This is a genomic window from Pseudomonas sp. o96-267 (assembly GCF_003935465.1).
Taxonomy (GTDB): domain Bacteria; phylum Pseudomonadota; class Gammaproteobacteria; order Pseudomonadales; family Pseudomonadaceae; genus Aquipseudomonas; species Aquipseudomonas sediminis.
Genome location: NZ_RHQP01000018.1, coordinates 9724 through 64300, shown reverse-complemented (window position 1 = coordinate 64300; position 54577 = coordinate 9724). Strand labels below are relative to the sequence as shown.

Annotated in this window: 62 protein-coding genes (1 of these 62 cut by a window edge); 34 read left to right on the top strand and 28 right to left on the bottom strand. The window is 63.2% G+C overall.

From position 1 onward, the window contains the following. Positions 1–486, bottom strand: the beginning of a protein-coding gene (bglX, locus tag EGJ86_RS14045) for a beta-glucosidase BglX (RefSeq protein WP_177432839.1). It extends 1809 nt beyond the left edge of the window; only the first 486 of its 2295 coding nucleotides appear in the window; its start codon is at positions 484–486; the stop codon falls past the left edge of the window. Positions 487–702: 216 nt separating this feature from the next. On the opposite strand from bglX, the gene EGJ86_RS14040 reads away from it, so the two are divergent. Both EGJ86_RS14040 and EGJ86_RS14035 read left to right on the top strand, forming a co-directional pair. Beyond that, on the top strand, positions 703–1575 hold the full coding sequence (locus tag EGJ86_RS14040) for a helix-turn-helix domain-containing protein (RefSeq protein WP_125835509.1): 873 nt from the start codon (positions 703–705) through the stop codon (positions 1573–1575). 145 nt (positions 1576–1720) lie between these two features. Then, positions 1721–4351, top strand: a complete 2631-nt coding sequence (locus EGJ86_RS14035; RefSeq protein WP_125835508.1) for a DEAD/DEAH box helicase — start codon at positions 1721–1723, stop codon at positions 4349–4351. 69 nt (positions 4352–4420) lie between these two features. Here EGJ86_RS14035 and EGJ86_RS14030 read toward each other — a convergent pair whose 3' ends face one another. After that, positions 4421–4915, bottom strand: coding sequence for a phosphate-starvation-inducible protein PsiE (locus EGJ86_RS14030; RefSeq protein ID WP_125835507.1), 495 nt, complete (start codon positions 4913–4915; stop codon positions 4421–4423). A 226-nt stretch (positions 4916–5141) separates the two neighbouring features. On the opposite strand from EGJ86_RS14030, the gene EGJ86_RS14025 reads away from it, so the two are divergent. Both EGJ86_RS14025 and EGJ86_RS14020 read left to right on the top strand, forming a co-directional pair. Continuing rightward, on the top strand, positions 5142–6116 hold the full coding sequence (locus EGJ86_RS14025) for an MBL fold metallo-hydrolase (RefSeq protein ID WP_125835506.1): 975 nt from the start codon (positions 5142–5144) through the stop codon (positions 6114–6116). 108 nt (positions 6117–6224) lie between these two features. Then, a complete protein-coding gene (locus tag EGJ86_RS14020; protein WP_003462365.1) occupies positions 6225–6488 on the top strand; it encodes a YebG family protein in 264 nt (87 codons plus the stop codon). Positions 6489–6545: 57 nt separating this feature from the next. Here EGJ86_RS14020 and EGJ86_RS14015 read toward each other — a convergent pair whose 3' ends face one another. Beyond that, positions 6546–6788: a hypothetical protein gene (locus EGJ86_RS14015; protein ID WP_003462367.1), complete on the bottom strand. Its 243-nt coding sequence runs from the start codon at positions 6786–6788 to the stop codon at positions 6546–6548. Between the two features lie 82 nt (positions 6789–6870). Here EGJ86_RS14015 and EGJ86_RS14010 point away from each other — a divergent pair, with 82 nt between their 5' ends. Beyond that, complete coding sequence (locus tag EGJ86_RS14010; protein WP_125835505.1) at positions 6871–7275, top strand: DUF488 domain-containing protein; 405 nt, start codon at positions 6871–6873, stop codon at positions 7273–7275. Between the two features lie 70 nt (positions 7276–7345). Here the strand turns inward: EGJ86_RS14010 and EGJ86_RS14005 are convergent, their stop codons facing one another. Further along, on the bottom strand, positions 7346–8368 hold the full coding sequence (locus EGJ86_RS14005) for a Glu/Leu/Phe/Val dehydrogenase dimerization domain-containing protein (protein ID WP_125835504.1): 1023 nt from the start codon (positions 8366–8368) through the stop codon (positions 7346–7348). Between the two features lie 100 nt (positions 8369–8468). Here EGJ86_RS14005 and EGJ86_RS14000 point away from each other — a divergent pair, with 100 nt between their 5' ends. Continuing rightward, positions 8469–9272, top strand: a complete 804-nt coding sequence (locus EGJ86_RS14000; protein WP_125835503.1) for a SirB1 family protein — start codon at positions 8469–8471, stop codon at positions 9270–9272. A gap of 25 nt (positions 9273–9297) precedes the next feature. Here EGJ86_RS14000 and EGJ86_RS13995 read toward each other — a convergent pair whose 3' ends face one another. The 3 genes from EGJ86_RS13995 to EGJ86_RS13985 form a co-directional block, all read right to left on the bottom strand. Next, the gene (locus tag EGJ86_RS13995) at positions 9298–9654 is read right to left on the bottom strand and encodes a PilZ domain-containing protein (RefSeq protein ID WP_125835502.1); all 357 of its coding nucleotides are present in this window, start codon (positions 9652–9654) and stop codon (positions 9298–9300) included. Positions 9655–9713: 59 nt separating this feature from the next. After that, complete coding sequence (locus EGJ86_RS13990; protein ID WP_106734492.1) at positions 9714–10136, bottom strand: DUF4124 domain-containing protein; 423 nt, start codon at positions 10134–10136, stop codon at positions 9714–9716. Between the two features lie 74 nt (positions 10137–10210). Then, the gene (locus EGJ86_RS13985) at positions 10211–10585 is read right to left on the bottom strand and encodes a tol-pal system YbgF family protein (RefSeq protein ID WP_099525661.1); all 375 of its coding nucleotides are present in this window, start codon (positions 10583–10585) and stop codon (positions 10211–10213) included. Between the two features lie 226 nt (positions 10586–10811). Here EGJ86_RS13985 and EGJ86_RS13980 point away from each other — a divergent pair, with 226 nt between their 5' ends. After that, positions 10812–11720: a universal stress protein gene (locus EGJ86_RS13980; protein WP_125835501.1), complete on the top strand. Its 909-nt coding sequence runs from the start codon at positions 10812–10814 to the stop codon at positions 11718–11720. A gap of 71 nt (positions 11721–11791) precedes the next feature. Continuing rightward, positions 11792–13243 carry a pyruvate kinase gene (pyk, locus tag EGJ86_RS13975; RefSeq protein WP_125835500.1) on the top strand — a complete coding sequence of 484 codons (1452 nt, stop codon included), beginning with the start codon at positions 11792–11794 and terminating at the stop codon, positions 13241–13243. Between the two features lie 148 nt (positions 13244–13391). On the opposite strand, the gene EGJ86_RS13970 is transcribed toward pyk, so the two are convergent. The 3 genes from EGJ86_RS13970 to EGJ86_RS13960 form a co-directional block, all read right to left on the bottom strand. Beyond that, positions 13392–14165: an enoyl-CoA hydratase gene (locus EGJ86_RS13970; protein ID WP_125835499.1), complete on the bottom strand. Its 774-nt coding sequence runs from the start codon at positions 14163–14165 to the stop codon at positions 13392–13394. Between the two features lie 61 nt (positions 14166–14226). Further along, positions 14227–15165, bottom strand: coding sequence for an iron-sulfur-binding ferredoxin reductase (locus EGJ86_RS13965; RefSeq protein WP_125835498.1), 939 nt, complete (start codon positions 15163–15165; stop codon positions 14227–14229). Next, entirely contained in the window at positions 15158–16285 is a 1128-nt protein-coding gene (locus EGJ86_RS13960) for a diguanylate cyclase (protein ID WP_106734487.1), read from the bottom strand. The genes EGJ86_RS13965 and EGJ86_RS13960 overlap by 8 nt, the downstream gene beginning before the upstream one ends. A gap of 473 nt (positions 16286–16758) precedes the next feature. On the opposite strand from EGJ86_RS13960, the gene EGJ86_RS13955 reads away from it, so the two are divergent. After that, positions 16759–18282, top strand: a complete 1524-nt coding sequence (locus tag EGJ86_RS13955) for a fumarate hydratase (protein WP_125835497.1) — start codon at positions 16759–16761, stop codon at positions 18280–18282. A gap of 51 nt (positions 18283–18333) precedes the next feature. Here the strand turns inward: EGJ86_RS13955 and dsdA are convergent, their stop codons facing one another. Continuing rightward, on the bottom strand, positions 18334–19689 hold the full coding sequence (dsdA, locus tag EGJ86_RS13950; protein WP_125835496.1) for a D-serine ammonia-lyase: 1356 nt from the start codon (positions 19687–19689) through the stop codon (positions 18334–18336). Positions 19690–19829: 140 nt separating this feature from the next. Between dsdA and EGJ86_RS13945 the strand changes: the two genes are divergently transcribed. Then, positions 19830–20504, top strand: a complete 675-nt coding sequence (locus EGJ86_RS13945) for a DUF1028 domain-containing protein (protein ID WP_125835495.1) — start codon at positions 19830–19832, stop codon at positions 20502–20504. On the opposite strand, the gene EGJ86_RS13940 is transcribed toward EGJ86_RS13945, so the two are convergent. After that, on the bottom strand, positions 20501–21475 hold the full coding sequence (locus EGJ86_RS13940) for a GlxA family transcriptional regulator (RefSeq protein ID WP_125835494.1): 975 nt from the start codon (positions 21473–21475) through the stop codon (positions 20501–20503). The two genes, EGJ86_RS13945 and EGJ86_RS13940, sit on opposite strands and share 4 nt — an antisense overlap. Before the next feature lie 94 nt (positions 21476–21569). Between EGJ86_RS13940 and EGJ86_RS13935 the strand changes: the two genes are divergently transcribed. Continuing rightward, the gene (locus EGJ86_RS13935; protein ID WP_125835493.1) at positions 21570–22118 is read left to right on the top strand and encodes a cysteine hydrolase family protein; all 549 of its coding nucleotides are present in this window, start codon (positions 21570–21572) and stop codon (positions 22116–22118) included. A 1-nt stretch (position 22119) separates the two neighbouring features. On the opposite strand, the gene zapE is transcribed toward EGJ86_RS13935, so the two are convergent. From zapE to EGJ86_RS13920, 3 genes are read right to left on the bottom strand one after another with little or no spacing between them, the layout of a single operon-like run. Further along, complete coding sequence (zapE, locus tag EGJ86_RS13930) at positions 22120–23229, bottom strand: cell division protein ZapE (RefSeq protein WP_125835530.1); 1110 nt, start codon at positions 23227–23229, stop codon at positions 22120–22122. 5 nt (positions 23230–23234) lie between these two features. Beyond that, positions 23235–24119 (bottom strand): carbon-nitrogen hydrolase family protein, encoded by an 885-nt coding sequence (locus EGJ86_RS13925; protein ID WP_125835492.1) that lies wholly within the window; start codon positions 24117–24119, stop codon positions 23235–23237. Further along, positions 24116–24706, bottom strand: a complete 591-nt coding sequence (locus EGJ86_RS13920; protein ID WP_125835491.1) for a GNAT family N-acetyltransferase — start codon at positions 24704–24706, stop codon at positions 24116–24118. Before EGJ86_RS13920 ends, EGJ86_RS13925 begins: the two co-directional genes overlap by 4 nt. A gap of 111 nt (positions 24707–24817) precedes the next feature. Here EGJ86_RS13920 and EGJ86_RS13915 point away from each other — a divergent pair, with 111 nt between their 5' ends. After that, a complete protein-coding gene (locus EGJ86_RS13915) occupies positions 24818–25216 on the top strand; it encodes a nuclear transport factor 2 family protein (RefSeq protein WP_125835490.1) in 399 nt (132 codons plus the stop codon). Positions 25217–25266: 50 nt separating this feature from the next. Here the strand turns inward: EGJ86_RS13915 and EGJ86_RS13910 are convergent, their stop codons facing one another. Then, positions 25267–26319, bottom strand: coding sequence for a YhcG family protein (locus EGJ86_RS13910; RefSeq protein WP_125835489.1), 1053 nt, complete (start codon positions 26317–26319; stop codon positions 25267–25269). Between the two features lie 216 nt (positions 26320–26535). Here EGJ86_RS13910 and EGJ86_RS13905 point away from each other — a divergent pair, with 216 nt between their 5' ends. Genes EGJ86_RS13905 through EGJ86_RS13875 form a run of 7 tightly spaced genes read left to right on the top strand, consistent with a single transcriptional unit; the run spans position 26536 to position 32939 of the window. After that, positions 26536–27234: a thermostable hemolysin gene (locus EGJ86_RS13905; protein ID WP_125835488.1), complete on the top strand. Its 699-nt coding sequence runs from the start codon at positions 26536–26538 to the stop codon at positions 27232–27234. Continuing rightward, positions 27218–28666, top strand: a complete 1449-nt coding sequence (locus EGJ86_RS13900) for an AMP-binding protein (RefSeq protein ID WP_125835487.1) — start codon at positions 27218–27220, stop codon at positions 28664–28666. Before EGJ86_RS13905 ends, EGJ86_RS13900 begins: the two co-directional genes overlap by 17 nt. Further along, on the top strand, positions 28663–29322 hold the full coding sequence (locus EGJ86_RS13895; protein WP_125835486.1) for a TenA family transcriptional regulator: 660 nt from the start codon (positions 28663–28665) through the stop codon (positions 29320–29322). Before EGJ86_RS13900 ends, EGJ86_RS13895 begins: the two co-directional genes overlap by 4 nt. A 4-nt stretch (positions 29323–29326) precedes the next feature. Beyond that, on the top strand, positions 29327–30118 hold the full coding sequence (locus EGJ86_RS13890) for an SDR family oxidoreductase (protein ID WP_125835485.1): 792 nt from the start codon (positions 29327–29329) through the stop codon (positions 30116–30118). 11 nt (positions 30119–30129) lie between these two features. Further along, the gene (locus tag EGJ86_RS13885; protein ID WP_125835484.1) at positions 30130–30780 is read left to right on the top strand and encodes a tetratricopeptide repeat protein; all 651 of its coding nucleotides are present in this window, start codon (positions 30130–30132) and stop codon (positions 30778–30780) included. Positions 30781–30798: 18 nt separating this feature from the next. Then, positions 30799–31455: a response regulator transcription factor gene (locus EGJ86_RS13880; RefSeq protein ID WP_106734472.1), complete on the top strand. Its 657-nt coding sequence runs from the start codon at positions 30799–30801 to the stop codon at positions 31453–31455. Next, on the top strand, positions 31452–32939 hold the full coding sequence (locus EGJ86_RS13875; protein WP_125835483.1) for an ATP-binding protein: 1488 nt from the start codon (positions 31452–31454) through the stop codon (positions 32937–32939). The genes EGJ86_RS13880 and EGJ86_RS13875 overlap by 4 nt, the downstream gene beginning before the upstream one ends. A 235-nt stretch (positions 32940–33174) precedes the next feature. Here EGJ86_RS13875 and EGJ86_RS13870 read toward each other — a convergent pair whose 3' ends face one another. From EGJ86_RS13870 to EGJ86_RS13835, 8 genes are all read right to left on the bottom strand, one after another. Beyond that, positions 33175–33477, bottom strand: coding sequence for a ribbon-helix-helix domain-containing protein (locus tag EGJ86_RS13870; protein ID WP_017675012.1), 303 nt, complete (start codon positions 33475–33477; stop codon positions 33175–33177). Positions 33478–33631: 154 nt separating this feature from the next. Continuing rightward, positions 33632–34216, bottom strand: a complete 585-nt coding sequence (locus EGJ86_RS13865) for a DJ-1/PfpI family protein (RefSeq protein ID WP_177432843.1) — start codon at positions 34214–34216, stop codon at positions 33632–33634. A gap of 199 nt (positions 34217–34415) precedes the next feature. Further along, positions 34416–35327 (bottom strand): SDR family oxidoreductase, encoded by a 912-nt coding sequence (locus EGJ86_RS13860; RefSeq protein WP_125835481.1) that lies wholly within the window; start codon positions 35325–35327, stop codon positions 34416–34418. 111 nt (positions 35328–35438) lie between these two features. Continuing rightward, positions 35439–35711, bottom strand: a complete 273-nt coding sequence (locus EGJ86_RS13855) for a hypothetical protein (RefSeq protein WP_084340571.1) — start codon at positions 35709–35711, stop codon at positions 35439–35441. 106 nt (positions 35712–35817) lie between these two features. After that, positions 35818–36348, bottom strand: coding sequence for a DUF1569 domain-containing protein (locus EGJ86_RS13850; protein ID WP_125835480.1), 531 nt, complete (start codon positions 36346–36348; stop codon positions 35818–35820). Continuing rightward, entirely contained in the window at positions 36341–37234 is an 894-nt protein-coding gene (locus EGJ86_RS13845; RefSeq protein WP_125835479.1) for an alpha/beta fold hydrolase, read from the bottom strand. Before EGJ86_RS13845 ends, EGJ86_RS13850 begins: the two co-directional genes overlap by 8 nt. Continuing rightward, positions 37231–38007 carry a class II aldolase/adducin family protein gene (locus EGJ86_RS13840; RefSeq protein WP_372237970.1) on the bottom strand — a complete coding sequence of 259 codons (777 nt, stop codon included), beginning with the start codon at positions 38005–38007 and terminating at the stop codon, positions 37231–37233. The genes EGJ86_RS13845 and EGJ86_RS13840 overlap by 4 nt, the downstream gene beginning before the upstream one ends. 189 nt (positions 38008–38196) lie before the next feature. After that, on the bottom strand, positions 38197–38646 hold the full coding sequence (locus EGJ86_RS13835) for a flavodoxin (RefSeq protein WP_099525688.1): 450 nt from the start codon (positions 38644–38646) through the stop codon (positions 38197–38199). A 102-nt stretch (positions 38647–38748) separates the two neighbouring features. Between EGJ86_RS13835 and EGJ86_RS13830 the strand changes: the two genes are divergently transcribed. Continuing rightward, on the top strand, positions 38749–39195 hold the full coding sequence (locus EGJ86_RS13830) for a PAS domain-containing protein (protein WP_099525689.1): 447 nt from the start codon (positions 38749–38751) through the stop codon (positions 39193–39195). A gap of 66 nt (positions 39196–39261) precedes the next feature. Continuing rightward, a complete protein-coding gene (locus EGJ86_RS13825) occupies positions 39262–39870 on the top strand; it encodes a hypothetical protein (RefSeq protein ID WP_125835477.1) in 609 nt (202 codons plus the stop codon). A 21-nt stretch (positions 39871–39891) separates the two neighbouring features. Here EGJ86_RS13825 and EGJ86_RS13820 read toward each other — a convergent pair whose 3' ends face one another. Further along, positions 39892–40845 carry a MerR family transcriptional regulator gene (locus EGJ86_RS13820; protein WP_125835476.1) on the bottom strand — a complete coding sequence of 318 codons (954 nt, stop codon included), beginning with the start codon at positions 40843–40845 and terminating at the stop codon, positions 39892–39894. A gap of 367 nt (positions 40846–41212) precedes the next feature. On the opposite strand from EGJ86_RS13820, the gene EGJ86_RS13815 reads away from it, so the two are divergent. The 7 genes from EGJ86_RS13815 (at position 41213) to EGJ86_RS13785 (ending at position 45217) form a co-directional block, all read left to right on the top strand. Next, positions 41213–41779 carry an antibiotic biosynthesis monooxygenase gene (locus EGJ86_RS13815; RefSeq protein WP_125835475.1) on the top strand — a complete coding sequence of 189 codons (567 nt, stop codon included), beginning with the start codon at positions 41213–41215 and terminating at the stop codon, positions 41777–41779. A 315-nt stretch (positions 41780–42094) separates the two neighbouring features. After that, complete coding sequence (folM, locus tag EGJ86_RS13810) at positions 42095–42805, top strand: dihydromonapterin reductase (RefSeq protein ID WP_125835474.1); 711 nt, start codon at positions 42095–42097, stop codon at positions 42803–42805. 22 nt (positions 42806–42827) lie between these two features. Then, the gene (gene folE, locus EGJ86_RS13805) at positions 42828–43388 is read left to right on the top strand and encodes a GTP cyclohydrolase I FolE (RefSeq protein ID WP_017675024.1); all 561 of its coding nucleotides are present in this window, start codon (positions 42828–42830) and stop codon (positions 43386–43388) included. Beyond that, entirely contained in the window at positions 43388–43759 is a 372-nt protein-coding gene (gene folX / locus EGJ86_RS13800) for a dihydroneopterin triphosphate 2'-epimerase (RefSeq protein ID WP_003462464.1), read from the top strand. Before folE ends, folX begins: the two co-directional genes overlap by 1 nt. 75 nt (positions 43760–43834) lie before the next feature. Further along, positions 43835–44128, top strand: coding sequence for a DUF1244 domain-containing protein (locus tag EGJ86_RS13795; protein WP_125835473.1), 294 nt, complete (start codon positions 43835–43837; stop codon positions 44126–44128). Next, positions 44125–44466, top strand: a complete 342-nt coding sequence (locus tag EGJ86_RS13790) for a HopJ type III effector protein (RefSeq protein ID WP_106734458.1) — start codon at positions 44125–44127, stop codon at positions 44464–44466. The genes EGJ86_RS13795 and EGJ86_RS13790 overlap by 4 nt, the downstream gene beginning before the upstream one ends. A 163-nt stretch (positions 44467–44629) precedes the next feature. Further along, positions 44630–45217 (top strand): putative glycolipid-binding domain-containing protein, encoded by a 588-nt coding sequence (locus tag EGJ86_RS13785; RefSeq protein WP_125835472.1) that lies wholly within the window; start codon positions 44630–44632, stop codon positions 45215–45217. Positions 45218–45337: 120 nt separating this feature from the next. On the opposite strand, the gene EGJ86_RS13780 is transcribed toward EGJ86_RS13785, so the two are convergent. Next, entirely contained in the window at positions 45338–45667 is a 330-nt protein-coding gene (locus EGJ86_RS13780; protein ID WP_045734925.1) for an AzlD domain-containing protein, read from the bottom strand. After that, the gene (locus tag EGJ86_RS13775) at positions 45667–46377 is read right to left on the bottom strand and encodes an AzlC family ABC transporter permease (RefSeq protein ID WP_125835471.1); all 711 of its coding nucleotides are present in this window, start codon (positions 46375–46377) and stop codon (positions 45667–45669) included. Before EGJ86_RS13775 ends, EGJ86_RS13780 begins: the two co-directional genes overlap by 1 nt. Before the next feature lie 256 nt (positions 46378–46633). Here EGJ86_RS13775 and EGJ86_RS13770 point away from each other — a divergent pair, with 256 nt between their 5' ends. Genes EGJ86_RS13770 through EGJ86_RS13760 form a run of 3 tightly spaced genes read left to right on the top strand, consistent with a single transcriptional unit; the run spans position 46634 to position 50224 of the window. Then, complete coding sequence (locus tag EGJ86_RS13770) at positions 46634–48046, top strand: di-heme oxidoredictase family protein (RefSeq protein WP_125835470.1); 1413 nt, start codon at positions 46634–46636, stop codon at positions 48044–48046. Between the two features lie 10 nt (positions 48047–48056). Beyond that, a complete protein-coding gene (locus EGJ86_RS13765) occupies positions 48057–49118 on the top strand; it encodes an imelysin family protein (RefSeq protein WP_125835469.1) in 1062 nt (353 codons plus the stop codon). A gap of 2 nt (positions 49119–49120) precedes the next feature. Beyond that, entirely contained in the window at positions 49121–50224 is a 1104-nt protein-coding gene (locus EGJ86_RS13760; protein WP_125835468.1) for a DUF1513 domain-containing protein, read from the top strand. Here EGJ86_RS13760 and EGJ86_RS13755 read toward each other — a convergent pair whose 3' ends face one another. Next, positions 50225–51250: a LacI family DNA-binding transcriptional regulator gene (locus EGJ86_RS13755; protein WP_099525700.1), complete on the bottom strand. Its 1026-nt coding sequence runs from the start codon at positions 51248–51250 to the stop codon at positions 50225–50227. A 372-nt stretch (positions 51251–51622) separates the two neighbouring features. Between EGJ86_RS13755 and EGJ86_RS13750 the strand changes: the two genes are divergently transcribed. The 3 genes from EGJ86_RS13750 to EGJ86_RS13740 all read left to right on the top strand — a co-directional run bounded on the left by EGJ86_RS13750 (position 51623) and on the right by EGJ86_RS13740 (position 54433). Further along, positions 51623–52450 (top strand): NAD(P)-dependent oxidoreductase, encoded by an 828-nt coding sequence (locus tag EGJ86_RS13750; protein ID WP_125835467.1) that lies wholly within the window; start codon positions 51623–51625, stop codon positions 52448–52450. A 55-nt stretch (positions 52451–52505) separates the two neighbouring features. Then, the gene (locus EGJ86_RS13745) at positions 52506–53381 is read left to right on the top strand and encodes an SMP-30/gluconolactonase/LRE family protein (protein ID WP_125835466.1); all 876 of its coding nucleotides are present in this window, start codon (positions 52506–52508) and stop codon (positions 53379–53381) included. 77 nt (positions 53382–53458) lie between these two features. Next, complete coding sequence (locus EGJ86_RS13740) at positions 53459–54433, top strand: TRAP transporter substrate-binding protein (protein ID WP_125835465.1); 975 nt, start codon at positions 53459–53461, stop codon at positions 54431–54433. Positions 54434–54577 lie beyond the last annotated feature (144 nt).

Here is a 54577-nt window from a genome sequence, read left to right as displayed (position 1 = left end):
GCGTCCCCAGCGTGGATCGCGGGAGATGTCTACGGTCGGCGCGAAGGTCATGTCCAGACCATCGGCACTGGCTTCGAACGCCGCGATCCGGGCGCTGTTCTCGATGGCTGGAATGTCCCAGCTGGACGCCAGGCCCAGGCCGATGGGAAAGGTGGTGCGATGACCATGGATGATGTCGTAGGCGAAGAACACCGGGATGCCCAGGCGGCTACGCAGGGCAGCCTCCTGCATCGGACGATTCTCCGGTCGCACCACCGAGTTGAAGGTGGCGCCGATGCGACCCGCCGCCATCTCCTCGCGGATGCGCTCACGCGGCATGTCACCGCCGATGCTGATCAGGCGCAATTGGCCGACCTTTTCCTCAAGGGTCATGCGACCTACCAGGTCGGCGATGAAGGCCGATTTGTCATCAATCGAAGGCGCAGCAACCAGCAGGCTGGGGGTGATCAAGGCAGAGGCAACAGCGAACTGACGCAGGTATTTCATCGGGAGCGGCACCGGGATGCGAATCATTGTTTGAATGGTCCCCACGATACTCCGAGTCCTCGTGCCGCGCCGCGAGTTGGCGCAAAAAAACTTAAGCACCATTGAAAGGCGTTCCAGAAATTACGACCCCAGAATTTCACAAACTTGCGCATTTTTTTCTTCGCCTCTGGTTTTGCCTACTGGCAGGCGTAGCATGGCTGCATTCGGGAGAAGTTGATGGCGCAATTCGAACATCTGCAGGTATTCCAGAGCATGAGCCGCTCGCCCAACGCTCGGCTACACGCGATGGCCGAGCTGGGCAACGGCATGGCCGTGGCCCGCTGGAGCAACGCTCATGATGCGCGTGACTACCTTGCCCCCAGCCATCACACGCTGTCGTGCTACCTCAGTGGCGGCACCGGCACATTTCGCCGTGAGCAACCCGGCAACAAGGGCGCGCCAGACAAACTGTGCATTCTGCCGGCCGAGCATCAGTCGGCCTGGATCATCAATGGCGAGATTCAGCTTGCCCACCTCTATATAGAGCAGGAGCAGTTCGCCCTTGGCGCGGTCGCCCTGCTCGATCGCGAGCCGCGCAGCCTGCAACTGGAAGAAGCGACCTTCCTCGAAGACGCCGAACAGTCCGCGCGCTTTCGCCAGCTGTGCACCCTCGACTGGCAGGAGCCGGGCGAACGCCTGCTGGCCAGCAGCCTGGCGCACCAACTACTCGACCACGCCCTGCTCAACCAGGTTGGCCTGCGCCAGGGCCTGCGCCTCAAGGGCGGACTGGCACCGCTGCAACGCCGACGTGTGCGCGAGTTCATCGAGCAGCACCTGGACACGCCGCTGCCGCTGAGCCAACTGGCCGCACTCTGCGCGCTGTCGGAATACCACTTCGCGCGCATGTTCCAAAGCAGCTTCGGCCTGCCACCTCATCGTTACGTGCTGGCTCGGCGTCTGGCGCGTGCCTGCCAGATGCTACGTCAGCCAGCCCCTGCTCTGAGCGAGGTGGCATTGGCCTGCGGCTTCGCCAGCGCCAGCCATTTCAGCAACCGTTTTCGCCAGGCATTGGGTGCAACGCCCAGACAGTACCGCGCTGCGTTCGTATAGGGCGGGAGAAAGCCGCCACCCGCCCTGCCGTCGGCAATCTCTGCACCACGCCTGCTAATCGTCACGCGGCTATGCGAAAATCTGCGGCTTTGCATTGCCACGGCCCAGTCATGCGCCCATTCCCTTTAGCCACGAGGCTTCGCTGATGCCTCTGGATATCCACCTGTTACGCCAGGAAGACTGGCGTTCCGAATTCGGCGCGGGCGACCTGCGCCGTGGCATCGGCTACGCCGAAGAAAAACGCAGCAAACTGCTCAGTCTCAAGGACCACAGCCTGCTCGCCAATTGCCGGGGCTCAGGTGGGCAGACCTACCAGCAACGCATCACGCTGCATCCTTATGGGCGCAAATGGAGCGTGACCGGCCACTGCAACTGCCCGGTCGGCTTCAACTGCAAGCACGTGGTGGCCGCCCTTCTCACCCTTGAAGCTCAGCAGCGCGCCGGCAGCGACCTGTCAGACATCATCGTGCAGGACAAGGAGTTGGCCGAAACACGCCTCGAAGGTCTTGCCCCCACCGCCGTCCTCAGCCTCGGCAGCCAGGTGCGCGTGCATTTCGACGCACGCAAGGGACGCATGCAGGAACAAACCCAGCACCGCGCCGCACTGGCCTTCGACTATGCCGGGCACAAGGTCTTCGGCAAGCCGGCCAAGGACCTGGTCAAGCGCCTGGATGAGCAAACCAACCTGCGCCTGATCCGTGACGGCGCAGCCGAAGCCACGCTGCGCAAACGCCTGGAAAGCCTCGGTCTGCAGGTAGCTCTGCGCCAGAGCGAGGCGCTACCGGCCGAAGCTGGCGAGCCGTTCGAGCTGGAACGCGAGCGCGACTGGCTCGATTTCGTCCAGCAGCAACTGCCGCAATTGCGCGCAGAAGGCTGGCAGATCCACATGCGCCCAGACTTCCAGTACAACCTCGCCGAGGTCGACGACTGGTATGCCGAGGTCGAGGAAGACCCGCAGCAGAACTGGTTCGATCTGGAGCTGGGCATCGAAGTCGAAGGCCAGCGCCTGAGCCTGCTGCCGATCCTGCTCCAGGCCATTCGCCGCACGCCCTGGCTGCTGGCGCCCGAGGCACTGGCCCAGCGCGCCGACGAAGACCGCCTGCTGGTCAACCTGCCGCAGAGCGGCAAACGCATCGCCCTACCCTTCGCCCGCCTCAAGCCATTGTTGGCCACGCTCGGCGAGCTGTATTTCCGCGATCCCGGCGAAGACCACTTGCCGCTGCGCCTGGGGCGCGCCGACGCCGCGCGCCTGGCCGAACTGGCGCAGGGTCCTGAACTCAGCTGGCAAGGCGGCGATGAACTGCGCGGTTTCGCCCAACGCCTGCAAAGTCTGGCAGTGCGTGAAGTCTCACCACCCGCGGGCTTGCAGGCCGAACTGCGCAGCTATCAGTTGCAGGGCCTGAACTGGATGCAAACCCTGGCCGAGCTGCGCGTCGGTGGCGTACTGGCCGACGACATGGGCCTGGGCAAGACCCTGCAGACTCTGGCGCATATCCTCTGCGAGAAACAGGCGGGTCGTCTCGACAAGCCCGCGCTGATCGTCATGCCCACCAGCCTGATTCCCAACTGGCAGGACGAAGCGGCGCGCTTCACCCCACAGTTGCGCGTACTGGCACTGCATGGCAGCAAGCGCAAGGCGCTGTTCGAAGAGATCACCGAGCACGACCTGATCCTGACCACCTACGCCCTGCTGCCACGCGACCTCAAGGCGCTGAATCAACACCGCTACCGCCTGCTGATCCTCGACGAAGCGCAGAACATCAAGAACCCGCGCAGCAAGGCGGCCACCGCAGCGGCTCAGATACAGGCCGAGCTGCGCCTGTGCCTGACCGGCACGCCACTGGAAAACCACCTGGGCGAGCTGTGGTCACTGTTCCACTTCCTCATGCCGGGTTGGCTCGGCGACGCCAAGGCCTTCACCCGCGATTACCGCACGCCCATCGAGAAACGCGGCGACGGCCATCGCCTCGCTCATCTGAACGGGCGCATCCGCCCCTTCCTGCTGCGCCGCAACAAGGAACAGGTAGCCAGCGAACTGCCGCCGAAGACCGAGATCACCCAATGGGTCGAGCTGACCCAGCTGCAGCGCGACCGCTACGAAACCCTGCGCCTGGCGATGGACCAGAAGGTGCGCGAAGAAATCACCCGTCAGGGCCTGGCACGCAGCCATATCGTCATCCTCGAGGCGCTGCTGCGCCTGCGCCAAAGCTGCTGCGATCTGCGCCTGCTCGGAGAGGATAACGGCGAGTTGGGCGCAAACGATTCCGGCAAGCTCAGCGCCCTTCTGGATATGCTTCAGGAACTGGTGGACGAAGGCCGCCGCGTGCTGCTGTTCTCTCAGTTCACCTCGATGCTGGCGCTGATCGAGGCTGAGCTGCAGGCCCGCAAGATCGCCTACGCCAAGCTGACCGGCAGCACCCAGGATCGACGCACACCGGTACAACGCTTCCAGGCGGGAGAGTTTCCGGTGTTCCTGATCAGCCTCAAGGCCGGTGGCAGCGGCCTCAACCTGACCGCCGCCGATACCGTGATCCACTTCGACCCCTGGTGGAACCCGGCCGCCGAAGCCCAAGCCAGCGATCGCGCCTACCGTATCGGCCAGGACAAACCAGTGTTCGTCTACAAGCTGATCGCCCGCGGCAGCGTCGAAGAAAAGATCCAGCAACTGCAGCAGGCCAAGGCCAGCCTGGCCAAAGGCGTGCTGGACGGCGGCAGCCAGGGCCAGTGGAAGCTGGATGAGGAAGACTTGGCAGCGCTGTTTGCACCGCTCGATTGACACCTCGCCTCAACGATCCGCCATCACGCCAGTAATGGCGGATGAAACAAGTGTCATCCACGTCAAATATCAATCAGACGTATCGTCGCGCTCGGACTCGGCATCCTCACGGTTGCGCGCCTTGTTGCGGGGATGCGGGCCGGCCACGGCCGGAAAGCGTGACGAGGCGTAACGCACTACCAGGATCGCAAGCGCCAGCAGCAGGATCGCCCCCGACACCATCACCACACCCCAGCTCGGCTTGTGGGTGTGGGAAATGTCGGAAATCAGCAAACGAGTCAATGCAGTGATCGCCACATAGATCATGAAGCGAATCGGCATGTGGTTGGTCTTGAAATAGATCCCCACCATCGCTGCCAATTCCAGGTAGATGAACAGCAGCAGGATGTCATCGACCGTGATGTGTCCCTTCTCCAGCATGCCGATGAAGGTCATCACCCCCGCCCAGGCCGTGATCGCACCAATGGCGAACAGCGCCAGGTAATGGAAGGCCTCCATCAGCAGATTGCCCAGCGACTCCGCCAGACCGTGCATGTTTTCGCGCAAGCGCTCAGCCCAATTCATCCTTCAACTCCCCACGAGACCTGGCAAACCACCCCGAATCCCCACCTCGGGTATTCGCAAGAAACAATCATGCAGGAAAAAGACCAGCCCGAGGATGCCGCTGCGATGTGACGATTTGGCACGCTCCAGCCGACCGCGACGAGGCTGAAACTGACATCACAGGCTCGCCAAGATACCCCGACGCGTCGCACACTACGGCATCGCCACTCTCAATGAAGGATCCCCCATGCGTCTTTTCTCGCTGAGCACCGCATTGTCGTCCGCCATGATCGCCCTGGTCAGCCTGCCGCTGCAGGCGGCCGCACCGGCACAACAGAAGACCCAGGTACCGGGCTACTACCGTATGGCACTCGGTGACTTCGAAGTCACCGCTCTGTATGACGGCTACGTCGACCTGCCTGCCAGCCTGCTCAAGGGCATGGATGACAAGGACCTGCAATCGCTGCTGGCACGCATGTTCGTGGCGTCCGAGAAAGGCGTGCAGACTGCGGTCAACGCCTACCTGATCAACACCGGCGACAACCTGGTGCTGATCGATACCGGCGCCGCCAAGTGCTTCGGCCCGACTCTCGGCGTGGTGCAGACCAACCTCAAGGCATCCGGCTACCAGCCGGAGCAGGTGGATACCGTGCTGCTCACCCACCTGCACCCGGACCATGCCTGCGGCCTGGTCAACGCTGACGGCAGCCCGGCCTACCCCAACGCGACCGTGGAGGTGCCGCAGGCGGAGGCTGAATTCTGGCTCGACGAGGCGACCATGGCCAAGGCCCCCGAAGGCATGCAGGGCATGTTCAAGATGGCGCAACAGGCAGTCGCACCCTATGCCAAGATGAACAAACTCAAGCCCTACAAGACAGAAGGCAAATTGTTGCCTGGCGTCAGCCTGGTAGCGAGCCCGGGACACACGCCCGGACATACCTCTTACCTGTTCAAATCGGGTGGACAGAGCCTGCTGGTATGGGGCGACATTCTGCATAACCACGCCGTGCAGTTCGCCAAGCCTGAAGTGGTCATCGAGTTCGATGTCGACAGCGACCAGGCCAGGCAATCCCGCCAACGCATCCTGGCCGAAGCGGCCACAGACAAGCTGTGGGTCGCTGGTGCGCACCTGCCCTTCCCCGGCCTGGGCCACGTACGCAAGGAAGCCCAAGGCTACGCCTGGGTACCCGTCGAGTTCAGCCCGATCCGTAGCGACCGCTGAATTCTCGACATTCGCTGCTGGCAAAACGGTAGCGAGTTCTTTATGCTTGGATTACTGTATAAATAAACAGTTACCAACAGACACGCATGAAGGCAGATGAGGTGATGAATGGCCGTCGAAGTGGTGTATCGCAGCAGTCGCGATCCGGAGCGCTTGTTCATGGATAAGGCCGAAGCCGACCGTTACGACAAGATGCTGGAACTGGCCGAGCGCCTGAGCGAGGTGCTGCACAAGGCGGTTCCATCCCTGAGCGAGGAACAGGGCGAGGAGCTGGGTATCTTCATGGCCAAGAATCGCGACGTCTTTGCCAAGGCGTTCAAGAGCCAGCCGGACGCACTCGAGGAACTCGAGATCGAGACCGCCAGCGAGTGACCGTGTAGCGCGGCCCCTCTTTCGCACGAGGGGTCTGCTCGGTAAAACCGTCCAGCATCATGCTCTGCTGCCTGGGTATTGCCCCGCGACCTGCTCCAGCCATGCCGGCAAATCACGTCGCTTGACGCCCTCACCTCGCGCACGGGCCAGCTGTTCGAGCATGTACTGACGTTTGCGCTCATCGCCCTCGGCAAAGGAAAGCGCCAGATCGCGATCACTCCATTGGCGAATGCGGCGAAACAGCCACCAGTGAAAGTACAGGCCGGCAGCGGTGGTGACGACGATAATGAAATAGTCCATGGTGAATCCTCCTTTCACCACGCTAATCGAGCCCGTACGCAGCGCCAAGTGCGGCATTGCCGCAGGCTATGGAGGCCACTCGATGATCCGTTGCAAGCGGGTTTATCTCGATGCCCAGGCCGGCGACGGCCAACGCATACTGGTCGACCGACTATGGCCAAGGGGCCTATCCAGGGACGCCTTGGCGTTCGATGAATGGCTACCCGAAGTCGCGCCATCTACCGAACTGCGCAAGGCCTTCGCTCACCGCGTCGAAGCCTTCGATGATTTCAGTGCGGCCTATCGCCGTGAGCTGGCGGGTCACCCCGAACATTGGCAGCGACTGCTGCATTGGGCGGCGAGCGGCACGCTTACGCTGCTTTACGCCGCACGCGATGAGGAGCACAACAACGCGCGAGTTCTGGCGGAGTTCCTCGAGGATGAGCTACAGCGATACGACTCGCCCAGTTCACCTGTGTGCTACCAGAGCGAATTCGACGGCAATTGAGCGCACTGACGTCGCCACGATGCTGCCTGGCCAGGCTCAGACCCGCCCCCCGGAACGGGCCGGATAGCAGCTAGGTGCGATAGAGCAGGCCCTCCGCCAGATAGTCGGCGACTCGCGCCGGGGAACGTTTTTCAGCCTGAGCATGGGCGTAGACCTCGGTCAGACGCCGGCTGATCTGCGCCAGGTGCGCGGTGATCGCCGCTAGTTCCTCGCCGCGATGACGCAGCGCCACGTAGATCAGCCCTCCGGCATTGAGCACGTAATCCGGCGCGTAGAGAATCCCGCGAGCTTCCAGCTGATCGGCCACTTCAGGGCTTGCCAGCTGATTGTTGGCCGCTCCAGCCACCGCAGCGCAACGCAGATGGGAAACCGTCTGCGCATTCAGCACACCACCCAGGCCACAGGGCGCGAGAATGTCGCAAGGCGTGGTAAGCAGCGCATCGCTGGTTATCGGGTGCGCCCCCAGTTGCTCGACAGCCAGTTGCACACGCCCGGCATCGAGGTCGCTCACCAACAGTTCCACGCCCGCGGCATGCAGCGCTTCGGCCAGGGCGAAACCGACATTGCCCAGCCCCTGAACAGCGACTCGCAGCCCTTCCAGATCATCGCTGCCAAGACGCGCCTGGGCGGTAGCGCGGATGCCCGCGAACACACCCAAGGCGGTGTGCGGTGACGGATCACCCTCGCTGGTCGTACTGGTAGCGTGATGGGTGTACTGGGCGATGCAATCCATGTCGGCGCTGGAGGTGCCACTGTCGATGGCGGTGATGTAACGGCCATTGAGGGTTTCGATAAAACGACCGAAGGCTTCGAACAGCGCGGCGCGGCTCTGCAGATGAGCCGGGCGGATGATCACCGCCTTGCCGCCACCGTGATGGATCCCAGCCAACGCCGCCTTGTAGCTCATACCCTGGGCAAGGCGGATGGCATCGCCAATGGCGCTCTGTTCATCGGCATAGGGTAGGTAGCGACAACCGCCAAGCGCTGGCCCGAAACGGGTGTTGTGAATGGCGATAACGGCCTTGAGACCGCTGGCCGGATCCTCGGCCAGATGCAGGGCCTCGAGGCGGGCGGCTTCCATCATGCTGAACATGGGCGAGCTCCCGGTTGGACTTCAGGCCTCAGTATAGGAGAGCCACACTGGACGACGACCTTGCCAGGAGCTAAAAGAGCAGAAGTCAGCGGAGAATGCGATGAGCCCACGCCAAGCCTGCCTGCAGTGCCTGCAACGCGACCCTCCCGCCCTGTTCGAGGCGGCACTGTGGATCGCTGCCGAACACGATGATCAGCTTCAGCCCGCGCAGATACTGAGCGACCTGCACAGTTTGTTATTGCAGGTCAGCGCCGGGTTACCCGCCCTGCCCCCTCGCGAACTGGCACAACCGCTGCTGCGCCGACTGGCAGAACTCGACTATCAGGAAGACGACGAAGGCGTGACACGACCGCGCCATGCCCTGCTGCATGAAGTGCTACGCCGCCGACGCGGCCAGCCGCTGACCCTGGCGTTGATTGCACTGGAGTTGGCGCGCCGCCTGGATATTCCACTCCAGGGCGTGAATTTCCCTGGTCACTTCATGCTCCGTGTACCTGGCGCCGATCACCTGCTCGACCCTTGCGGCGGACGCCGCCTGTACACCCGCGACTGCCGTGATCAGCTCTATCGCAATTTGGGCCCGGATGTCGAACTCAGCGCGGTGCACCTGCAGACAGCCGATGCCGCTGACATGCTGCGACGCCTGTCGCGCAACCTGCGCCTGTTGCACATGCAGCACGATGCTCCGGAAGCAGCGCTCAAGGATGCCGAGCGCGTCCTGCAGCTCGGCCCGCCCAACCTGGTCGATCATCTGGCTCGGGCGGACGTCTATCGGCAACTGGATTGCCCACAGGGTGAGCGCTATGACATTGAGCACGCGCTGCTGTTCTGCGAGGAGGAAGGTTTGCGCCTGCAGTTGAGCCAGCGCTTGCGCAGCCTGGCACGTGCGCCAGCGATGCATTGAAGCGCCGCGCCCGAAAACCTCGGTATCAGGCAGACGCCGCCAGGCTGTGGAAGCTGAAGTAGTAACGCAGCGCGTCGATCATCTCGACGTAGTCGGCAGGTGGCGCCACCAGAGCGAAGCCGGAATCGTAGACACCGGGATTGACATCTTCACGGCACCACTTACAGTTGGCGGAGAAGTCGATGAAATGCATGCCATGCTGGCCTGGAATCTTCAGGCGCATGTCGAAGCGTGCGCCCACCAGCATCGGCAACTGACTGATCAGCATCAGACCGTCGAGGGAGACATTGCCGATGGAGCCCATCGGTTTGTCGGTAATGCGATTGAACACCTTCAGGTAGTAGGGCAACTGATGGCGTTCGATTCGGCGCTGGCTACGCATAGTGGCAAATCGCTACAAAGGGACTTGAGTATGGCCCTACTACGACCACTTAACCATCCTCAAGAACAGCGTTGGGCTATCCGCTCGCGCAACTGGCGACGAGCGGTGTCGGTTTCTTCATCACTGTAGTAGATGCGCTCGCCGCCGGCGCCTTCGCGATAGTAGCGAAAGCCCTCCGGCATCTGCGCCAGGTGTCGGCGCAGATCACGGCATTCACTGGCCCGCTCTTCGCGCTGCGCAGTTGCTGTCGCCGCAGCCTGTTGTTGCTCTTCACGCCGCGCATCGTAGAAACGCTGACGGCGCTCCTCACGCTCACGCGTATGTTGGTCGCGCTCAATCACCTGCGGTTTCACCTGCACGGTTTCAGCCCCGGCCACGGGCCTCTGGCCGAAATGCACCCGCCCCTGCTCGTCCGTCCAGCGATAGATTTCCGCCGTCGCCAGCGAGGGCAGTAGTACAGCGATCAACAACCAGTGACGCATGTTCATCCTCCATGAGAGACATACGCCAGCTTATACCGCCACGCGCCCCTGAAGAACGCCGAACGACCGAAGGCTCAGAGTGTGGCCGGACTGACCTTGGCTGCCGGCGCCGGACTGTGATGCCCCAGTTGCTCCAGCGTCTGCAGACGCGCGCGGGCACGGTAGGCGTACTCGCTGGCCGGATAACGCGTGATGATGAACTGGTAAGTCTGCGCGGCATCGACGAACAAGCTCTCGCGCTCCAGGCATTGACCGCGCAACAGGGAAATCTCAGGTTGCAGGTAATTGCGCGAGCGGCTCTTGCGCTCGGCCTGCGACAGCTCCAGCGCGACCTGCGCACAATCACCTTCGTTGTAGGCGCGGTAGGCGTTGTTCAGATGATGGTCGAGCGAGACACGGGTACAGCCCGTGGCAACCAGGGCCACGGCCAGAATGATCAGGGTACGCATGGGCAATTCCTCCAATGAGCAGTGTATCGACAGCCGAGGGGAAAACTGAACAGCAATAGTTGTTCTGGCAACGCCCCGCATGACGCCATTGCCTCACCTATTTGTCCGCGCCAGCGCCACGACCACTCGCCCTCTCGAACCAGCGCCAAATCGCTGATCCATATCAATGCCGCTCGCCTGAACATGGCCTGTAATGCAGGCACAGACTCCAGATGAGGACGCTGCCATGAAACTGCAACGACTGATGGTCGTCATCGACGCCGAACACCAGCAACAACCGGCCCTGCAGCGGGCCGTCGAAGTGGCGCGCGAGACCGGCGCCGCCCTGCACTTGCTGCAGGTCGAGTATCACCCGAGCCTGGAGAGCGGCCTCCTGGACAGTCAGTTGCTCAACCGCGCCCGTGAAGCCATCCTGCGGCAGAGTCATGAGGCGCTACGCGCCAGCGTCGCCCACCTGAGCGATGAAGGGTTCAGAATCGAAGTGGACGTACGCTGGGGCAAACGCAGCCACGAGGAGATACTCGCCCGCGTTACCGTGCTGCAGCCGGACATCCTGTTCAAGTCGACCCACCCCAGCAGTGCACTACGACGCCTCTTGTTCAGCGATACCAGCTGGCAACTGATCCGACGCTGCCCGGCGCCACTGTGGCTGGTGCACGATGCCAAGCCCCGCGGCCAGAGCCTGTGCGTCGCGCTCGACCCGCTGCACAGCGCGGACAAACCTGCCGCCCTCGATCATCAGTTGATTGGCACCAGCCAGGCTCTGCAGGCTGCGCTTGGCCTGCAAGCCGAGTACCTGCACGCGCAGGCACCGCTGCCACGCTCGCTGCTGTTCGACGCCGAGGTAGCGCAGGAATACGAAGACTACGTGACCCAGTGCAGCCGCGAGCACCGCGAAGCCTTCGACAAGCTGATTGGCCAATACGCCATCGATCGGGCGCAGGCCCACCTGCTGGACGGATTTGCCGAAGAAGTCATTCCAAAATTCGTGCATGAGCACAATATCGGCCTGCTGGTAATGGGTGCCATCGCCCGCGGCCATCTGGACAGCCTGCTGATCGGCCACACCGCGGAGCGGGTACTGGAACGCGTCGAGTGCGATCTGCTGGTGATCAAACCGGACGGCAAAGGGTAGTGCACAGGAACAATGACTACAGCTGAATGGCGTAGTAGCCTCCCGAACATAGTTCACTAGGGAGTTCGTGCATGACCTTTCGCCGCACCAAAATCGTCGCCACCCTGGGCCCGGCCAGCAGCTCGCCGGAAGTGCTGGAGCAACTGATCCTCGCCGGTCTCGACGTGGCCCGTCTGAACTTCTCCCACGGCACGCCGGACGACCACAAGGCGCGCGCCGCTCTGGTTCGTGAGCTGGCCGCCAAGCACGGCCGCCATGTCGCCCTGCTCGGCGACCTGCAAGGCCCGAAAATCCGCATCGCCAAGTTCGAGAACAAGCGTATCGAGCTCAAGGACGGCGACCTGTTCCGCCTCTCCTCCAGCCACTCGCGCACGGCCGGCACCCGGGAAGTGGTCGGCATCGACTACCCGGCGCTGATCCAGGACTGCGATGTCGGTGACGAACTGCTGCTCGACGACGGCCGCGTGGTCATGCGCGTCGAACTCAAGGGCGCCGACGAGCTGCACTGCCGCGTACTGATCGGCGGTCCGCTGTCGGACAACAAGGGCATCAACCGCCGTGGCGGCGGCCTGACTGCGCCAGCGCTGACCGAGAAAGACAAGGCCGACATCAAGGTCGCCGCCGAAATGGACCTGGATTACCTGGCTGTGTCCTTCCCGCGTGATGCCGCCGACATGGACTACGCCCGTCGCCTGCTCACCGAAGCCGGCGGCACCGCCTGGCTAGTGGCCAAGATCGAGCGCGCCGAAGCCGTGGCCGATGACGAAGCGCTGGACGGCCTGATCCGCGCCAGCGACGCGGTGATGGTCGCCCGTGGCGACCTGGCCGTGGAAATCGGCGACGCCGAGCTGGTCGGTATCCAGAAGAAGATCATCGCCCACGCCCGACGCCTGAACAAAGCAGTGATCACCGCCACGCAGATGATGGAATCGATGATCCACAGCCCGATGCCGACCCGCGCCGAAGTCTCGGACGTGGCCAACGCCGCGCTGGACTACACCGATGCGGTGATGCTGTCGGCCGAGAGCGCCGCTGGCGAATACCCGGTCGAAGCCGTGCAGGCCATGGCCCGCGTGTGCCTGGGCGCCGAGAAGCACCCGACCAGCAAGCAGTCCAGCCACCGCCTGGGCCGCACCTTCGAGCGCTGCGACGAAAGCATCGCCCTGGCGACCATGTACACTGCCAACCACTTCCCCGGCGTGAAGGCAATCATCAGCCTCACCGAGAGTGGCTACAGCCCGCTGATCATGTCGCGCATCCGCTCGTCGATCCCGATCTTCGCCTTCACCCCGCACCGTGAAGCCCAGGCCCGCGTGGCACTGTTCCGTGGCGTCTACACCGTGCCGTTCGACCCGGCCTCGCTGCCAGCGAACAAGGTCAGCCAAGCGGCGGTGGACGAACTGCTCAAGCGCGGCGTGGTCGAGCCGGGCGACTGGGTGATCCTGACCAAGGGTGACAGCTACCACGGTACCGGCGGCACCAACACCATGAAGATCCTGCACGTCGGCGATCAGATGGTGTGATCCACCCTTGAACGCAAAAAGGCCGCTCATCGAGCGGCCTTTTGTTTTTTGGTAGTGAGCCGCTTGCCGGTAGGGTGCGCCGTGCGCACCGATTTTTCGTGGTGCACTGTCTTCCAGCCACAACCAGCCCTGGTGCGCGAGACGCACCCTACGCGAATTTGGAAAAATCCGGCTTCCTGCGCTGCATGAAGGCCGTCAACGCCTCGATGGCCTCCGGCGAACGCAGACGCTGGCCGAACAACGCACCCTCCTCCTCGATCACCTGGCGCAATTGCTCGCGATCCGGTGCGCGCATCAGCCGTTTGCTGTCGGCTACCGCCGAGGGGGCCAGCTGGAGAAAACGCTGTGCCATCTCGCGCGCCTTGTTCAACGTCGCGGCGCCATCCTCCAGTGCCTGATTGGCTATACCCCAGGTCGCGGCCTGCTCCCCCGTGAAGGACTGGCCGAGCAGCAGCAGTTCGGCGGCGCGTGCATGCCCCAGCAAGCGAGGCAAAATCAGGCTGGAGCCATATTCGGGGCACAAGCCAAGATTGACGAAGGGCATTTTCAACTGCGCATCACGACTGACGTAGACCAGATCGCAATGCAGCAGCAAGGTGGTACCGATGCCCACCGCCGGACCAGCCACTGCGGCGACCACCGGTTTGCTGAATTCGAACAGCGCGCGCATGAACTGGAACACTTCGCTGTTCAGGCCGGTGGGCGGTGCCTGGATAAAGTCGGCGACATCGTTACCGCTGGTGAAACACGCCTCACCACCAGTGAGTAGCACCACGCGCACGCCCGGGTCGCGCTCGGCCTCGTCCAGCACCTCGGCCATGCCGGCGTACATGGCGCGGGTCAACGCATTCTTCTTGTCCGGACGGTGCATGCGCAGGGTCAACAGACCGCCGTCGCGCTCGATATGCAGGTGCTCGCTCATGCCAGGGCTCCAATGGGTGCGTCATACGCACCGGCGCAAGGCCTGACCGGCCCGGCATAGCCTATGCGCGAGTGAGAAAGACGTCGGCGAGCATCTGACTGCGTGGCAAACCGGCCATATAGAGGCGCCGCGCGAAGCTGTCGACCGTCAAGGGATGGCCGCAGAGTAAGGCGAGGGTTTGCCGCGAAACAAGGCGCAGTTCGGCCAAAGCAGCCGGCAACTGCGCCGCTGTCACCAGTTCCACCTGCAGATTGGCGTGCTGCTCCGCCAGTGCCTGAAGTTCGTGCGCCAGATAATGCTCGGCCGGCTCATGCGCCACGTGCAGCAGGCGGATGGCGCCCTGGTGCTCCTGACGCAGCGCGTCACGCAAGACCCCGTACAACGGCGCCAGCCCCGTACCGGCGGCAAGCAACCACAGTGGTCGCGCCTGCCAATCGGCGTCGTAATGCAGAGCGCCACCGCGCAGCTCGCCGAGCCGCAGCGTGTCGCCAACCTGCAAGCGCCGCGCTGCATCGCAGAACGCACCGGGCAGGCGACAGTCGATGTGAAACTCCAGCCAGTCGTCCTCACCCGGCACGCTGGCCAACGAATAGGGACGCGCTACACCCTGCTCATTCCACAGCAGCAGGTGCTGGCCGGGGCGATAGCGCAGTGGTTTGGCCGGCTGCAAACGCAGGCGCAGAACCTGCGGGCTGGGCCAGTCCAGTGCGAGCACCTTGGCTGACAGGCCGTCACGCTGCGGGTCGAAGGGCTCGACCTGCAGATCCTCGATCACCTGGCACTGGCAGGCCAGGCGCCAGCCCTCGGCGCGCTTGTCGACCGCCAGTGCCTCGGGCTGACGGTCCAGCGGCTCGCCGGCAACGCAACGCACAAGGCAAGCATGGCAACTGCCGGCACGACAGCTGTAGGGCACCGCCACACCGCCGCTGAGCAACGCATCGAGCAGGTTGGTTTGATGGGCGACTTGCAGCAGCTGGTCACCGACGCGCAGCTCAGGCACCCGCGTTCTCCCAGCTGGCGTCGCAACGATTACGGCCGCCGCGCTTGGCCTGATAGAGCGCCTGATCGGCACGCTGCAGCGCTTCATCGAGATCGTCCCCGGCGACCAACAGTGTCATGCCGGCGGAGAGGCTCAGATTATCGACCTTCACGCCCACTGGCTCGGCCTTGGCGAAGGCTTCGCGCAAGCGCTCGCAGCAGGCGGTGAACTGATCAGCATCGGTATTGGGCAATAGCAGCACGAATTCCTCACCGCCATAGCGGGCAATGATGTCGCCGTCACGCAGACAGGCACGGGCCACCGCGGCGAAGGTTTGCAGCACCCGATCACCCGCAGCATGGCCATGAGCATCGTTGATTCGCTTGAAATGGTCCAGGTCGATCAGCGCCAGGCCGTGATGCCGCCCGTGGTCCAGATGCCCCAGTTCGCGGGTGGCCAGACGCAGGAAATGACGACGATTGAACAGGCCGGTGAGCTCATCGGTGGCGACCAGGTCCTCGAGCTGGCGCATCATCCCACGCAGGGTGTCCTGGTGCGCTTGTAGGGCGAAGCGGCGCTGGCGCATGCGTTTGCGCATGGCCTGCACGTAGCTGGAGAACAGACATAGCCAGACCAGCAGGATGAACAGCACCCACACCTGTAGCCAGGCCATACTCGGGTCCACCAACTGCATGCGGTAGGCCTCGACCAATATCATCGCAGTGAAACCGAAGAAAGCGAACGCGGCGCAACGCACGAACACCCGCGGCGGCAGCTGGAACACGCCGAACAGCAGAATCAGTACGTAGAAGACCATCATCACGCCGCGCGCGCTGTCGAACAACGCCAGCACCGGCGGCTGCCAGGCCAGCGCCACCAGTACCTGGGCTTCGGTCAGGCTGGGATCTTCACATCGCAGGTTGCGGCCGGACAGAAACAGCCAGAGAAATACCAATTGGCTGCCGAAAACACCCAGGGTCAGCCAGGCAGCGGTGCTGATGGAACCGAGGAAAAGGCCATTGAACACAGCAAACCAGCAGACGAGCGCCATCATCGCGTAAGTAGCGAAGGCCATGGCGAAGCGTTTGAGCAGGAGGCTCTGCAGGCTGCGTTGCGTTCCCCGGCGAGTCGTTGAGCTCATGGGCTCCATCCCATACTGGCATCTGGCCGTACTCTACCCCTGTGATCACAAAAAACCTAGGCCACAGTAGGAGGCCGCCTAAAATCGCGGCGAGCCAGTCTGCGCAAGAAAGAACGATCGAAAACGCTCCCAGTCGTGCTCGACGTTACAAGCGGCGAATGAGCATGTGACCAGGCTGGCGTCCTGCCAATTTTCAAGTAACGCTGACAAGCCACGACCGAATGGAAGCAGGAGGCAGAGCGACGCAGAAAGCCAAAACCGAGGTCGTTCTACAAACGCCCGATAACCGCCCACTGCGCTTGCCATCGACCTTTGGCTGCTGTGCCCGTCACGGCTGGCTGCGGTATACTGCCGCGCCTTTTTGGGCAGCTCTGAAAAATATCAAAGATAATTTTCAGAGCTGCCCTTCCGCCGTTGCGCCGGGTCTTGTCCGGCGCTTCCTTGTTGATGTTCCCTGATAGAGGAGCGCCCCAATGACCGTGATCAAGCAGGACGACCTGATTCAGAGCGTTGCCGACGCACTGCAGTTCATCTCCTATTACCACCCCGTCGACTTCATCCAGGCCATGCACGAGGCCTATCTGAAGGAAGAGTCGCCGGCCGCCAAGGACTCCATGGCGCAGATCCTGATCAACTCGCGCATGTGTGCCACCGGCCACCGCCCGATCTGCCAGGACACCGGCATCGTCACCGTGTTCATCAAGGTCGGTATGGACGTGCGCTGGGACGGCGCCACCATGAGCGTCGACGACATGATCAACGAGGGTGTGCGTCGCGCCTACAACCTGCCCGAGAACGTCCTGCGCGCCTCGATCCTGGCCGACCCGGCCGGTGCCCGCAAAAACACCAAGGACAACACCCCGGCGGTGATCCACTACTCCATCGTCCCTGGTGACAAGGTGGAAGTGGACGTCGCGGCCAAGGGCGGCGGCTCCGAGAACAAGTCGAAGATGGCCATGCTCAACCCGTCCGACTCCATCGTCGACTGGGTGCTCAAGACCGTGCCGACCATGGGTGCTGGCTGGTGCCCGCCCGGCATGCTCGGCATCGGTATCGGCGGCACCGCCGAGAAGGCCGCGGTGATGGCCAAGGAAGTGCTGATGGAGCACATCGACATCCACGAACTGCAGGCTCGCGGCCCGCAGAATCGTATCGAGGAGCTGCGTCTGGAGCTGTTCGAGAAGGTCAACCAGCTGGGCATCGGCGCTCAGGGTCTGGGCGGCCTGACCACCGTGCTTGACGTCAAGATCATGGATTACCCGACCCACGCAGCTTCGCTGCCGGTGTGCATGATCCCCAACTGCGCCGCCACCCGTCACGCCCACTTCGTGCTCGACGGCTCCGGCCCGGCCTCGCTGGAAGCGCCAGATCTGGACGCTTACCCGGAAATCGTCTGGGAAGCCGGCCCGAGCGCGCGCCGCGTCAACCTCGACACCCTGACCCCGGAAGACGTGCAGAGCTGGAAACCGGGCGAGACCGTCCTGCTCAACGGCAAGATGCTCACCGGCCGCGACGCTGCGCACAAGCGCATGGTCGACATGCTGAACAAGGGCGAGCAACTGCCGGTGGACCTCAAAGGTCGCTTCATCTACTACGTCGGCCCGGTCGATCCGGTCGGTGACGAAGTGGTGGGCCCGGCTGGCCCGACCACGGCCACGCGGATGGACAAGTTCACCCGTCAGATCCTCGAGCAGACCGGTCTGCTGGGCATGATCGGCAAATCCGAGCGCGGCCCGATCGCCATCGAAGCGATCAAGGACAACAAGGCCGTGTACCTGATGGCCGTCGGCGGCGCTGCCTATCTGGTGGCCCAGGCGATCAAGAAGTCCAAGGTGCTGGCCTTCGCCGAACTGGGCATGGAAGCGATCTACGAGTTCGAAGTGAAGGACATGCCGGTTACCGTTGCTGTCGACAGCAACGGCGAATCGGTACACATCACCGGCCCGGCGATCTGGAACAAGAAGATCGCCGAAAGCCTGGCAGTGGAAGTGAAGTAAGCGTCAACGCTGCAAAGCAGAAGCCCGGCCAAGTGCCGGGCTTCTGTGTTTTCAGGCGTCCTGCAGCAACTGCCGGCCACGCGCCAGGTAATGGTCCATCTCCGCTTCCGGCACCATGCTGCCGCCGGTCGCCCACACCAGGTGGGTGGACCGCGCCAGGCGCTGCGGCGTCAGGCCGATGCGCGAGCGATAGCCCTGCTGCTCGCCCAGCACACGCAGCACACCCGGCATACCGGCCAGCGCCGAAGGTTCAAGGCGCTGACCTTCAGCGCGCTCAAGCAGTGCCAGGTAACGGAGCAGCTGCTCATCACTGACCGTGTAATAGCCATCGATCAGGCGCTGTATGGCGCGGCCGACGAAGCCGGATGGTCGCCCCACGGCCAGTCCGTCAGCAGCCGTGCGGTTGTCGATACCGAAATCCTGCACCGCCAATGCCTCATGCCGTCCGGTATGCACGCCGAGCAGCATGCACGGTGAATGGGTCGGTTCGGCGAACAGGCAGTGCACCGCATCGCCGAACGCCAGTTTCAGGCCGAAGGCCACGCCACCCGGCCCACCACCGACGCCACAAGGCAGGTAGACGAACAGCGGATGCTCGGCATCGACAACGACATCGGCTGTCGCCAGTTGCTGCTTGAGACGCTCACCGGCCACCGCGTAGCCGAGGAACAGGTGCCTGGAATTTTCGTCATCGACGAAGTGGCAACGCGGATCGCCTTCGGCCTGACGCCGCCCCTGCTCCACCGCAACGCTGTAATCGCTGGCGTACTCAACCACCGTCACGCCATGGGCGCGCAGCTTGTCCTTCTTCCATTGGCGCGCATCAGCGGACATGTGCACCGTGGCCTGGAAACCCAGCCGCGCGCTGATGATGCCGATGGACAACCCCAGGTTGCCGGTAGAGCCGACGGCTACCTGATAGCCACCGAAGAAGGCGCGCATCTCTTCGCTGTCGAGGCAGGCATAATCGTCATCGAGGCTCAGCAGCCCAGCAGCCAGTGCCAGGTCCTCGGCATGCTTGAGCACCTCGTAGATACCGCCGCGGGCCTTGATCGAACCGGAAATGGGCAGGTGGCTGTCACGCTTGAGCCACAGGGCGCCGATTTCGCCGTCTGCCTGGGCCTCATCAATGAGCAACGCGCGCATCTGCGACATGAGCAGGATGTCCGATTCGATGACCCCGCCGCTGGCGGCCGTCTGCGGGAACACGCGAGCCAGATATGGCGCGAACCGCGCGAGACGGGCGCTGGCATCAGCCACGTCTGCGGCGTTCAAGCCCACATCGCCCAGCGCCTCGCTGACAGGTGCCACGGCAGGGTTGAACCAGCTTGTTTCACGCAAGGCGATCAGCTCGTCGAGTAGCGGGTATTGCGCGCGCCACTGGGCGAGCGGCTGACCAAGGATCATCGGCAGTTTCCTCATTGCAGGCCGTTAACAACGCCCATTAGATGACGCTGACAGCCATCTGGCAAAGGCCACGAGCGGCAGGTAAGCGGAACGATACCTGCCCAGGAGTGGCCTAACCGTGAAACCGCCAAGGAGTTGCCATGACCTTTTCCATCGTTGCCCGCTGCCCGCGCAGCGGACAGTTCGGCGTCGCTGCCGCCACTGCGATGCCAGCCGTCGGCAAACTGCTCAGCCATGCGGCTGCCGGTGCAGGAGCGGTGGCCACCCAGGCGCAGGTCAACCCCTATCTGGGTCTGGATGGACTGGCGCTACTGCGTCAGGGATTATCGGCTAAGGAAGTGCTGGAGCGGCTCAAAGACACCGATCCGTGCATGGAACTGCGCCAATGCGCCCTGATCGACGCCCTGGGCGACAGCCTGTGTTGGACCGGCGACAAGTGTCTGCCCTGGGCCGGCTCGCTGAGCGGCGAACAGTTCTCCGTGCAGGGCAATCGCCTGGTCGGCCCGCAGGTTCTGGACGCCGTGGCCGAAGCCTTCCGCCACGCGGAGAAACACCCACTGATCGAACGCCTGATCGAAGCCCTGGCCGCTGGCGACCGCTGCGGCGGCGACCGTCATGGCGAATCCTCCGCGGTGATCTACGTGGTCGATCAGGAGGAGTATCCGCTGTGGGACATCCGCGTCGACCATAACCTCGACCCGGTGGCCGAGCTGCGCCGACTGCACAAGGTCTTCGCCCGCGAAGTACTGCCAGAAATTCTTGCCATGCCGACTCGCGATAATCCAGCGGGCCTGGCGGCGGAAGACTCGGTCTAACGCGCAGTGGTGCCGAAACGCCGCCGGTAATCGCCAGGCGACAGGCCCACCAGACGAGTGAAGACCTTGCGAAACGCGCCACTGTCGCGATACCCCACCTGCCAGGCCACCTGGTCGATGCTCTGGCGAGTGAACTCGAGCATTTCGCGCGCCTTGCTCACACGTAGCTGCTGGCAGTACTCGGTGGGCTTCAGCCCGGTGGCGGCGCGAAAGCGACGCAGAAAGGTGCGCTCCCCCAGCCCGGCACGCGCGGCCATATCGACCAGGCTCGCCTCGGCGCCCTCCTCCCCCTGCAACCAGCGCTGCACGGCAAGCACTGCGGCATCGCCGTGATCGAGGCTGGGCGCGAAGCTGCTGAAATGGCGCTGCGATTCGCGGTTCAGGTCCACCACCAGAAAGCGCGCGGTCTCGGCGGCGATGGTCGGCCCCAGCAGGCGAGTAACAATGGCCAGACCGAGATCGGTCCAGGCCATCAGACCACCGGCGGTGATCAAGTCACCGTCATCGATCACCATGCGTTCGGGCAGTACCTGCACCTGCGGAAAACGCGCCGCCATCTGCGCTGCCAGCGCCCAGTGGGTAGTCACCGTGCGCCCATCGAGCAAACCGGACTCGGCCAGTGCAAAGGCGCCGGCACAGACCGAAGCCAGCAGCACGCCGGCGCCGTGCTGTGCACGCAGCCAGTCACGGTACACGGCAGCGAGCGGCTGCTCAGCAGCATCGTCCAGACAGGGCGGCAAGATCACTACCTGCGGCGTACCCTCGGCCTGCGGCAAGCTGTCGAACATGCGCTGAAGCTGTCCTGCTTCATCGGCCTGCCAGTGACTGACCCGCAGCCGAGGCAGCCCCTCACGCCCCTGCCCGGCGGCCATGCGATTGGCCACCGCGAACAGATCGCCCAGACCATACACCGCTGCCAGCTGGGCACCGGGGTAGCGCAACAGGCCAATCTCCAGACAGCGCTCGCTCATTGTCAGTTTTTCCCCGCAGATTGTCGGCCGCGCCCATCCTCGCAGGCGCGCCAGGGCGATAAGGTTTGCCGCACATCATCCCACGGAGACAACCATGAGCAAGCGCGCCCTGATCCTGATCGACATTCAGAACGACTATTTTGCCGGCGGCAAGTGGTCGCTCGAAGGCATGGACGGAGCAACCGCCAACGCCGCCCGCGTGCTGGCGGCAGCACGCCAGGCGGGCGATAAGGTGATCCATGTACGCCATGAATTCGAAAGCGCCGACGCGCCCTTCTTCGTTCCCGGCAGCGCTGGTGCGAACATCCATCCGCAGGTGCAGCCGCTGGCGAGCGAAGTGGTGGTGCTCAAGCATCAGGTCAACGCCTTTCTCGGCACCGACCTCAAGGCTCAACTCGACGCCGCCGGCATCGAGCAGATCACCCTGGTTGGCGCCATGAGTCATATGTGCATCGATGCCACAGCCCGCGCCAGCAGCGACTTCGGCTATGCCACCACGGTCATTCACGATGCCTGCGCGACGCGCGACCAGGAATTCGAGGGGCAATCGATTCCGGCCGCCCAGGTGCATGCCGCCTATATGGCCGCACTGGCCTTCGCCTACGCGAACGTGATTTCGACCGAGCAGTATCTGGCCGGCTGAATCAGCTGGCGCCGAAGCGCTGCAGTTGCATCTCGCGCAGGCGACTCAGCGTGCGCCGGAAGGCGAAGCCGAGATAGCCCTGGGTGTAGAGCTGATCCAGCGCCACCTCGGCTTCGATATACAGCGGCACGCGACGGTCGTAGCACTCGTCGACCAGGGCGATGAAGCGGCGCACCGCATCGTCATTATGCGACAGCGCCGGCAATTGCCGATCCCCGGCATCGACCCGCTCGGCACCGTCCTCGGTGCCACGGGCGATGCGCCCCTCGCGTTGCTCGCCACCCAGGCGCGGCACTTCGCCAAGCAGGATGGCCGGAAAGCGCTCGCACAATTCGATGAAATCCACCGCTGCCAATGGCTGCTCGCACAGATCACGGAAACGACACCACAGCGCGGCCGGACTATGGCCGAGGGTCGATACGCTGCGATAGGCCAGCTCCACTGGCTCACGGCTGATGACCTGCCCCTCGTTCAAACGAGCGAACAGCTCACCCAAGGCTTGCGGCTGCCGCACCCAATAGCGCTGCACCTCAGCACCGGGATGCAGGCGGTGATCCTGTTCGCCGTCAACTGCTACCACCTGCATATGCGCCGTGAGCGCGGTGATAGCCGGGAGGAAGCGCTCGCGGTTATAGCCCTCGGCATAGAGTTGATCGGGCGGCTGGTTGGAGGTCGCCACCAGTACCACGCCCTGCTCCACGACCAGACTGAGGAGGCGGCCGAGCAGCATGGCATCGCCGATATCGCTGACGAACAGCTCGTCGAAACACAGCACGCGCACCTCGCGCCCCAACTCCTCGGCCAGCAGGCGCAGCGGGTCGGCATTGCCAGTGAGCTGAAACTGCCGGCGATGCACCCATTGCATGAAGTGATGAAAATGCTGTCGCCGCGCCGGCACCCGCAAGGCGTTGTAGAAACTGTCCATCAGCCAGGTCTTGCCACGCCCGACCGGCCCCCAGAGGTAGACGCCAAGAGGCCGCTCACCTCGCTCAACAGCCTCATGACAGTGCTGCAGCGCCTCGACCGCACGGCGCTGCGCGGCATCGACCACGAAACCGGCAGCAAGCGCACGCTGATAGGCGGCCTGGGGCGAATCGCGCGGCGCCTGCATCGCGGTCAACGTAGCACCAGCCGGCCGTCATCGAACTGCCGTGGCCAGTCACGACGGGTGAACACCTGGCCCTGCTCACGCACGCGGCGTACTTCATCCAGATCCAGCTCGCAGATCAGCCAGTGGCTGCGCGTGGGGCATAGCTCCTCGCTCTCGGCGACGATGCCGCTAGCCGGCATGCCGTAGTCCGATGGTACGTACAGCGAGGCGCGGCCATAGCCTTCGTCCAGCGACGGCGACCAGGGTGCCAGGCCGACGGTGGGCGAATGCAGCACGGCGATCTGGTTCTCCAGCGCACGGGCCTGGGCGCCGATGCGCACGCGGTGAAAACCGGCCACGGTGTCGGTGCAACTGGGCGCGAGAATCAGGTCGACCCCGGCTTCGGCCAGGGTATGCGCCAGCAGCGGAAACTCGTTGTCGTAACAGATCAGGATACCCAGCTTACCCAACGCGGTATCGAACACCTTAAGGCCGTTACCCGCCGCGATGTGCCATTGCTCCAGCTCGAAGCGGGTCATGATCAGCTTGTCCTGAGTGCCCAGGCAGCCGTCCGGACCGAACAGCCAGGCGCGATTGCGATAGATGCCGTCATCATCCAGCACCGCCACCGAACCGGGCTGCAGGTAGATACTCAACCGCCGCGCCAGGCTCTCGCACAGATCCAGCCAGCGTGACAGCAGCGGCTGGATGCCGGCGATGGAGCCGTGCAGGTCGCCGCGCGCGGCGTCCGGCCACTGGCCGGTCAGCACCCGGCCGGCGTATTCCGGCAGCAGCAGCAACTCGGCGCCCTGCCCGGCTGCGTCCTCACACAGCGTGGTGAGGTGCTCGGCATATTCGTCCCAGGTGACGAACAGGTCGATGTGATATTGACAGGCGGCGACCTTGATCATGAAGCGAGCTCCTTCAACCAGAACGACATGGGTTTGGCCGACTCCTCGGCTTCATCCAGATCGCGCCAGTGGTAATAGGTGAGCAATTCGGGGTGATGGCGATAGCCGCGGCGCGCCCAGAAGGCGTCCAGCGGCTGATAGTCGGCTGGCCGCCTCGGATGATCGACGGGGCGCTGCACGGCGCAGAAGGCGCACCAGTCGAAGCCGCCCAGCTTGCGCGCATGGACCTCGCGCTCGACGAAGAAGCGCACGCCGAGTCCACGCCCGCGCCAGGCCGGCAACACCACCGACTCGGCGCAGTAGAAGATGCGCGCCGGATTCCACCCCGCAGCGATGAACGGCTGCTGGAATTCCTCGGTTTCATCGGCCAGCGGCAGTGCCGTGGACGCGCCGACCACACGGCCCTCGTCACGTACCAGCACGCAAAGACTATCGACACTGCGCACGTAGGTAGCCAGGTACTCGGCCTCGTAGTCGAGGTTGCCGTCGTAGAGGTAGGGAAACTCGCGGAACACCTGGATGCGCAGGCGCGCCAGGTCGTCGATATGGGGTTCGATCTCCGCCCCCCGGAGCAGTCGGATATCCATTGCAGTCGCTCGCCAGCAACAGGGTGACGCCGGCAGCTATACCAGCGGTAAACCGCGAACTTATCATGCGGGCCAACGAACCACTAACCACGCTACGAAAGGAACTTAGCCATGACCGCCACCGAACTGGTTCAGGCCTACTATGCCGCCTTCAACGCCGGCGACATGCCCGCCTTCCTCGACCTGCTGGCAGACGACGTGGTGCACGACATCAACCAGGGTGAACGTCAGGTCGGCAAGGCCACCTTCGCCGCTTTTATGGACAAGATGAACCGTTGCTACCGCGAGCGCCTGGACGACATCGTGGTCATGCAGAACGCTGACGGCAGCCGCGCCGCTGCCGAGTTCGTGGTACACGGCGAATACCTGGCCAACGACGAGGGCCTGCCACCGGCCAACGGCCAGACCTACGTGCTGCCGGCCGGTGCATTCTTCGAGATCAGGAACGGCAAGGTGGCGCGCATCAGCAACTACTACAACCTCAACGACTGGGTTGCGCAGGTGGGCTGAACATCTTCAACACAGAGGCCTTGTCCTGTCTTTACCCTATAGGGCCAAGCCTATAAATCGCTCGGCTCAGTGACCCAGTACAGTCCGCGCTGCTCGGCTAGCCTCGCACGCTCTCGATCCAGTTCGGCACGAAGCTCTTCTTCGCTGGGCAATACCAACTTGTACTTGCTGGCGAACAATTGCTCGCTGCCTTGCAGCACCGAGTAGCGCACCAGCGAGGCATCCTTCTGCGCACAGAGGATAATGCCTACGGTCGGGCCGTCCTCCGGGCCGCGCTTGAGGTCATCGAACATGCGCACATAAATGTCCATCTGGCCAATGTCCTGATGGGTCAGCTCGCCACGTTTGAGATCGAAAATCACGAAGCACTTGAGCAGGTAGTTGTAGAACACCAGGTCGATGTAGAAGTCCTTGCTCTCGGTGCTGATGCGCTGTTGCCGACCAACGAAAGCGAAGCCTTTGCCCAGCTCCAGCAAAAACTGCTGCAACTGATCGATCAGCGCCTGCTCCAGCTCGCTTTCCAGCAAGGCGCCAGCATTGGGGAGGCCGAGAAACTCCAGCAGTACCGGATCACGCACGAACTCGCGTGGGCTCTTGCCCAGCGCTTGCAGGTTACTCGCCGCCTCCTGTTCGACCGCTGTGCGATCCTGGCTGGCCAGCAGGCGCTCGTAATACAGCGTGCCAATCTGCCTCTCCAACGCGCGAGTGCTCCAATTCTGCGCGGCGGCCTCGTTCAAGTACCACTGGCAGGCGCTGTCGCTATCCACCTTGAGCAGAGAGCGATAGTGCGTCCAACTCAATTCGGAACGAAGTGCGTTCCAAATCGGGAACGCCTGATAGAAAGCGCGCATATGTCGCAGGTTGCGCTCGTCGAAGCCCTTGCCGAACTCGGCTTGCAGCCCATTGGCCAGATTGGTCAGCAGCTTCTTGCCATAGGCAGCACGCGCCTGCCCGCCTTGCTCGAACTCGACGATATGCCGCCCCACTTCCCAGCAGGTTTGCACCTGGATCGCATCCACCGCTCGCACGGCCTGCTGCCGCGCCTGGCGGATCAGTTCGGTGAGCAAGGGTTCCAGCGTGGGGTCAGTGTTGAGTGACGTCATTTTTCCTCCCTGAATGGCCAATTTTGATCCTGACATCAATGGCCCATTCAGCCCGAAACTTACCCCCTCACCATGCCAAGAGCCAGTGTTCGAAGATCCTGTGGGAGCGGCTTCAGCCGCGATAACGCAACGCCCGAAACATTCTGCAAAGCCTTAATACAGCGTTAAGCCAGCCCTCCCAGAATCACCCCCAGGCCAATCACCGAGGTTCCGACGATGGAACTACCCTGGGCGCATCACGACCGTCCCGTTGCCCGTATCGGGCGCGGCGATACTTACGAACTCCACCTGGCGTCTCCCGGCAGCGCACGTCGCGTTGCCCTGGAGCAGTTCGTCTGCCAGCGCTTCGAACTGCAGCACGGCGCACGCATCCGTCACTTCATGCCCTGCCTGTTCGGCCTGTTCGGCCTGGAAAACCAGACCGGCCAGTTGCTCGGCGCAGTCGGCGTGCGCAGCGGCAACAGCGGCCCGCTGTTTCTCGAACGTTACCTGGACGAGCCGATCCAGAGCGCCATCGGCGCACGCCTGGGCAACAGCGTGCCGGGCCGTGGCGAGCTGGTGGAAGTCGGTAACCTGGCCGCCGACAGTCCCGGCGCCGCGCGCCTGCTTATCGTCGCCCTGCCCGATCTGCTGGTGGCGCTGGGTTTTCGCTGGGTCACCTTCACTGGCACTCCAACCCTGCTCAACAGTTTCCAGCGCCTGGGCCTGACCCCCATCGCCCTCGGCGAAGCCGATCCGACGCGCATGGGCGATGAACTGGCCGACTGGGGCAGTTACTACGACAACCGCCCTCTGGTCATGGCCGGCGACATCCATGGCGGCCATCAGCGTCTGCTGCAGCTGGGCGCCTATCCGCGTCTCGGTCATCAACCGCTGTATGCCATGGAGGACATGCCCGATGTGGTCTGCAGCTGAATCCTTCTTCGCCCGCCTCGGCGAGTTCGGTACGCACATCGCCCTGGCCGAAGGCGAACGCACCCTCACCTACGCCGAGCTGCTCGGTGCGGTCGCCGCACGAGGCAGGCACCTGCGGGCCCTCGGCGCCCACCGCGTGGCATTGGCCCTGGACAACGGCATCGACTGGGTGTTGTGGGACCTGGCTGTGCTGCACGCAGGCCTGGTCTGCGTACCGGTACCGGCGTTCTTCTCTGTCGAGCAGCAGCGTCATGTGCTCGACAGTGCCGGCATCGACTGCCTGATCGGCAACGGCGCTCCTGGTTTCGCCACCGTCGAGAACGACATTCATCGACGCATGGTGGCGCAACCGGCCGAGCTGCACGCTGGCACCTGCAAGATCACCTACACCTCCGGCACCACCGGCCAACCCAAGGGCGTGTGCCTGGATCTGGACACGCAACTCGCGGTGGCAGAAAGCCTGATCAACGCCAGCGCCAGTCGCGAGGTGCAGCGGCACCTGTGCATCCTGCCGCTGGCGACCCTGCTGGAGAATATCGCCGGCGTTTACGCGCCGCTGTTGGCCGGCGCCCGGATCGAGCTGATGCCCATGGCGCAGATCGGCCTGAGCGGCGCCAGCGGCTTCGACCTGATGCGTTTTCTGCAGGCGCTGCAAGCCGCCCAGCCGCACAGCCTGATTCTGCTGCCGCAACTGCTGCTGGCGCTGGTCAGCGCGGCCGAGCGCAAACTGCCGGTACCGAACTCGCTGCGCTTCATCGCCGTCGGTGGCGGGCGCGTCTCGGCCCAGTTGCTGCAGCGCGCCGATGCGCTGGGGCTGCCGATCTTCGAGGGTTACGGGCTGTCCGAGTGCGCCTCGGTGGTGTGCCTGAACACCCCCGAGCAGCGCCGTATCGGCAGCACCGGCAAGCCGCTCGGTCATCTGCAGGTCATGCTGGCTGACGACGGCGAAGTGCAGGTCAAGGGCGCGCGCATGCTCGGTTACATCGGCGACCCGGCGCCACAAGGCGAATGGTTGCGCACCGGCGACCTCGGCCATTTCGAGGACGGTTTCCTAGTGCTGCACGGGCGCAAGAAGCATCAGTTCATCACCGCCTACGGGCGTAACGTCAACCCGGAATGGGTCGAGTCCGAGCTGGTGCAGCAGTTGCCCATCGCCCAGGCCTGGCTGCATGGCGAGGCGCTGCCGGCCAACGTCGCGGTGCTGGTGCCGCGCTACCCCAATACCCCTGACGCGCAGTTGCAGGCAGCGGTGGACGCCGTCAATCACGGCCTGCCGGACTACGCCCGCGTGCACCACTGGCTGCGCGCCGATGCCCCCTTCAACGCGAGCAACGACCTGGCCACGGCCAACGGTCGCCTGCGTCGCACTGCCCTGTTCAACCATTACCAAGCCGCCATCGAAGCCTTGATGGCCGAAGGAGTACACGCATGAGCTTCTACGAATCCCTGCTGGCCCAGACCCAAGCCGAACGCGACTACCTGCTCGGCGCGCCGATCATCCAGCAAGCCATGACCGGCCAGGTCGCCCTGCACAGCTATATCGCCTTCCTTACCGAGGCCTATCACCACGTCAAGCACACCGTACCGCTGCTGATGGCCTGCGGCGCACGCCTGCCGGAGCGCCTGGAATGGCTGCGCGAGGCTATCGCCGAGTACATCGAAGAAGAAACCGGCCACCAGGAGTGGGTGCTCAACGACATCGCTGCCTGCGGTGCCGACAAGGAAGCGGTGCGCCATGGCACCCCGCACATGGCCACCGAGCTGATGGTGGCCTACGTCTATGACCGCATCGCCCGGCACAACCCGGTGAGCTTCTTCGGCATGGTCAACGTCCTCGAAGGCACCAGCATCGCCCTGGCCACCCAGGCCGCCGGCATCATCCAGGACAAACTGCAACTGCCGAGCAAGGCCTTCAGTTACCTCAACTCTCACGGCAGCCTGGATCTGGAGCACATCGAGTTTTTCAAGAAGCTGATGAACCGCCTGGACAACGACGATGACAAGGCCGCCGTGGTGCATACCGCCAAGGTCGTCTACCGCCTGTATGGCGACATGTTCCGCAGCCTGCCGCTTGCCGGCGAGGAGTAAGGTCATGCAACCGACGGATTGTCGTGCGCTGCTCACCGGCGCCAGTGGCGGCATCGGCCTGGCCCTGGCCGAGCGCCTGGCCAGTGCAGGCGCCCATTTACTGCTGGTTGGGCGTCGCCTGGAGCCTCTGCAGCCCTTGCTGCAACGCTTTCCGCAGAACGTAAAACTGGTGCAGGCCGATATCGCCAGCCGCCGCGGACGTGATGCACTGGTTGCTGCGGCACAGAACTTCGGCGGGCTGAACTGCCTGATCAACGCCGCCGGGGTCAACCGCTTCGGCCTGCTCGACCAGCAGGACGAACAGCAGATCGCCGAGCTGATCGGCCTCAACGTCACCGCCACGCTGCAACTGACCCAACGCCTGCTGCCATTGCTACGTGCCCAGCACCGCGCGCTGGTGATCAACATCGGTTCCACCTTCGGCGCCATCGGCTACCCCGGCTTCGCCGCCTACTGCGCCAGCAAATTCGCCCTGCGCGGTTTCTCCGAAGCGCTGCGCCGCGAGCTGGCCGACACCCATGTGCGCGTCCTCTACTTCGCCCCACGCGCCACCCGCACGGCGATGAACGCCCCCAGCGTGGTGGCGATGAACGATGAGCTGGGCGTGGCCATGGACGATCCCGCGCAGGTCGCCGAGCAGTTGCTCGACGCCATTGGCCGCGAGCAGGAGGAACGCCACCTGGGCTGGCCGGAGCACCTGTTCGTGCGCCTCAACGGTCTGCTGCCACGCGTGGTCGACCAGGCCCTGCGCAAGCAGTTGCCGATCATTCAACGCTTTGCCCGCCACAAGCACTGAGGAGATTTCCCGTGAACGCATTTCGCACCCTGATCATCGCCGCTCTCGGTTTCACCGCCCTGCCCGCCTTCGCCCTCAGTGACAACGGTCAGGCTCAGTTGCATCAGTTGCAAACACGCTGGGCAGAGATCAACTACCAGACGCCGGAGAAGCAGCGTGAAGAGGCCTTCGCCAAGCTCGTCACGCAGGCCGACGCCGCGCTAGCCAGCGAGCCCAAGGCAGCTGAGCTGCTGATCTGGCGCGGCATCATCCTCAGCACAGAGGCCGGCGCCAAAGGTGGTCTCGGCGCCCTGGGCCTGGTCAAGGAAGCCAAGGCCAGCCTGGAACAGGCCCTGACCATCGATCCGCAAGCGCTGGACGGTTCGGCCTACACCAGCCTCGGCAGCCTCTACTACCAGGTGCCCGGCTGGCCGATCGGCTTCGGTGATGACGAGCAGGCCGAGCAAATGCTCAAACAGGCGCTGGCGATCAACCCGAATGGCATCGATCCGAATTATTTCTACGGCGACTTCCTGCAACGGCAGAAGCGCTTTGAAGAATCCCGCGCCGCGCTGGAAAAAGCCCTGGCGGCCAAGGATCGCCCCGGCCGCGAACTGGCCGATCAGGGCCGCCGCGCAGAAGCCACAGCGCTTTTGCAGCAGGTGACAGGTAAACTCCAGTAACCCTCTGCAGGAGTGACCATGCGCATTCTTCTCGTCGAAGACGATCAGGCCCTGGGCGAAGGCATTCGCACCGCGCTGAAACCCGAAGGCTACACCGTGGACTGGCTGCAGGACGGCGCCAGTGCCCTGCACGCCCTGAGCCACGAGAGTTTCGAGCTGGCCATTCTCGACCTCGGCCTGCCGCGCATGGACGGCCTGCAGGTGCTCAAGCACCTGCGCGCCGCGGCCAATCCGGTGCCGGTGCTGATACTGACCGCGCGTGATGCCACCAGTGACCGCATCGCCGGGCTCGATGCCGGCGCCGACGACTACCTGATCAAACCCTTCGACGTCGCCGAACTCAAGGCGCGCCTGCGTGCGCTGCTGCGGCGCAGTTTCCAGCGCCCGCAGCCGGCGCTGGAGTACCGCGGTATCAGCCTCGACCCGGCCAGCCAGGTGGTCGAATACCAGGGCCAGACCATCAACCTGCCGCGCAAGGAGTTCCTCTTGCTGCACGAGTTGCTGATCCAGCCCGGCCGCGTGCTGACCCGCGACAAGTTGCAACAGGCGCTATACGGCTGGGATGAGGAAGTGGAGAGCAACGCCCTGGAAGTGCACGTGCACCACCTGCGCAAGAAATTCTTCCCGGAGCTGATCCGCACCGTGCGCGGCGTCGGTTATCTGGTGGACAAATGAGGTTGCTGAAAACCTTCGGCTCCATCCGCACCCGTCTGCTCGCCCTGCTCCTGCTGCTGGTTGCCGGCAGCTTCGGGCTGATCAGTCACAAGATCTACAACGACTCGGTGCATGAAGTACGCGAGCTATTCGACGCCCAGCTGTCGCAGACCGCGCGCCTGCTCATGGGGCTGGTACGCCACGACCTCACCGAGAACGAGCGCCGCGAGATGCAGGCGGTGCTCGACGAAGCGTTGCTGCTGCACAGCTCGCGCAACCCGGACAACCTGCTCGGCCACGAATACGAAGGCAAGCTGGCCTTCCAGATGCTCGACGACGATGGCGAGCTGCTGTTCCAGTCGGCCAGCGCCCCGCCGGGGCTGCTCAACGACATGATCAAGCAGCTCGGCCTGGTATTGCCGGACAACGACCAGCCGATGCAGCAGCGCCTGGCGCAATTGGCCCGCTACCTGATCGGCTACCACACCCTGACCATCGGGGAGCACAACTGGCGCGTGTTCGTGCTGCATGACAGCCGCGATTACCACTGGGTACTGGCCGGAGAGCGCGAGGACGTGCGCGGCGAGCTGATCGACAAGATTGCCAAACGCAGCCTGCAGCCGCTGCTGATCGGCCTGCCCATCGTCGGTCTGCTGCTGTGGCTGACCGTGGGCTGGGGTTTGTATCCGCTCAAGCGCATGGCCGATGCCATTCGCGGCCGCGCCCCGGATAATCTGGCGCCTCTGGTCTTCCCGCCATTACCCAATGAACTGGAACCGATGGCGGCCGCGCTCAACCGCCTGCTGATGCAGGTCAACCAACTGCTGGAACAGGAAAAACGCTTTATCGCCGATGCTGCCCACGAATTGCGTACGCCCTTGGCGGTGCTGCGTATCCACGCCCAGAACGCACTGGAAGCGCCAGACGCAAGCGACCGCGAAGGGGCGCTAAAACAGCTGGGTAGCGGTGTCGACCGAGCGACCCGTGTGGTCGCGCAGCTGCTGACCCTGGCGCGGCTGGATCCCAATGGCGTGCGCCTGAACATGAGTGACCTCGACCTGCTGGCCTTCCTGCGCAGTGAACTGGCCGAGCTGACGCCACTGGCGCTCAATCGCCAGCAAGAACTGATTCTCGACGCCCAGGAGCCCGCCGACTACCAGCTACCAGCCGATGCCCCGAGCCTGGGCATCCTGCTGCAGAATCTGGTGAGCAATGCCGTGCAGTACACCCCGGCAGGTGGCTGCATTCAGGTGCAACTCCAGGCCACGCCGCAAGAGCTGGTGCTACAAGTGCTCGACAGCGGCCCAGGCGTGCCGGTGGAATTGCGCGAGCGCTTGTTCGAGCGATTCTTCCGCGTTGGCGAAGGCCAGGGCGCTGGCCTGGGGCTGTCCATCGTGCGCCGCGTGGTGGAATTGCATCAGGGCAGCATCGCCCTGGACGAGTCACCGCTTGGCGGCCTGCGCGTCAGCGTGCGCCTGCCCCGGCGTCCCGGCGACCATGCTTGAGTGATCGCGACGGCACGTATAAAGATCAGGTATAGCCATACCCAATCGTCAAGATAGAGACAATCCGTTTTATCAATCGAAGCGCATCTCCGATCATGCACACCTGTTCAACAACCCCTACAGGAGTAACGTCGCATGAGCCTGATCAAACGCTTCTTCCAACCCTCCCAGCCTAGCCAGCAACCGAACACCCCGAACGCGCAGGAACATCCGAACTTCTGGATGTACCAGTGACTCAGCCGCTCGCCCCAACCACCCTCAGCGGCACCTGACGCCCGGCCTTCTGTGCCAGGTAGCGGGTGCAACTGACGCGCAGGAACGAGGCGAAATTGACCACTTCGCCGCGAAAATCCATGACTTCGTCATGCAGCTTGGCGATCAGCTGGTTGGTGGTCATGCCATCGACTTCGGCGATTTCGCGCAGGATGTCCCAGAACTGATTTTCCAGACGCAACGTGGTGACCACACCGCGGATGCGCAATGAGCGTGAGCGCGATTCGTAGAGGATCGGGTCGGCCTTTACATAGAGTTCGCACATCGGTCGTGCTCCTGAAAGGTCGGGTGGGTGCAACCCGCCACGTATGGACTGGCGGGGTGCATCCGCCCGACGTGTTGCTCACGCCATAGCTCGGTGCAATTAGCGCGGGAATGCCGGTAATGATGCGCCCCAGATTACATCCGGGCTACGGAGGTTACAGGCGAATTTCCGTGCCGAGCACCTTGAGAAACGCTGCCAGCCATGCCGGATGCGCGGGCCAAGCCGGCGCGCTGACCAGCTTGCCCTGTACGTGCGCCTGGTCCACCGGGATTTCCACGTACTTGCCACCGGCCAGCGCCACTTCCGGCGCACAAGCAGGATAGGCGCTGCATTCACGTCCCTCCAGCACTCCTGCTGCCGACAGCAGCTGGGCACCGTGGCAAACGGCAGCGATGGGCTTGTCAGCCGCCGCGAACGCCTTGACCAAGGCAATGACATCGGCGTTCAGGCGCAGGTACTCGGGGGCGCGGCCACCGGGTACCAGCAGCGCGTCGTAGTCGTCAGCACGCACCTTGGCGAAGTCATAGTTGAGGGCGAAGTTGTGGCCGGGCTTTTCGCTGTAGGTCTGGTCGCCCTCGAAATCGTGGATGGCGGTGCGTACCGTCTGCCCGGTCACCTTGTCCGGGCAGACCGCATGCACGGTATGGCCAACCATCTGCAGTGCCTGGAACGGCACCATGGTTTCGTAGTCCTCGGCGTAGTCGCCGACCAGCATGAGAATCTTCTTGGCAGCCATGATCGTCTCCTGAAAGTAGGTGGAACGAACGCCATTATTCGCCCCTATTTCTTCCGACAGGTAACAGCCGAGTACTACTCCGCAAATGGTCAAGCGCCGATACAGCGACTGTGGAGGGGCGGCGCCCCGCCGCGAACCAGAGCCGGACCACGAAACACCGCGTTGCCTGATCGCTACCGACCTTACAGTGATCGCTTGCAGTCTAGAGCGCGTACTTCTGCAGGTTCGCCATCATTTCCTTGAGCGCTTCGACGTTATCCGCCGGGTGCGCGGCGCCCTCGAAATCGCAGATGCGTTGCCACTGCGCGGCAACGTCATCGGGGCTGAAGCCGGCCTTGGGATCAAAGCCTGCGCCAAGGCTGCGCTCCCAGCGCACCTTGCCAACCCAACCACCACCGACCTCGTACAGACCACCGGTGTCCTGGCAGGCGGCGCTGCCGAGGTACACCACCAGTGGGCTGACCAACTCGGGCTTGAGCTGTTCGAACACCTGCGGCGGGATCAATCCTTCGGTCATGCGCGTGGCACCGGTGGGGGCGATGGCATTGACCAGGATGTTGTTCTTGCGCCCTTCGATGGCCAGGGTGCGCGTCAGCCCGTACAGGCCAAGCTTGGCCATGCCGTAGTTGCTCTGACCGAAGTTGCCGTAGATACCAGATGTGGACGAGGTGAAGATGACCCGGCCGAAGTTCTGCTCGCGCAAGTGAGGCCAGGCAGCGTGAGTGGTCTTGTAGGCGCCTTCGACATGGACCTTGTAAACCAGATCCCAGTCGGCATCTTCCATCTTGTGGAAGCTCTTGTCGCGCAGGATACCGGCGTTGTTGACCAGCACATCGATACGGCCGAAATGATCCAGCGCGGTCTGCACAATCTTGTCGCCGTCAGTCACCGAGTCATGGTTGGCCACCGCGGTCCCACCGAAGGCGCGAATCTCTTCCACTACCTTGTCGGCAGCAGAGACGTTGGCTCCTTCACCGTGAGTGCTACCACCGAGATCATTGACCACCACCTTGGCACCGTGGCGGGCGAACAACAGTGCATGGGCACGGCCCAGGCCACCTCCGGCACCGGTGACTATGACTACTTGATCTTCGAAACGGATGGCATCGCTCATCGACAGCGTCCTCGGGGCAGGTTGTGATGCGCCGAGTGTCAAACAGCCCCACGCGCTTCACAAGGCGCGCGGGGCTGCTGAATGACGGCCGATAATGCGACCTTATGCGGCTCAGTTACCGGCGCCGGAACCCGAGCCGTCGCCGCCGCTGCCATCACCCGAACCAGCCCCATCACCACCGGGGTTGCCATCGGTGTTGGGCCCCTGAACAGGCGGGATACCCTCACCGTCATCGCCCGGGTTCATCGGATTGGTGTCGCCCGGAGTGGTCGGCGTGGTAGTCCCCGGAGTTCCCGGAGCATTGGTGTCGCTGCTAGCGAAGGCAGGCAAAGCCATCGCGCCCAGAATCCCGCTCAGCAGCAGTGCAGATAACTTCTTGTTCATGGTTAACCTCTACTTTCCTGTGAGTGACAGAGTTACTGAGTCATTCTCGGCGGCAGAGGTTCGACAAAAATTGTTTCAGCGCCAACTGGTTCAAATTCACGCGTGATCAAGCAATGCGGATCAAGCTCAGGTGGTTGTAAAGGTGCAGCACGTGCGCCTCGGCATACTCGGCATGATCGAGCGCACCGTAGGCAAAGTGCGGTTGTAACTCGCCTTCATGACCGGCAAAGCGTTCGAACGCCGCCTGCAAGCGCTGCAACGCCAACGCCTGACTGGCCGGCTCACTGAGCGTGGCGGCGCCGGGAATCGCTTCATCCAGCGGATGACGCATGGCGCCACGGGCGCTGAACACGGCGAATGCGGCTGGCCCGACACTGTGACGAAACCAGGCCGGCTTCAGCTCGGGATAACCGTCGATTGAATAGTCGATGCTCTGCGCGCAGTGATTGAACACCTCGGCCGGACTCCAGCCACGCATACTTTGCAGCGTCTTGCCGTGCAGGTCCGCCAACACCTGGCGCGCGCCCTCCAGGCTGACAGCCGCCGGTCGCAGCCCCGCAGGCAACGCCCAGTAACCGACTCCGAGCGCTGCGACGCCACCGAGCGCAGCGCCTTTCAACAGGGTACGTCTACGCATGCAAGCTCCTTGCGTGGCGAAATTGCAGGTAATGATCGAGCACCGCAGCCGGCGCTTCCAGCTGCGGATAGTGGCCGATGCCGTCGAGCAGCACCGTGTCGGCGTCCGCGATCAACTCACGGTAACGCGCCACCATGTGCGCTCCTGAAATGGGATCGAAGGCGCCATCTATCACCCGCATCGGCAGGGTCGTCGCCTGCATCGCTGCCACCCAGCGTTGCCGCTGCTGGCGGCGCTCGGGCATGTAGCGAATCAGACGATGCATCACCGCCGGGCCGTTGTTGTAGGCCACCAGTTGCCACAGGGCATCCAGTTCGGCCTCACTGGCTAGGGTGTGCGGGCCGAAGATACGGGCAAAACTCTGCGCCAGCTTGCGCCGCGAAAACAGACGCCCAATCAGCGGTCCCAGCGGCCCGAGCAGCAACTTCTGCACCCGCACCGGATGATGCGTTTCGGGGAACAGGCCGCCGTTGAGGAACACGCAACTCGCCAGTTGTATCCGCCCCTCCTGATGCCGCGCGATCAGCTCCTGCGCGACGCTGTCGCCGTAATCATGGGCCAGCACATGCACCGCGCGCTGCTCGTCGATATGGGCCAATAGCGCCTGCTGCAGGTCGGCTTGCTCCAACAGGCTATAGGCATGCCCACGCGGCTTGGCCGAATAACCGAAGCCGAGCATGTCGCAGGCGATAACCCGGTAACGCTCGGCCAGCGGCGCCCACAGACGATGCCAGTCCCAACTGGCGCTGGGAAAGCCGTGAATCAGTAGCAGCGGCTCGGCATCGGCGTCACCGGCGACCCAGTAACGAATGGCATGGCCGCGAAAATCCAGCGTCCGGCTCTGAGCGCACCAGTCGTCCAGGGCGATGCCTGGCAAGTCGCTCACTGGTCGTAGCCCGGCATCTGCTGGTCGAGCTTGCGCAGCAACGCCGGCCAGGGCAGCGAGCCCCCCATGCCCTGTGGCGTTTTCATCACACCGGTAATCATCGCCCGTGCACCATCGAGAATCTGCTGCGGAATGTGGATCAGTTCGGTACCGCCGCTCTGCGCCATGATCTGGATCTCGCAGGCACGCTGCAGGATGAACATGCCCAGGAAAGCATCGGCGATGCCGCCGAAAGCAGTAAGTAACCCATGGTTGGGCAGGATCATGAAGTTCTTGTCGCCCAGATCCGCCTGCAGCCGCGCCTTCTCGTCATGATTCAGCGCCACCCCTTCATAGCCGTGGTAGGCCAGGCTCGCGAGGACGAACAGTGACTGCTGCGACAGCGGCAGCAAGCCCTGCTTCTGCGCCGATACGGCGATACCGGCAGGCGTATGGATGTGCAGTACGCAGCCGACGTCGTGGCGTACCTCGTGCACGGCGCTGTGGATGGTGTAGCCGGCCGGGTTGATGTCGAACGGGCTGTCCATCAGCTTGTTGCCCGCCAGGTCGACCTTGATCAGGCTCGACGCGGTGATTTCGTGAAACATCAGGCCATAGGGGTTGATGAGGAAATCCTCGGTGCCCGGAATCTTGGCGGAGATGTGGGTGAAGATCAGGTCGTCCCAGCCGTAGAGAGCGATCAGTCGGTAGCAGGCAGCGAGATCGACGCGCGCGCGCCATTCGGCCTCGGAAACCAGATTCTTCACAGCAGGGAGTTTCAGCGGAGCATTCACGGCGGTCACCTCGATATTCTTGTTGATCGGTGGTGTCCGCAGTCTAGCCAGACGCGCCGCTGGCGGTAGTTGCCCTGGCAGCCATCTTGATGGCTTTGCAGGTCACGGCGCTGGCGCGCCGCGGTGCGATGGCGTGGTATTCGCCGCTTTTATCGGCCGCTCATACCTGCTCAGGGTATTGGGTGCATGTCAGGCCTTCAGCGCGGCAGCGAATGCTTGAAGCCAGGGCTCGGCATCGGTTTCCGGGGTCACCGTCTCACTGGAGTCCAGGCGCAGCATCTCTACCACTTCGCGCAGACCCAGCTCCGCATACAGCTCACGAATCAGCTCGCCGCCGCCGCAGAAGGTGTCGTAGCTGGAGTCGCCCAGCGCCAGCACCGCAGCCGGTTTGCCGCTCCAGGCCGGCAAGCGGTCACGGATTTCGCTGTACAGCGGCAGCAGGTTGTCAGGCAGCTCGCCCATGCCGGTGGTAGACGTCACGGTGAGGAACGCGTCCGGCGCGAAGGCCAGCAACTCCTCGAGGCTCATATTCGCTTTGTGCCAGGCATCCAACCCGGCGGCCTTGAGCTGGCGCTCGGCGTGGCGTGCAACTTCTTCGGCCGTACCGTAGACCGAACCCGAGACAATGGCGACTTTCATGACAACTCCGGAAACAGGAAAAACGCCGCGCATTATGCCGCAAGTGGACAGCCCGACCCGATGTTTTAGAATGCAGCGCATATCCATCGCGGAACCGGACTCATGATCAATGCCAAACTGCTGCAACTGGTAGTCGACGCCTCCAACGATGGAATCGTGGTGGCCGAGCAGGAGGGCGAAGACAATATCCTGATCTACGCCAACGCGGCATTCGAACGCCTGACTGGCTACCCCAGCGATGACATCCTCTACCAGGACTGCCGCTTCCTACAGGGCAGTGACCGGGCCCAGTTCGGCTTGCAGGCCATTCGCGAAGCCGTCAAGGCCAGCAAACCCTGCCGACAGATCATCCGCAACTACCGCAAGGACGGCAGCGCTTTCTGGAACGAGCTGTCGATCACTCCAGTGCTCAATGAAAGCGACCAACTGACCTACTACATCGGTATCCAGAAGGATGTCACCGAACAGGTCGAAGCCAAGCAGCGCGTACGCGAGTTGGAGGTGGAAGTAGCGGAGCTGAAGGCCGAACTGGCGCGTCTGAAAAGCTGATGAACGGATAAAACTATCGTCTGGCGCGGCAGTCGGAAGGGTTTGCCCCCTTGCAGTATTTACTCCATGCAAAGCGACCCGCTGCTGACTCAGGACGAACTGGATTTCCTCCAGAAGATCCTCTTCAAACCTCCGCAAAAGCGGCGCTCTACCGCAGCGCCGCAGTTGGCTCTGGGCGATCGACTCAGTGAGCTTCTTGCTCGCCTGGGCAACGAAGAGCAGCTAAGCCTGGACACCCATACCGACAATCAGCATCTGAGCTTTCCCCTGCACCTGATTCAGGACGACCACAGCCAGTCGCGCCTGGAACTGGGGGCCCCGCTGATCTTCGAACAAGGGGTGAACGAACGCCCATGGCGCCTCGTTCTACCCACTGAGCTGACACTGCTGGACAGCAGCGACCAGCCCAGCGGCCTGAAGGCGCTGGAGCTATCGAACAATGGAGTTCTGGTGGAATACAGCAGAGCAGGCATGCCGGCCAAGGATCAGCTGCTACAGCTGATCTTGCCCCAGGAGCGTCGCGTTCAACTGCGCGCGCAACTGGCAAGACGTGTCAGCCAGACCTGTTACGCCTACAGCCTGCAGACGCTACATGAAGAAGATGAACAGACCCTGCGTCAGTACCTGTTCGAACAGCACAACGAACAACAACCGCAGACCGTAGCAGCCAACTGAGACTCAGCAGCCAGGGCCATCTCAGGTATCGAGATGGCCAGCCAGGAACTGCTGCAGACGACGCTGCATCAGACGCCCTTCGTTACCCAGGCACGCGATGGGCGAGCCGGCCAAGCTCTCCTCCGCCAGATCGGCACTGTCTCCGGCCAGCAGCACCGGACATTCCAGACCAAGCGCGAGACGCGCCAGTTGCCGCGGAAATTCATCACCTGGCGGCTGATTGCTGAAAACCACCAGCGCCTGCGGCTGCATGCGTTCGCAAACCAGGGCCAGATCGGCCATCGGAACACCGGGCCCCATCACCGCCACGTCGACGTCCTGATTGCCCAACAGCAACGCAGCAACCAGCAGCTCAAGCTCTCGGCAGTGGCCAGGTAGCGCCACCAGTAGCACGCGCTCGCGCGAATCATCGCGCCCCAGTTGCAGTCGCTGCCAGCAACGCCCACGCAGGAAGCCGTCGAGCATCAGCCACTCGCCGCGCTGACCGACTTCGTCCTGACGCAGCAGAAGCTCCTGCCAGACCGGCATGAAGATGTTTTGAAATACCACCTGCAGCGGATAGCAGGAGAAAATCTGCCCGTACACACGCTCAAGACGAGACTCATCGAAGTTCTGCAGCGCGCTGCGCAGTTGATCCTGCCACTGACTCCAGTCGTCACTGACGACGTCGTTGTAGGCGGGCGTAGCGACGCTGCGACTGCTGGCGCTCTTGGCCAGGATCGAACCGACCTTGCTGACCGCGACGCCACGCTCGATCCAGGCGAGGATGCTGCGCACCGCGTCGATGTCGGCCTGCGAATACAGGCGATGGCCGCTATCGGTCCGTGTCGGCTGAATCAGGCCGTAACGCCGTTCCCATGCACGCAGGGTGACCGGATTGACACCGGTAAGGCGGGAAACCTCGCGAATGGGGAACAGCTCTTCCTGTTTCAAAGCGCTGGACGCGAGCGATGTGACGGAGGCGAGTTCGGGCATGGTTTCGGGCATCACGGCAACGAATATTCGGCAATTGTAACCCAGCAACAGCTCACTGGCATTGTGCAAGATATGTACAAAACCGTACCAAGCACAACGACGAGGATAACGGCAGCCTCAAGCGCGGTGTTTATCCATGCCTGGCGCCCTTCACCGAACCATCGCACACAGCTCATGCCCTTGAATGGTGCAAATCCCGACCAAGATTTCTCCTTTAACCCGTCTGGAGCCCCTTGTCAGGCGGGGCTGGCTAATTTTCGTAAAACGGGAATAATCCTTGCTGCAATTTTCGTCGAGCACACCACCCCGTGCTTGATCGTGCCCTACGCCACACCCCGGCTGACGGCAATACTCGAGGAGATACACAATGTCCCCCGTAACCCTGATGGTGGCGCGTCGCGTCGCCAATGGTCGTTATCACGACTTCATCGCCTGGCTGCGTGAAGGCGAACACCTGGCCACCGACTTTCCGGGCTATCTCGGCTCCGGCGTGCTGGCACCGCCCGCCGATGACGATGAGTTTCAGATCGTCTTCCGCTTCAGCGACGAACAGACCATGGCCTCTTGGGAGCATTCCGCTTCGCGCCAGGCGTGGCTGCAGCGTGGTGCGGGACTTTTCGCCCAACCGCAGGAAAAGCGCGCAGTCGGCCTCGAGGCCTGGTTCGGCAGCGCCCACCGCCACGCTCCGCGCTGGAAGCAAAGCGTGGCGATCTGGCTGGCGTTCTTTCCGGTGTCGCTGGCTTTCAATCTGCTGTTCGGCCCCTGGCTTGCCGACCTGTCGCTGGTAACCCGCGTACTGCTGTCGACGCTGGCCCTGACGCCCCTGATGACCTACCTGTTCATTCCGCTGTCCACGCGCCTGCTGGAACCCTGGCTGCAGGGCAACTACCCGCAGCGCCTGAGCCGACGCGCCGCCAGCCTCGGTAAATCCTGATCGCTCCCTCCTCCCCCATCGGCCAGCCTCGCGCTGGCCGATTTCGTTTTACATGCGGCCAACACCTATACAAAAACAACAATCCGTACAAGTAAAGTATAGAAAGCGCCTACCCAGAACTCCGGTAAAAAGCCTTTAAACTCAGTTAAATAGGCTTGCAAACCGACCCTCATAGCAAAAACACATGGCACGCACGATTGTACAAGCTGCAGCTCTGGTATAACTTTATCCGAGGTCTGCCGAGTATCGCCTGTCACGGGTCAAGTGACCTGAGACGTAAACGTCCGGCTTTTCCATTTTTCATGCGAGTCGCACATGAGCGCTGCCAGCTTTCCCATCCTGATTACCGGCGCCGGCCAGCGAGTGGGCCTCTACTGTGCCGAGCGCCTGCTCGACGCGGGCCAGCCGGTGATCATCAGCTACCGCCAGGAGCGCGACAGCATCGCGCAGCTGCGTGAGCGTGGCGCCGTCGCCTTGCAGGCCGACTTCAGTGACGAGACCGGCATTCTGGCTTTCATCGAACAACTCAAGGCGCAGTGCAACGGCCTGCGCGCGATCGTGCACAACGCCTCGGATTGGCTGGCCGAAACACCCGGCGAAGAAGCCGATGCGTTTCGCCAACTGTTCAGCGTGCACATGCTCACGCCCTACCTGATCAATCTGCACTGCAGTGACCTGCTGCTGCAGTCGGAACAGGCCGATATCGTTCACGTCAGCGATGACGTGGTGCGCAAGGGCAGCGCCAATCGCCCCGCCTACTGCGCCAGCAAGGCAGGCCTGGAAAGCCTGACGCTGTCGTTCGCCGCACGTCTGGCGCCGCGCATCAAGGTCAATACCATCGCCCCGGCCTTGCTGATGTTCAACACTGACGATGACGACACCTACCGTACCAAGACGCTGGCCAAATCGGCACTGGGCATAGAACCCGGCCCGCAGGCCTTCTACCAGACCTTGCGCTACCTGCTGGACAACTCCTACGTAACCGGAACCACCCTTACCCTCAACGGCGGCCGCCACCTCAAGTGACGCGGCTGCTCAGGACACTGCCATGAGCCAACCTCTTTCCCAGCAATACCGCGAGATTCTCGTAGGCCTCGGTGAAAACCCGGAGCGCGAAGGTCTGCTCGATACGCCCAAACGTGCCGCCAAGGCCATGCAGTATCTGTGTCATGGCTACCAGCAGTCGCTGGACGAGATCGTCAATGGTGCGCTGTTCGAGTCCGACAATGACGAGATGGTGATCGTCAAGGACATCGAGCTGTACTCGCTGTGCGAACACCACCTGCTGCCCTTCATCGGCAAGGCGCATGTCGCCTACATCCCCACCGGCAAGGTGCTCGGCCTGTCAAAGGTGGCGCGTATCGTCGACATGTACGCACGGCGGCTGCAGATCCAGGAAAACCTTACCAAGCAGATCGCAGACGCCATCCAACGTGTGACCAACGCCGCCGGCGTTGCGGTGGTGATCGAGGCCAAGCACATGTGCATGATGATGCGCGGGGTGGAGAAGCAGAACTCGGTGATGAGCAGCTCGGTGATGCTTGGCGCCTTCCGCGAGTCCTGCAACACTCGCCACGAATTCCTGCAATTGATCGGACGGAACAACTAATGCCGCGACTGGAACCCGGAATGGCGCGTATCCGCGTCAAGGACCTGCGCCTGCGCACCTACATCGGCATCAAGGAAGAAGAGATCAACAATAAGCAGGACGTGTTGATCAACCTGACCATTCTCTACCCCGCCGTCGATGCGGTAGAGGTCAACGACATCGAACATGCGCTGAACTACCGCACCATCACCAAGGCAATCATCGCCCACGTCGAAGGCAATCGCTTCGCTCTGCTCGAGCGCCTGACCCAGGAAATCCTCGACCTGGTGATGACCCATCAGGCCGTGCGTTATGCGGAAGTGGAAGTAGATAAACCACATGCCCTGCGTTTCGCCGAGTCGGTATCCATTACTCTGGCAGGCCATCGCTGACAGCCGCCTTCGGCGGCTTGTCGCCTCCCTGCGCGGCTCTTATCATCGCCGCCACCTAATCCCGGAGAGCCCACCATGACCGAGCAAGAACGCCTCGAACTGGAAGCTGCAGCCTTTCGCGCATTGGTGCAGCACCTGCGCAGCCGTCCTGACGTGCAGAACATCGACCTGATGAACCTGGCCGGTTTCTGCCGCAACTGCCTGTCCAAGTGGTACAAGGCCGCCGCCGACGACTTCGGTGTCGAGGTCAGCGCCGACCTGGCCCGCGAGACCGTCTACGGCATGCCCTATGCCGACTGGAAGGCCAAGTATCAGAAAGAAGCCTCCGCCGAGCAGAACGCTGCATTCGCAAAAGGAAAGCATGAATGACCGCTCTCAACGAGCTGCGTAAGCGCCTGCAACAGGATGACTACGCCTTCAGTGAAACCCTGGCGTTCGTCGCCGTGCACTACGACTATCAGCCCAGCGCGTTCCGCAACGGTGACGTGGAAAACGCAGCCGGGCAGAACGAAGGCTCCTGCAAGACCCTCGGCCTGGCTCTGTTGGAAGGCTTGAGCACGGAAGAAGCGCTGCGTGCTTTCGGCGAGCACTACCGCAGCGTGCTGGCCACGCCGCAAGGCAGTGACCATGGCAACATCCGCGCGCTGATGGTGCATGGCCTGGACGGCGTGAAGTTCGAACAGCAACCGCTGAAGTCGAAAGGCTGAATCTATAGCGCAAAAACCTGCGCAACTGTCGGCAAAAGCTGACAGACATCACATCGCTATCGCTTTATCCTGCGCGCCATAACAAACATGGAACACGAGGGAACGTGTTCTGCGCGCAGTGGCGCCCTTCCCTCCTGTTTCGCGCTCGGCATGGAGTCGACCGATGCAGCAAACCCTGGTATGGAAACCCTGGTACACCCCCGGCGTGGAAACCCTGCGTCTGAGCCAGGATGCCAATGGCATCCATGCGACCAGCCATCTCATGCAAGTCATCAAGGGCGACAGCATCGTTGCCAACTATCTGATCGATTGCGACCCGCGCTGGCGCTTCCGCCGTCTCTGGCTGAAAGTCGACAACCACGGCCAGCGCAACCTCTGCCTGCAGCGTGATCTGCGCGGCAACTGGCTGCTCAATGGCGTACCGCGTCCCGATCTGCAGCAATGCCAGCACGTCATGCTCTCGGCCTCGCCCTTCACCCACACCCCAGCCCTGCAACGCAGCGCCCTGGAAGCCGGGCAGAGTGATGAGATGCAGGTCGCCTACATCGACATGCTCAGCCTCAAGGTGGAACCGCGCCAGCAGCGTTATCACTGCCTGCGTCGTCGCCCAGGGGAAAGCCTCTACCGCAGCCAGTCCGAAGGACGTGCGCACGAGGAACTGAGCGTCGACGACCAGGCGCTGCTGCTCAAGGCAGACGAGCAGTACCTGCGCCTGAGCCAGCGCGACCTGAAGGTCAGCGCGCTGGTGTAGAGAGTTACACGGCAGACCTCAGCGATCCACCCCGGTAGCGTGCGCTACGCGCACCGCGAATACGGCGGTACCTGCCTGGTGCGCGCAGCGCACCCTACGCAAAGCCAGGGCAGGCGCCACTCAGATCGGTAACTGCCCGAACGCCCAGCGCAGCAGAAAGAACACCAGCAACCCCCCACCGATAGTCGCCAGCAAGTGCCGCGTGAACGCCGCGATGGCAATGGCCGCCACACCTGCCAGCAGGTATGCGTTGCTCCAACTCAGCATCCACACCTGTCCGTCCGGCATCAGCATGCCGGGCACCACAATGGCCGTCAGCACCGCAGTCGGCACGTAATGCAGCCCCTGCCTGATCAGCGGCGGAAAGCGCAGATCAGGGAAGGCAAACAGGCTGTAGCGGGTGATGAAGGTGATCGCCAGCATGCCCAGAATCAGCAACCAGATATCCATCAGACCAACTCCTCCTGCAACGCCGGATTGCGCCGTTCCAAGCACACGCCGACGACGATGCCACTGGCCGCCGCAGCCATCAGCCCGAGCTTGTAAGGCAAGGCATGGCACACCAGCGCCACGCCTGCCGCGACCAGGGCCGCAGCGACCTGCGGTTGGTTGCGCAGCATGGGCACGACAATGCCGATAAAGGTCGCCAGCATGGCGAAATCCAGCCCCCACTCACCGATATTTGGCACCGCCTGGCCGAACAGCACGCCGACCAGCGTGCACAGCTGCCAGTTGCAGTACATGGCCAGGGCCGCGCCGAGAAAGTACCAATGGCGGTAGGTGCCCTGGTCACCCCGCGCATAGCGCTGCACCACCACCGCATAGGCCTCATCGGTCAGGCCGAAGGCCAACGGCACGCGCCAGCGCTTGGGCAGATGGCGGACATGGGGCTGCATGCTGGCGCTGTACAGGGCATGGCGCAGATTGACCACCAGAGTGGTCAGCAGGACCACGGCGATACCGGCGCCACCGCTCAACAGGCTGATGGCGATGAACTGCGCCGAACCGGCGAAAACCAGCAAGGACATGCCCTGGGTCTGCCAGGGATCGAGCCCGGCAGCGCCTGCCAGGCTGCCGAAGATGATGCCGAATGGAATTGCGCCGAGCAGCATGGGCAGCATGTCGCGGGCGCCCTGGGTGAATTCGTGTTGACGGGACATGGAACCTCCTTGGGCAGGCGAGCTTAGCCAAACGCCCCAGGCAGGTCTTGAACGTTCTTGCTCTCAATCAGCACCATTCTCTGAAGCCGCAGCCACTGAATGGATAATCGAAGAAGCTGATGGCAGGGAAGGAATGATGCCGGCATCCCCCCGCGACCTCTGGCCGCGTCTAGATAACGCTAATCCATCTTATTTAAATTCCGTTAGCCTGCTAATCTTGGCGCCCCGCTTCCCTGCCAGTTCGGATTGTTCCTCGATGTCGCCGCTCCAGCGCTGCCTGCTGCCCTTTCTGGCCCTGTCTTTGATCGCTTGCGAACAGCAGCCTGAATTCACCCAGGCAGAGCCTGGTGAACACCTCTCGGCCGGTGCGGCGACGGTACGCAAGTTCGATCAAAACGCCTTCTCCCTGCCTTCGGCGAACCTCGCACCCAGCCGTCGCCTGGATTTCGCCGTGGGCAACAGCTTCTTCCGTAATCCCTGGGTCACGGCGCCAGCTACCACCACAGCACGCGATGGCCTGGGCCCGCTGTTCAATACCAATGCCTGCCAGAACTGCCATATCAAGGACGGTCGCGGCCATCCGCCGGGGCCAGATGCGGTCAGCGCCACTTCGATGCTGGTGCGTCTGTCGATACCGGCCGGCCCGGAGCATGCCGAGGTGCTGATCCATCAGGGCGTGGTCGCCGAGCCCACATACGGCACCCAGATGCAGGACATGGCCAACCCCGGTGTTGCCCCCGAAGGCAAGGTACGCGTGATCTACAGCAGCGTGCCGGTGCGCTTCGCCGACGGCACGCAGGTGGAGCTGCGCAAGCCGCAGTTGGTCATCAGCCAGCTCGGTTACGGCGACATGCACCCCGATACTCGGTTCTCGGCACGCATCGCCCCGCCGATGATCGGCCTCGGCCTGCTCGAAGCCATCGCCGAAGAAGACATCCTGGCCGGCGCCGATCCGGATGACGCCGATGGCGATGGTATTTCCGGTCGTCCCAATTGGGTCTGGGACCGCCAGCAGCAGCGCAGTGCACTTGGCCGTTTCGGCTGGAAGGCTGGCCAACCCAACCTCAATCAGCAAAATGCCGAAGCCTTCGCCAATGACATGGGCCTGACCAGCTCGCTGATCCCTCACGACAACTGCACCACGGCGCAAACCGATTGCCTGGCCGCGCCCCATGGCGGCGAACCGGAAGTCAGCGACAACATCCTCGCCAGCGTACTGTTCTACAGTCGTAACCTGGGCGTGCCGGCCCGGCGTGACGTCGACTCGCCCGACGTGCTCAAGGGCAAGAGCCTGTTCCACCAGGCCAGTTGCCAGAAGTGCCACACTCCCAGTTTCACCACGTCGGCCGATGCCGCCGAGCCGGAATTGGCCAGCCAACTGATCCGGCCTTATACGGACATGCTGCTGCACGACATGGGCGAGGGGCTGGCCGATGGCCGCGAGGAGTTTCTCGCCAATGGCCGTGAATGGCGCACGGCGCCGCTGTGGGGCATTGGTTTGACGCAAACGGTCAATGGCCATACTCAGTTCCTGCATGACGGCCGTGCCCGTAACCTGCTGGAAGCCATTCTCTGGCACGGTGGCGAAGCCGAAGCGGCCAAGCAGCAGGTGCTGCGTTTCGATAGCGATGAGCGAGCAGCCCTGCTCGCCTTCCTGAACTCTCTTTAAGGAGCCTGCGATGTTGCACAAAACCCTGATCGCCTCTCTGCTCGGCCTGGCCCTGGTCGGCTGCGGGCAGCAGGACCCGAAAGCCAAGGTCAGCGCGGCGCTGACCGATGGCGTGCTGCTGCCGGCCTACAGCAGCTGGCAGGAAGCCGACCGCCAGTTGGCCGTGAATGCCGAGGCCTTCTGCGCCGGCAACGCCGATCTGAGCACCGCCCGCCAGGCCTTTCTCGGCGCCCAGAGTGCCTGGGCCGGCTTGCAGCCGTTGCTGGTCGGGCCGCTGGCCGAAGGCAACCGCGCCTGGCAGATTCAGTTCTGGCCGGACAAGAAGAACCTGGTCCAGCGCCAGGTCGAAGCCCTGCTGAAGAACAAGCCTCAGCTCAGCGCGGATGACCTGTCCAATGCCAGCGTGGTGGTGCAGGGCCTGACCGCCTACGAATACATTCTCTTCGACCCCAATCTGGACCTCGCCCAGGCCGAGCAGAAAGCTCGCTACTGCCCGCTGTTGCAGGCCATCGGCAAGCACCAGCAAGCCCTGGCCGCGGAGATCGTCGGCGAATGGCAAGCCAAATCTGGTATGGCCGAACAGCTGAAGCAGTTTCCCAACGAGCGCTACGCCGACGCCAACGAGGCCATCGCCGAACTGCTGCGGGTGCAGGTCAGCGCCCTGGATGGCCTGAAGAAGAAGCTCGGTGCGCCGATGGGCCGCCAGAGCAAGGGCATCGCCCAGCCTTACCAGGCCGAAGCCTGGCGCAGTGCCGCTAGCCTGGCCAACCAGGGTGCGGCGCTGGCCAACGCCGAACTGCTGTGGCACGGCAGCAACCGTGATGGCATTCAATCGCTACTGGGCGAGGATCAGGCCGACCTGGCCAAACGCATCGACGCCGCTTACCAGGACACCCGTCAGCGCCTGGCTGCACTCGACAGCCCACTGGTCGAACTGCTTGCCGACGAAGCCGGTCGCACCGCCCTGAACGAGCTGTACGACAGCCTCAATCGCCTGCACCGCCTGCAGGAAAGCGAACTGGCCAAGGCGCTCGGCGTGCAGATCGGCTTCAACGCCCACGACGGAGACTGAGCATGCAACGCAGAGCCTTCCTCGGCCTCAGTGCAGCCGCCGCCAGTCTGGCGGCCGCGGGCGCCTTTGGCGGCTGGACGCTGTTCGGCCCATCAGGACAACCGTTGCTGCTGTCAGCCCGTGACGATGGCGACGGCAACCACTACGCGGTCGGCTATCGCCTCGACGGTGAACGCGCCTTCGCCACTCCGGTGAACGAACGCTGCCATGACGTGGTGCCGCACCCCAGCCTGCCCATGGCCCTGTTCGTCGGTCGCCGTCCCAGCACCGAGAGCTACCTGATCGACACCCGCGACGGTCGCCTGCTGCAAACGCTGGCCTCGCCGGCCGGGCGTCATTTCAACGGCCACGCGGTGTTCCACAAGGGCGGCGAGTGGCTGTACGCCACCGAGAACGACACCACCGAGCCAGGTCGTGGCGTGATTGGCACCTATCGCCTGCAGGGTGAGCAGTTGCTGCGCGCAGCCGAACACAGCAGCCACGGCGTAGGCCCGCACCAACTGCTGTGGATGCCCGATGGCGAAACCCTGGTGGTGGCCAACGGCGGCATCCGCACCGAAGCGGAAAGCCGCGTCGACATGAACCTCGATGCCATGCAGGCCAGCCTGGTGCTGATGCAGCGCGACGGCAGCCTGGTCAGCCAGGAGTATCTGGCCGACCAGCAGAACAGCATCCGCCACCTCGCTGTCGCGCGCGACGGCACGGTGGTCAGCGGCCAGCAGTACATGGGCGACCTGCACGATCAAGTGCCGCTACTGGCGATCAAACGCCCCGGTCAGCCCTTCCAGCCGTTCGCGCTGGGCGAGCCTCAGCGTGCGGCGATGAACCAGTACACCGCCAGCGTGGCGATCCATGACGAGCTGCGCCTGCTGGCGATGACCGCACCGCGCGGCAACCGCTTCTTCATCTGGGATCTGGACAGTGCCCAGGTGCGCCTGGACGTGCCGCTGCCGGACTGCGCAGGTGTCGGTGCGGTGGCCGATGGTTTCGTGGTGACCTCGGGCCAGGGCCGTTGTCGCCTGTACGATTGCCGCGGCGAACGCATCGCCACCCAGGCTCTGCAGCTACCCGCCGGGTTGTGGGACAACCACCTGCGTCTGGCCTGATCAGGCGCTGCCGCGTTCGATCAACTCGAAACCCACATCCATGCGCAGCGGCTGACGCGCAGCGGCCGGCTCGGCAATACGCGCCAGCAGCGCATCGGCGATGGCACAGCCGATACGTGGCCCGTCCACTCGCACGGTGGAAAGCGGCGGATGGGTATGGGCGGCGCTGGACAGGTCGCCAAAGCCCATCACCGCAAGATCCTCGGGAATGCGCAGTCCGCGGCTGAGCGCCTCGGCCATCACCCCTTGCGCCACGGTGTCGGAACTGCAGACCACCACGTCGCCAGCGACGCCTTCGCGCAGCAGCCTGCCCAGCCCCTCGCGGCCAACCGCCAGAGTCGCTGGCGCGGGCAAAATCTGTGCTGCCACCGGCGCATCTACATGACCTTGCAGCGCCTCTGTCAGGCTTCGATAACGGCGCATACCACGTGGGTCATCGATGCCCACCACCGACACGCGACGGTAGCCCTTGCCGATCAGATAGCTTGCCACCGCCTGGCCAACAGCCTCGTGCGAGAAGCCGACCAGCATATCCACCGGGTGCTCACACAGATCCCAGGCCTCGACCAGGGGGATACCGACTCGCGCCAGGCGCTCGCGGCTGGCCTGGGTGTGCTCGGTACCGGTCAGCACGATGCCATCCGGTCGACGCCCCAGCACCGCCTCGAGCAAGGCTTCCTCCTGCTCCGGGCGGTAGCCGGTCAGGCCCAGCAGGGTCTGATAGCCCGCCGCAGCCAGGCGGTCGGTCAGCGCCTGCACGGTGTCAGCGAAGATGGAGTTGGCAATGGTCGGCAGGAAAATCGCCACCAGCCGACTACGGCTTGAAGCCAGCGCCCCCGCGGCAAGGTTGGGGACATAGCCGGTCGCCCGAACCGCTTCCAGCACGCGCTTACGGGTCGCATCGGTGACCACTTCCGGCCGGCCGAGCGCACGCGATACGGTAATTGGCGACACCCCTGCGACCTTGGCGACATCGATCAAAGTCGGGGCCGCACTGCTGCGGATGCCAGCAGGTTTCCTGCCCATGTCACGCCTCCAGTCACTCGAACACCTCGCATAAGGAGGCACGCCAACCTGATCGAGATATGTTGTCATACAACTTTAGTCAAACAGGCGTCGAGCATGCCGACCCTGCACCAGCCTGATGCTACCCGAACTGCTCGAATAAACTGTACCAACACGATTAACTGCCGTGGTAGAGCCAACCAAGCTATATTTCCGCTCCCCAGATCGACTCACTGAGCAGACTGAATCGGCTCAGTTACGAGCAAACGAAAGACCTCGATTTCCACCTCTGTCGCGTTGACATTGCCGAAGTGGGTGCTGATAATCGATCCAAGTCATACGACAACGTATGACAAACCAATAACAACAAGCAACAAGAGTCCAGGCCCCGCCATGACCACGACCTCCAGCGAACTGCGCCCCTTCAATCGCCTGCTGCTGACCGGCGCCGCCGGCGGCCTGGGCAAGGTACTGCGCGAACGCCTGCGCCCCTACGCCACTATCCTGCGTCTCTCCGATATCGGTGAGATGGCCCCTGCTGCCGGCCCCCACGAAGAAGTGGTGCGCTGCGACCTGGCAGACAAAGCCGCCGTGCATCAACTGATCGAAGGCGTCGACGCCATCCTGCACTTCGGTGGTGTATCGGTCGAGCGTCCCTTCGAGGAAATTCTCGGCGCCAACATCAGCGGCGTATTCCATGTCTACGAAGCGGCCCGTCGTCACGGCGTGAAACGCGTGGTGTTCGCCAGCTCCAACCACGTCATCGGCTTCTACAAGCAGGACGAACACCTCGACGCCAACTGCCTGCGTCGCCCGGATGGCTACTACGGCCTGTCCAAGTCCTACGGCGAAGACATGGCCAGTTTCTACTTCGATCGCTACGGCATCGAGACCGTCAGCATCCGCATCGGCTCCTCGTTCCCCGAGCCAGCCAACCGCCGCATGATGAGCACCTGGCTGAGCTACGACGACCTCACCCACCTGATCGAACGCTGCCTGTACGCCCCGAACGTTGGCCACACGGTGGTCTACGGCATGTCTAACAACCGCGACGTGTGGTGGGACAACAGCAAGGCCGCGCACCTGGGCTTCAAGCCCAAGGACAGTTCGGAAATCTTCCGCGACAAGGTGGAAGCGCAGCCGATGCCTGCAGCCGACGACCCCGCACGTATTTACCAGGGCGGAGCCTTCGTCGCCGCCGGCCCGTTCGGCGACGACTGAACACGGCGCCACCGCTGCCCTACGCCATAACAACAAAATAGAGCGCCTGAATGCCATGACAGCCGAACTGATTGTCGATGCGCGCAACGCCACGGGTGAAAGCCCAGTCTGGAACGCTGCCGAACAAGCTCTGTACTGGGCCGATATCCCTGCCGCCCGCCTGCACCGCTGGTCCGCGGCTGATGGCCAGACGCGGAGCTGGCAGGCTGACGAGATGCTCGCCTGCATCGCCATGCATCCCGCTGGTGGCTGGATCGCAGGCATGCAGAGCGGCATCTTCCACCTGCGCCCGCAAGACGATGGCAGAGTAAAGGCCGAGCGCCTGGCGCAGGTTGATCACGCCCGCGCGGAAATGCGTTTCAACGATGGCCGCTGCGACCGCCAAGGCCGCCTCTGGGCCGGCACCATGCTGCTGGACATGGCCCAGGGCGCACGCGTCGGCGCGCTGTATCGCTACGACGGCCAGTTGCAACAGGTGCTCGACGACCTCATCGTGCCCAACGGCCTGGCCTTCAGCCCTGACGGCCGCACCATGTACCTGTCCGATTCGCACCCGAGCGTACAAAGCGTCTGGGCCTTCGATTACGACACCGAGAGCGGCACGCCGCACAACCGCCGCCTGTTCATCGACATGAAGCAGCATCCGGGACGCCCCGACGGCGCAGCGATGGATGTCGACGGCTGCTACTGGATCTGCGGCAACGACGAAGGCCTGATCCACCGTTTCACCCCCGATGGCCGCCTTGATCGCTCGCTCGCCGTACCGGTGAAGAAGCCCGCCATGTGCGCCTTCGGCGGCGCGAATCTGGACACCCTGTTCGTTACCTCGATCCGCCCCGGCGGCGACCTCTCCGACCAGCCATTGGCCGGCGGTGTATTCGCTCTGCAAGCCGGCGTCTGCGGCATAGAGGAGCCGGCTTTCCACCCCTGACCCGATTCACCCCGGGCCGCTCGCGGCACCGGACTCACACTGCTGTACACCAACAACAACAAGACGGAGTTTTCCGCATGAACCTGAAACGTAAGTTGCTTCTCGCCACACTTCCTCTCGCGCTCGGTCTGTCCTCCTTCGTACGGGCCGAGACGACCCTGAAAATTGCCGAAATCCACCCGGCCGGCTACCCGACCGTAGTCGCCATGGAAAACCTCGGCAAGAAGCTGGAAGCGGCCACCAACGGCGAAATCAAGTCCCGGATGTTCTCGGGTGGTGTGCTGGGTTCCGAGAAGGAAGTGATCGAACAGACCCAGATCGGCGCCGTCCAGCTGACTCGCGTCAGCCTTGGCTCGGTCGGCCCGGTAGTGCCTGCCACCAACGTCTTCAACATGCCGTTCGTGTTCCGCGATATCGACCACATGCGCAAAGTGGTCGACGGTGAAATCGGTCAGGAAATCCTCGACGCCATCACCAACTCCGACTTCAACATGGTCGGCCTGGCGTGGATGGAAGCCGGTAGCCGCAGCCTGTACACCAAGAAGCCGGTACGCAAACTCGAAGACCTCAAGGGCATGAAGATCCGTGTGATCGGCAACCCGCTGTTCATCGACACCCTCAACGCCATGGGCGCCAACGGCATCGCCATGGACACCGGCGAGATCTTCAGCGCCCTGCAGAGCGGCGTGATCGACGGCGCCGAGAACAACTCGCCGACCCTGCTCGAGCACAACCACTTCCGTGCGGCCAAGTACTACACCCAGACGCATCACCTGATCCTCCCCGAACCGCTGCTGATGTCCAAGACCACCTGGAACAAGCTGACTGCGGATCAACAAGCACTGGTCAAGAAGCTGGCCAAAGAAGCCCAGCTGGAAGAGCGCGACCTGTGGGTTGCCAAGGAAAAGGCCAGCGACGAGAAGCTCAAGGCTGAAGGCGTCGAGTTCATCGAAGTCGACACCAAGCCGTTCTACGACGCTACCGCCCCGGTACGTGAGAAGTACGGTGCTCAGTTCGCCGACCTGATCAAGCGCATCGAAGCCGTTCAGTAATCCACGCGCAAGCGCGGGGGGGCGGGCCCCCCCCCCCCCCCCCCCCCCCCGGGGGGGGGGGGGAAAAACCGGGGACGGGGGGGGGGGGGGGCCGCGGACCAGCCCCGGGCTGGGGCCGCCCCCCGGGGGGGGGGGGGGGGGGGG

Bases quoted from the DNA above. Each gene is read 5' to 3' on its own strand.
- EGJ86_RS14040 (WP_125835509.1), top strand. From the start codon at position 703: ATGGCGCAATTCGAACATCTGCAGGTATTCCAGAGCATGAGCCGCTCG.
- EGJ86_RS14035 (WP_125835508.1), top strand. From the start codon at position 1,721: ATGCCTCTGGATATCCACCTGTTACGCCAGGAAGACTGGCGTTCCGAA.
- EGJ86_RS14030 (WP_125835507.1), bottom strand. From the start codon at position 4,915: ATGAATTGGGCTGAGCGCTTGCGCGAAAACATGCACGGTCTGGCGGAG.
- EGJ86_RS14025 (WP_125835506.1), top strand. From the start codon at position 5,142: ATGCGTCTTTTCTCGCTGAGCACCGCATTGTCGTCCGCCATGATCGCC.
- EGJ86_RS14020 (WP_003462365.1), top strand. From the start codon at position 6,225: ATGGCCGTCGAAGTGGTGTATCGCAGCAGTCGCGATCCGGAGCGCTTG.
- EGJ86_RS14015 (WP_003462367.1), bottom strand. From the start codon at position 6,788: ATGGACTATTTCATTATCGTCGTCACCACCGCTGCCGGCCTGTACTTT.
- EGJ86_RS14010 (WP_125835505.1), top strand. From the start codon at position 6,871: ATGATCCGTTGCAAGCGGGTTTATCTCGATGCCCAGGCCGGCGACGGC.
- EGJ86_RS14005 (WP_125835504.1), bottom strand. From the start codon at position 8,368: ATGTTCAGCATGATGGAAGCCGCCCGCCTCGAGGCCCTGCATCTGGCC.
- EGJ86_RS14000 (WP_125835503.1), top strand. From the start codon at position 8,469: ATGAGCCCACGCCAAGCCTGCCTGCAGTGCCTGCAACGCGACCCTCCC.
- EGJ86_RS13995 (WP_125835502.1), bottom strand. From the start codon at position 9,654: ATGCGTAGCCAGCGCCGAATCGAACGCCATCAGTTGCCCTACTACCTG.
- EGJ86_RS13990 (WP_106734492.1), bottom strand. From the start codon at position 10,136: ATGCGTCACTGGTTGTTGATCGCTGTACTACTGCCCTCGCTGGCGACG.
- EGJ86_RS13985 (WP_099525661.1), bottom strand. From the start codon at position 10,585: ATGCGTACCCTGATCATTCTGGCCGTGGCCCTGGTTGCCACGGGCTGT.
- EGJ86_RS13980 (WP_125835501.1), top strand. From the start codon at position 10,812: ATGAAACTGCAACGACTGATGGTCGTCATCGACGCCGAACACCAGCAA.
- pyk (WP_125835500.1), top strand. From the start codon at position 11,792: ATGACCTTTCGCCGCACCAAAATCGTCGCCACCCTGGGCCCGGCCAGC.
- EGJ86_RS13970 (WP_125835499.1), bottom strand. From the start codon at position 14,165: ATGAGCGAGCACCTGCATATCGAGCGCGACGGCGGTCTGTTGACCCTG.
- EGJ86_RS13960 (WP_106734487.1), bottom strand. From the start codon at position 16,285: ATGAGCTCAACGACTCGCCGGGGAACGCAACGCAGCCTGCAGAGCCTC.
- EGJ86_RS13955 (WP_125835497.1), top strand. From the start codon at position 16,759: ATGACCGTGATCAAGCAGGACGACCTGATTCAGAGCGTTGCCGACGCA.
- dsdA (WP_125835496.1), bottom strand. From the start codon at position 19,689: ATGATCCTTGGTCAGCCGCTCGCCCAGTGGCGCGCGCAATACCCGCTA.
- EGJ86_RS13945 (WP_125835495.1), top strand. From the start codon at position 19,830: ATGACCTTTTCCATCGTTGCCCGCTGCCCGCGCAGCGGACAGTTCGGC.
- EGJ86_RS13940 (WP_125835494.1), bottom strand. From the start codon at position 21,475: ATGAGCGAGCGCTGTCTGGAGATTGGCCTGTTGCGCTACCCCGGTGCC.
- EGJ86_RS13935 (WP_125835493.1), top strand. From the start codon at position 21,570: ATGAGCAAGCGCGCCCTGATCCTGATCGACATTCAGAACGACTATTTT.
- zapE (WP_125835530.1), bottom strand. From the start codon at position 23,229: ATGCAGGCGCCGCGCGATTCGCCCCAGGCCGCCTATCAGCGTGCGCTT.
- EGJ86_RS13925 (WP_125835492.1), bottom strand. From the start codon at position 24,119: ATGATCAAGGTCGCCGCCTGTCAATATCACATCGACCTGTTCGTCACC.
- EGJ86_RS13920 (WP_125835491.1), bottom strand. From the start codon at position 24,706: ATGGATATCCGACTGCTCCGGGGGGCGGAGATCGAACCCCATATCGAC.
- EGJ86_RS13915 (WP_125835490.1), top strand. From the start codon at position 24,818: ATGACCGCCACCGAACTGGTTCAGGCCTACTATGCCGCCTTCAACGCC.
- EGJ86_RS13910 (WP_125835489.1), bottom strand. From the start codon at position 26,319: ATGACGTCACTCAACACTGACCCCACGCTGGAACCCTTGCTCACCGAA.
- EGJ86_RS13905 (WP_125835488.1), top strand. From the start codon at position 26,536: ATGGAACTACCCTGGGCGCATCACGACCGTCCCGTTGCCCGTATCGGG.
- EGJ86_RS13900 (WP_125835487.1), top strand. From the start codon at position 27,218: ATGTGGTCTGCAGCTGAATCCTTCTTCGCCCGCCTCGGCGAGTTCGGT.
- EGJ86_RS13895 (WP_125835486.1), top strand. From the start codon at position 28,663: ATGAGCTTCTACGAATCCCTGCTGGCCCAGACCCAAGCCGAACGCGAC.
- EGJ86_RS13890 (WP_125835485.1), top strand. From the start codon at position 29,327: ATGCAACCGACGGATTGTCGTGCGCTGCTCACCGGCGCCAGTGGCGGC.
- EGJ86_RS13880 (WP_106734472.1), top strand. From the start codon at position 30,799: ATGCGCATTCTTCTCGTCGAAGACGATCAGGCCCTGGGCGAAGGCATT.
- EGJ86_RS13875 (WP_125835483.1), top strand. From the start codon at position 31,452: ATGAGGTTGCTGAAAACCTTCGGCTCCATCCGCACCCGTCTGCTCGCC.
- EGJ86_RS13870 (WP_017675012.1), bottom strand. From the start codon at position 33,477: ATGTGCGAACTCTATGTAAAGGCCGACCCGATCCTCTACGAATCGCGC.
- EGJ86_RS13860 (WP_125835481.1), bottom strand. From the start codon at position 35,327: ATGAGCGATGCCATCCGTTTCGAAGATCAAGTAGTCATAGTCACCGGT.
- EGJ86_RS13855 (WP_084340571.1), bottom strand. From the start codon at position 35,711: ATGAACAAGAAGTTATCTGCACTGCTGCTGAGCGGGATTCTGGGCGCG.
- EGJ86_RS13850 (WP_125835480.1), bottom strand. From the start codon at position 36,348: ATGCGTAGACGTACCCTGTTGAAAGGCGCTGCGCTCGGTGGCGTCGCA.
- EGJ86_RS13835 (WP_099525688.1), bottom strand. From the start codon at position 38,646: ATGAAAGTCGCCATTGTCTCGGGTTCGGTCTACGGTACGGCCGAAGAA.
- EGJ86_RS13830 (WP_099525689.1), top strand. From the start codon at position 38,749: ATGATCAATGCCAAACTGCTGCAACTGGTAGTCGACGCCTCCAACGAT.
- EGJ86_RS13825 (WP_125835477.1), top strand. From the start codon at position 39,262: ATGCAAAGCGACCCGCTGCTGACTCAGGACGAACTGGATTTCCTCCAG.
- EGJ86_RS13820 (WP_125835476.1), bottom strand. From the start codon at position 40,845: ATGCCCGAACTCGCCTCCGTCACATCGCTCGCGTCCAGCGCTTTGAAA.
- EGJ86_RS13815 (WP_125835475.1), top strand. From the start codon at position 41,213: ATGTCCCCCGTAACCCTGATGGTGGCGCGTCGCGTCGCCAATGGTCGT.
- folM (WP_125835474.1), top strand. From the start codon at position 42,095: ATGAGCGCTGCCAGCTTTCCCATCCTGATTACCGGCGCCGGCCAGCGA.
- folE (WP_017675024.1), top strand. From the start codon at position 42,828: ATGAGCCAACCTCTTTCCCAGCAATACCGCGAGATTCTCGTAGGCCTC.
- folX (WP_003462464.1), top strand. From the start codon at position 43,388: ATGCCGCGACTGGAACCCGGAATGGCGCGTATCCGCGTCAAGGACCTG.
- EGJ86_RS13795 (WP_125835473.1), top strand. From the start codon at position 43,835: ATGACCGAGCAAGAACGCCTCGAACTGGAAGCTGCAGCCTTTCGCGCA.
- EGJ86_RS13790 (WP_106734458.1), top strand. From the start codon at position 44,125: ATGACCGCTCTCAACGAGCTGCGTAAGCGCCTGCAACAGGATGACTAC.
- EGJ86_RS13785 (WP_125835472.1), top strand. From the start codon at position 44,630: ATGCAGCAAACCCTGGTATGGAAACCCTGGTACACCCCCGGCGTGGAA.
- EGJ86_RS13780 (WP_045734925.1), bottom strand. From the start codon at position 45,667: ATGGATATCTGGTTGCTGATTCTGGGCATGCTGGCGATCACCTTCATC.
- EGJ86_RS13775 (WP_125835471.1), bottom strand. From the start codon at position 46,377: ATGTCCCGTCAACACGAATTCACCCAGGGCGCCCGCGACATGCTGCCC.
- EGJ86_RS13770 (WP_125835470.1), top strand. From the start codon at position 46,634: ATGTCGCCGCTCCAGCGCTGCCTGCTGCCCTTTCTGGCCCTGTCTTTG.
- EGJ86_RS13765 (WP_125835469.1), top strand. From the start codon at position 48,057: ATGTTGCACAAAACCCTGATCGCCTCTCTGCTCGGCCTGGCCCTGGTC.
- EGJ86_RS13760 (WP_125835468.1), top strand. From the start codon at position 49,121: ATGCAACGCAGAGCCTTCCTCGGCCTCAGTGCAGCCGCCGCCAGTCTG.
- EGJ86_RS13755 (WP_099525700.1), bottom strand. From the start codon at position 51,250: ATGGGCAGGAAACCTGCTGGCATCCGCAGCAGTGCGGCCCCGACTTTG.
- EGJ86_RS13750 (WP_125835467.1), top strand. From the start codon at position 51,623: ATGACCACGACCTCCAGCGAACTGCGCCCCTTCAATCGCCTGCTGCTG.
- EGJ86_RS13745 (WP_125835466.1), top strand. From the start codon at position 52,506: ATGACAGCCGAACTGATTGTCGATGCGCGCAACGCCACGGGTGAAAGC.
- EGJ86_RS13740 (WP_125835465.1), top strand. From the start codon at position 53,459: ATGAACCTGAAACGTAAGTTGCTTCTCGCCACACTTCCTCTCGCGCTC.